General features: G+C 70.3%; 38 protein-coding genes and 1 pseudogene (1 of these 39 running past the window's edge). 17 read left to right on the forward strand and 22 right to left on the reverse strand.

Going from position 1 to position 43,349, the window contains the following annotated elements:
* On the forward strand, window positions 1-138 hold the 3' portion of the coding sequence (locus LXN57_RS16600; protein WP_251799063.1) for a GNAT family N-acetyltransferase. Its footprint begins 429 nt before the window's first position; the window shows 138 of its 567 coding nt (coding positions 430-567); the start codon falls outside the window, past its left edge; the stop codon is at window positions 136-138.
* An 89-nt stretch (window positions 139-227) separates the two neighbouring features.
* Here the strand turns inward: LXN57_RS16600 and LXN57_RS16605 are convergent, their stop codons facing one another.
* The 11 genes from LXN57_RS16605 to LXN57_RS16655 all read right to left on the reverse strand — a co-directional run bounded on the left by LXN57_RS16605 (window position 228) and on the right by LXN57_RS16655 (window position 12,742).
* Complete coding sequence (locus LXN57_RS16605) at window positions 228-431, reverse strand: hypothetical protein (RefSeq protein WP_251799064.1); 204 nt, start codon at window positions 429-431, stop codon at window positions 228-230.
* 93 nt (window positions 432-524) lie between these two features.
* Entirely contained in the window at window positions 525-1,529 is a 1,005-nt protein-coding gene (locus LXN57_RS16610; protein WP_251799065.1) for a GNAT family N-acetyltransferase, read from the reverse strand.
* Window positions 1,530-1,531: 2 nt separating this feature from the next.
* On the reverse strand, window positions 1,532-2,761 hold the full coding sequence (locus LXN57_RS16615) for an FAD-dependent monooxygenase (protein WP_251799066.1): 1,230 nt from the start codon (window positions 2,759-2,761) through the stop codon (window positions 1,532-1,534).
* Window positions 2,762-2,770: 9 nt separating this feature from the next.
* On the reverse strand, window positions 2,771-3,784 hold the full coding sequence (locus tag LXN57_RS16620; RefSeq protein ID WP_251799067.1) for a GNAT family N-acetyltransferase: 1,014 nt from the start codon (window positions 3,782-3,784) through the stop codon (window positions 2,771-2,773).
* Entirely contained in the window at window positions 3,781-4,908 is a 1,128-nt protein-coding gene (locus LXN57_RS16625; RefSeq protein WP_251799068.1) for a hypothetical protein, read from the reverse strand. Before LXN57_RS16625 ends, LXN57_RS16620 begins: the two co-directional genes overlap by 4 nt.
* Entirely contained in the window at window positions 4,905-6,125 is a 1,221-nt protein-coding gene (locus tag LXN57_RS16630) for an O-antigen ligase family protein (protein ID WP_251799069.1), read from the reverse strand. Before LXN57_RS16630 ends, LXN57_RS16625 begins: the two co-directional genes overlap by 4 nt.
* A complete protein-coding gene (locus LXN57_RS16635) occupies window positions 6,122-7,408 on the reverse strand; it encodes a lipopolysaccharide biosynthesis protein (protein WP_251799070.1) in 1,287 nt (428 codons plus the stop codon). Before LXN57_RS16635 ends, LXN57_RS16630 begins: the two co-directional genes overlap by 4 nt.
* Entirely contained in the window at window positions 7,401-9,164 is a 1,764-nt protein-coding gene (locus LXN57_RS16640; RefSeq protein WP_251799071.1) for a tyrosine-protein kinase domain-containing protein, read from the reverse strand. The genes LXN57_RS16635 and LXN57_RS16640 overlap by 8 nt, the downstream gene beginning before the upstream one ends.
* Before the next feature lie 2 nt (window positions 9,165-9,166).
* On the reverse strand, window positions 9,167-10,597 hold the full coding sequence (locus LXN57_RS16645; protein ID WP_251799072.1) for a glycosyltransferase family 4 protein: 1,431 nt from the start codon (window positions 10,595-10,597) through the stop codon (window positions 9,167-9,169).
* A gap of 7 nt (window positions 10,598-10,604) precedes the next feature.
* Window positions 10,605-11,756: an aminotransferase class I/II-fold pyridoxal phosphate-dependent enzyme gene (locus LXN57_RS16650; protein ID WP_251799073.1), complete on the reverse strand. Its 1,152-nt coding sequence runs from the start codon at window positions 11,754-11,756 to the stop codon at window positions 10,605-10,607.
* 215 nt (window positions 11,757-11,971) lie between these two features.
* The gene (locus LXN57_RS16655; RefSeq protein ID WP_251799074.1) at window positions 11,972-12,742 is read right to left on the reverse strand and encodes a polysaccharide deacetylase family protein; all 771 of its coding nucleotides are present in this window, start codon (window positions 12,740-12,742) and stop codon (window positions 11,972-11,974) included.
* Between the two features lie 223 nt (window positions 12,743-12,965).
* Between LXN57_RS16655 and LXN57_RS16660 the strand changes: the two genes are divergently transcribed.
* On the forward strand, window positions 12,966-13,976 hold the full coding sequence (locus tag LXN57_RS16660; protein WP_251799075.1) for a lipid II:glycine glycyltransferase FemX: 1,011 nt from the start codon (window positions 12,966-12,968) through the stop codon (window positions 13,974-13,976).
* A gap of 56 nt (window positions 13,977-14,032) precedes the next feature.
* Here the strand turns inward: LXN57_RS16660 and LXN57_RS16665 are convergent, their stop codons facing one another.
* Complete coding sequence (locus LXN57_RS16665) at window positions 14,033-15,082, reverse strand: LacI family DNA-binding transcriptional regulator (RefSeq protein ID WP_251799076.1); 1,050 nt, start codon at window positions 15,080-15,082, stop codon at window positions 14,033-14,035.
* 228 nt (window positions 15,083-15,310) lie between these two features.
* On the opposite strand from LXN57_RS16665, the gene LXN57_RS16670 reads away from it, so the two are divergent.
* The 10 genes from LXN57_RS16670 (at window position 15,311) to LXN57_RS16715 (ending at window position 30,627) form a co-directional block, all read left to right on the forward strand.
* Entirely contained in the window at window positions 15,311-16,546 is a 1,236-nt protein-coding gene (locus LXN57_RS16670) for a sugar ABC transporter substrate-binding protein (RefSeq protein WP_251799077.1), read from the forward strand.
* Between the two features lie 7 nt (window positions 16,547-16,553).
* The gene (locus LXN57_RS16675) at window positions 16,554-18,152 is read left to right on the forward strand and encodes an ABC transporter permease subunit (RefSeq protein ID WP_251799078.1); all 1,599 of its coding nucleotides are present in this window, start codon (window positions 16,554-16,556) and stop codon (window positions 18,150-18,152) included.
* Window positions 18,149-18,994, forward strand: coding sequence for a sugar ABC transporter permease (locus LXN57_RS16680; RefSeq protein WP_251799079.1), 846 nt, complete (start codon window positions 18,149-18,151; stop codon window positions 18,992-18,994). Before LXN57_RS16675 ends, LXN57_RS16680 begins: the two co-directional genes overlap by 4 nt.
* Window positions 18,991-20,772: a glycoside hydrolase family 13 protein gene (locus LXN57_RS16685; protein ID WP_251799080.1), complete on the forward strand. Its 1,782-nt coding sequence runs from the start codon at window positions 18,991-18,993 to the stop codon at window positions 20,770-20,772. Before LXN57_RS16680 ends, LXN57_RS16685 begins: the two co-directional genes overlap by 4 nt.
* Window positions 20,736-26,123 (forward strand): pullulanase-type alpha-1,6-glucosidase, encoded by a 5,388-nt coding sequence (pulA, locus tag LXN57_RS16690; RefSeq protein WP_251799081.1) that lies wholly within the window; start codon window positions 20,736-20,738, stop codon window positions 26,121-26,123. Before LXN57_RS16685 ends, pulA begins: the two co-directional genes overlap by 37 nt.
* A 118-nt stretch (window positions 26,124-26,241) precedes the next feature.
* Window positions 26,242-26,961 carry a histidine phosphatase family protein gene (locus LXN57_RS16695; protein WP_251799082.1) on the forward strand — a complete coding sequence of 240 codons (720 nt, stop codon included), beginning with the start codon at window positions 26,242-26,244 and terminating at the stop codon, window positions 26,959-26,961.
* Window positions 26,942-27,775, forward strand: a complete 834-nt coding sequence (locus LXN57_RS16700) for an NAD(P)H-hydrate dehydratase (protein WP_251799083.1) — start codon at window positions 26,942-26,944, stop codon at window positions 27,773-27,775. Before LXN57_RS16695 ends, LXN57_RS16700 begins: the two co-directional genes overlap by 20 nt.
* 94 nt (window positions 27,776-27,869) lie before the next feature.
* The gene (locus LXN57_RS16705; protein ID WP_251799084.1) at window positions 27,870-28,283 is read left to right on the forward strand and encodes a CBS domain-containing protein; all 414 of its coding nucleotides are present in this window, start codon (window positions 27,870-27,872) and stop codon (window positions 28,281-28,283) included.
* A 158-nt stretch (window positions 28,284-28,441) separates the two neighbouring features.
* Window positions 28,442-29,044, forward strand: a complete 603-nt coding sequence (locus LXN57_RS16710; protein WP_251799085.1) for a TetR/AcrR family transcriptional regulator — start codon at window positions 28,442-28,444, stop codon at window positions 29,042-29,044.
* A gap of 77 nt (window positions 29,045-29,121) precedes the next feature.
* Window positions 29,122-30,627, forward strand: coding sequence for an MFS transporter (locus LXN57_RS16715; protein ID WP_251799086.1), 1,506 nt, complete (start codon window positions 29,122-29,124; stop codon window positions 30,625-30,627).
* Here the strand turns inward: LXN57_RS16715 and LXN57_RS16720 are convergent, their stop codons facing one another.
* Window positions 30,628-31,698: a P1 family peptidase gene (locus LXN57_RS16720; protein WP_251799087.1), complete on the reverse strand. Its 1,071-nt coding sequence runs from the start codon at window positions 31,696-31,698 to the stop codon at window positions 30,628-30,630.
* A 9-nt stretch (window positions 31,699-31,707) separates the two neighbouring features.
* The gene (locus tag LXN57_RS16725; RefSeq protein WP_438872884.1) at window positions 31,708-32,361 is read right to left on the reverse strand and encodes a TetR/AcrR family transcriptional regulator; all 654 of its coding nucleotides are present in this window, start codon (window positions 32,359-32,361) and stop codon (window positions 31,708-31,710) included.
* A gap of 21 nt (window positions 32,362-32,382) precedes the next feature.
* Between LXN57_RS16725 and LXN57_RS16730 the strand changes: the two genes are divergently transcribed.
* Window positions 32,383-33,420 (forward strand): aldo/keto reductase, encoded by a 1,038-nt coding sequence (locus LXN57_RS16730; protein ID WP_251799089.1) that lies wholly within the window; start codon window positions 32,383-32,385, stop codon window positions 33,418-33,420.
* Here LXN57_RS16730 and LXN57_RS16735 read toward each other — a convergent pair.
* Both LXN57_RS16735 and LXN57_RS16740 read right to left on the reverse strand, forming a co-directional pair.
* A complete protein-coding gene (locus LXN57_RS16735; RefSeq protein WP_251799090.1) occupies window positions 33,395-34,012 on the reverse strand; it encodes a GyrI-like domain-containing protein in 618 nt (205 codons plus the stop codon). The genes LXN57_RS16730 and LXN57_RS16735 overlap by 26 nt on opposite strands.
* A gap of 446 nt (window positions 34,013-34,458) precedes the next feature.
* Window positions 34,459-34,698: a hypothetical protein gene (locus tag LXN57_RS16740; protein ID WP_251799091.1), complete on the reverse strand. Its 240-nt coding sequence runs from the start codon at window positions 34,696-34,698 to the stop codon at window positions 34,459-34,461.
* 111 nt (window positions 34,699-34,809) lie between these two features.
* Here LXN57_RS16740 and LXN57_RS16745 point away from each other — a divergent pair, with 111 nt between their 5' ends.
* The 3 genes from LXN57_RS16745 (at window position 34,810) to LXN57_RS16755 (ending at window position 37,230) form a co-directional block, all read left to right on the forward strand.
* Window positions 34,810-35,181, forward strand: coding sequence for a hypothetical protein (locus tag LXN57_RS16745; RefSeq protein ID WP_251799092.1), 372 nt, complete (start codon window positions 34,810-34,812; stop codon window positions 35,179-35,181).
* Between the two features lie 435 nt (window positions 35,182-35,616).
* Window positions 35,617-36,210, forward strand: a complete 594-nt coding sequence (locus LXN57_RS16750; RefSeq protein WP_251799093.1) for a hypothetical protein — start codon at window positions 35,617-35,619, stop codon at window positions 36,208-36,210.
* Window positions 36,211-36,408: 198 nt separating this feature from the next.
* The gene (locus LXN57_RS16755; protein ID WP_251799094.1) at window positions 36,409-37,230 is read left to right on the forward strand and encodes a hypothetical protein; all 822 of its coding nucleotides are present in this window, start codon (window positions 36,409-36,411) and stop codon (window positions 37,228-37,230) included.
* 214 nt (window positions 37,231-37,444) lie between these two features.
* Here the strand turns inward: LXN57_RS16755 and LXN57_RS16760 are convergent, their stop codons facing one another.
* From LXN57_RS16760 to LXN57_RS16780, 5 genes and pseudogenes are all read right to left on the reverse strand, one after another.
* On the reverse strand, window positions 37,445-37,660 hold the full coding sequence (locus tag LXN57_RS16760) for a hypothetical protein (protein ID WP_251799095.1): 216 nt from the start codon (window positions 37,658-37,660) through the stop codon (window positions 37,445-37,447).
* A gap of 45 nt (window positions 37,661-37,705) precedes the next feature.
* On the reverse strand, window positions 37,706-38,686 hold the full coding sequence (locus tag LXN57_RS16765; RefSeq protein ID WP_251799096.1) for a permease prefix domain 1-containing protein: 981 nt from the start codon (window positions 38,684-38,686) through the stop codon (window positions 37,706-37,708).
* Window positions 38,683-39,042 carry a PadR family transcriptional regulator gene (locus LXN57_RS16770; RefSeq protein ID WP_221378134.1) on the reverse strand — a complete coding sequence of 120 codons (360 nt, stop codon included), beginning with the start codon at window positions 39,040-39,042 and terminating at the stop codon, window positions 38,683-38,685. The genes LXN57_RS16765 and LXN57_RS16770 overlap by 4 nt, the downstream gene beginning before the upstream one ends.
* A gap of 96 nt (window positions 39,043-39,138) precedes the next feature.
* The gene (locus LXN57_RS16775) at window positions 39,139-39,903 is read right to left on the reverse strand and encodes an MFS transporter (protein WP_251799097.1); all 765 of its coding nucleotides are present in this window, start codon (window positions 39,901-39,903) and stop codon (window positions 39,139-39,141) included.
* Window positions 39,846-40,517, reverse strand: a pseudogene (locus LXN57_RS16780) (MFS transporter); the annotation flags it as partial. The gene LXN57_RS16775 and the pseudogene LXN57_RS16780, both read right to left, overlap by 58 nt.
* A gap of 201 nt (window positions 40,518-40,718) precedes the next feature.
* Between LXN57_RS16780 and LXN57_RS16785 the strand changes: the two are divergent.
* A complete protein-coding gene (locus LXN57_RS16785; RefSeq protein ID WP_285904632.1) occupies window positions 40,719-42,689 on the forward strand; it encodes an ATP-binding protein in 1,971 nt (656 codons plus the stop codon).
* A 17-nt stretch (window positions 42,690-42,706) separates the two neighbouring features.
* Here the strand turns inward: LXN57_RS16785 and LXN57_RS16790 are convergent, their stop codons facing one another.
* On the reverse strand, window positions 42,707-43,261 hold the full coding sequence (locus LXN57_RS16790) for a DUF1062 domain-containing protein (protein WP_251799099.1): 555 nt from the start codon (window positions 43,259-43,261) through the stop codon (window positions 42,707-42,709).
* Window positions 43,262-43,349: the final 88 nt, after the last annotated feature.

The raw sequence follows: 43,349 nt of genomic DNA on the forward strand, positions 1-43,349 counted from the left end.
CGGGCCGTCCACGTCTACGAGAAGGCCGGCTTCACCCAGGAGGGCCGCCGCCGCGCCGCCGCGTACCACCGCTCGGCCTTCCACGACGAGATCCTGATGGGCATCCTGCGCGAGGAGTACGAGCGCGCCGCCCGCTGACGATCAGGTGTCGTAGAGACCGTGGTAATAACGCCAAGGCAGAACGCGACTCCCGACCGCCAAGGCGAGCCGCCCGGCGACCGGCGCCTTCATGAGTCGAGGGCCAGGCGCCATTCGCTGCGGGCGAGGACCGCGAAGCGGATGTTCTCGGGGCGTGGGTGGCCGAGGGCCTCTTCGATGGCCTTGGCTCGGCCGCGGCGGGCCGGCAGGCCGGGCTGTCGGGGGACCTCGGCGACCAGTTGCCAGGTGTTGTCGGCTGTCTCGCGAAGGACGATGTAAGCGGGCTGAGTCATGTCCCCATGCCATCAGAGGGCGGGAGCGCCCGCCGGCTCGGGGCGGAGCCGGCGGGCGATGGGAACCGCTGGGTCAGCGGCGATGCGGGGGGATCAGCGGTAGGGAGGGAATCGGCCGGTGAGGGCATCGGGGGTGGGGGTGCCGGCCAGCTTTTCGTACGCCCGCGGGTCGGCGATGACGCGCCACGTGTGGAAGGGCTGGCGGCCGGCGGCGAACTGGGACTTGTAGCGGAAGAGGGAATCGGCCGCGCCGCCGACGCCGCCGCCCAGGTGGTAGACCGTGTTGCCGCGGGCGCGGCCCCATGTTCGTACCTCGTGGTAGAGCAGTTTGTCGGCGTAGTGGACGGGGGCGTCGGCGGTGGACTGCAGATGGGTGTGCATCATGCCGTCGTACTCGAAGAAGAGGTTGCCGCCGAGCACCCGGCCGTCGAGCACTGCGACCGCGAGGTGGACATGGTCGCGCAGGGCGGTGCGCAACCGGTCGAAGAACGCGGGGCTGAAGAAGTAGAATTCGGACGCGCTGACGCGGTGCATCGTGGCGTGGTAGGTCTCGATCCACGCGCCGAACAGCGACCAGTCGTCGAACACGACTTCCACGCCGGCCCGCTTGGCCTTGTTGATCTGGTTGCGGTGGCTGCGGTGGGTCTGCGACCAGATCTCGTCCAGGCTGAGCGTCAGGTCGATCGACACCGTGTCACCGTGATTGACCAGCGTTCCCGCCGTCTCCAGGGAGGACGGGAACAGGGGCAGCAGCGGGTGCAGGCGGGCGAAGACGGTCACGATTCCCTGCGTGCAGAGCAGCTCGGTCATCGCGCCGGCCGCGCGTGACCAGAAGGCAGCGTCGTTGCTGCCGACGGGGCCGGGATATCCGTACGGGGAGGTCGCGTCCTGCAGGTCGGTGTCGGGAACCGACCTCAGCAGCAGGGGGACCAGCAGGACGCGTCCCGCCTCGGAGTATCGGAAAGCCACCGGAGTGCCGCCGGTCAGACCGGCGTCGAGCCGCACGTAATCGGGAACGTGGTAGATGTCGTGCCGGACCCGGCTCAGCGCCTCCGTCCATGCCGGGTCCTGGGGTGACAGCAGTGCGGCATCGGCCATAGTCAGCCTCCCGTGGGTAGGGGCGCCGCCCGGGCGGGCGGCGCGGTCGGGGCGACGCCGGGGCGGCGGCGGGCCCTGGTCCATCGGCGTGCGCTCAACGCCCGGCGGAGCAGAGCGCGAGGCACCGCCTGCTGCGTACCACGGTGCAACAGGTAACGCCACAGTGGATACTCGCCGCGGCGGTCGGAGAGCGCGTACGAGAAGCGGATCGACGGCAGGCCGGCGTAGTCGGGCAGCCGCTCGAACCATTCGCTGCTGGCCAGCGCGGCCCGTTGCAGGGGTGCCAGCGCGGCGCGTCGGCGGTGCTCGTACATCTCGAGGGCCGGGGCCAGTTCACCGCCGGCGGCGAGCGCGTCGGCCAGCGCCATCGCATCCTGCATGGCCAGCTTGGTGCCCGAGCCGATGGCGAAGTGGGTGGTATGCGCGGCGTCGCCCATCAGCACCACGTTGCCGTTGTCCCAGCGCTCGTTGGTGACCCGGCGGAAGTTCGTCCAGCCGGTGCCGCCCGAGTCGGCCCGGTGGTCGACCAGTCGCTGCCCGTCCAGGTGGGCGGCGAAGATGGTCTCGAGGCGGGCGCAACCGGCGGCGGCGTCGAGCCGGTCCAGTTCCAGCGCGGCCCACGTCGCGGGCGTGCACTCGACGATGAACGTGCTCGTGGACGAGTCGAACGGGTAGGCGTGGAACCAGATCCAGCCGGCGGAAGTGCGTTCGAAGCCGAACGTGAAGGTGCGGAAGACGTGCGGCGTGCCCAGCCAGATGTATTTGTTGCCGCCCATCGCGACCGAGGTGCCGAAGTGCCCGGAATCCAGCGATCGCAGCGAACTGCCGGCGCCGTCCGCCGCCACGATCAGGTCCGATTCCGGGATGTCCACCTCGGAGGCAGACCACCGGATGTCCACGCCCAGCGCGACGGCCCGCGCTTCGAGCAGGGACAACAGCCTGTGCCGTCCCAGGCTGAAGCCGTAGCCGGCCAGGTGGGTGACGGATTTGCCGGTCGCCCGCACCTCGTACTCGTCCCACTGGCAGGCGGCGTCCCAGATCTGCCGCGCGCTCACCGGGTCGTAGGCGTACAGGTCGTCGAGCAGGTCGTCCCAGAACACCACGCCCCACCCGTACGTGACGCCGCGTGGGTTGCGTTCCAGCACGGTGACCTCGTGCGCGGGGTCGGCCAGCTTGGCCAGCACCGCGAAGTACAGTCCGGCGGGCCCGCCGCCGACACAAGTGATCCGCATGGCTCGCTCCTAACGGTAGGGCGGGAAGGTGCCGGACGCGCCGGTGTCGCGGCCGGCGGCGGAGACCAGGTCCTCGTACGCCATCCGGTCGCTCACCACGCGCCAGGTGTGGAACAGATGCCGCCGCGGCGAGAAGCCGGCCTTGTACGAGAACAGCGAGTCCTGCTCGCCGCCCTTGCCCCCGCCGAGGTGGAAGACGGTGTCCCCGCGCGCCTTGCACCAGCGCCGCACCTCGTCGTACAGCAACTCGTCGGCGTACCGCCTGGGCGCCCGCCGGGTCGACGAGACGTAGCCGGTGGCGATGCCGTGGTGCTCGAAGAACGTGTTGCCCCCGACCACTTCGCCGTCCTCGAGCGCGACGGCCAGGTGCATCCGGTCGCCCATCACGTCGTGCACGGCGGCCAGGTGCTCGCGGCTGAAGAAGTAGTAGTCGGAGGCGCCGACCCGCCGCATGTTGTCGTGGTAGACCGCGACCCACTCGTCGAGCCGGTCCCAGTCGTCGAAGACGACCTCGGTGCCGTCCCGCCGCGCGCGGTTGATGTGGTTGCGGTGGTCGCTGCGGGTCTGCTTCCACATCTCGTCGAGGCTGACGGTCAGGTCCATCGAGACGGTCTCGCCGTGGTGCACCATCGTGCCGAAGCGGGCGAGCAGCGGCAGCGGCGCGGGCAGCAACGGGTGCATGCGGACGAAGGCGGTGACGATGCCCTCGTCGCGCAGCGTCTCGAGCATGGCCGCGCAGGCGCGCTCCCAGAAGTCGCGGTCGCCGGGCATCGCGTCGCTGATCGGGCCCGGATATCCGTACGGGGAAAGCGCATCCCGCAGACCCGTGCCGGGGATCTCGCGCAGAATGAGGGGCAGCAGCAGGTGACGGCTGCCGTCGGAATACCAGAACGCGGCCGGGGTGCCGGAGCACAGCGCCGCGTCCAGCGTCACGTAACCGGGCAGGTGGTAGGTGTCGTGCCGGGTGCGGTGCAGGGCCTCCTTCCATTCCCGGGCCGCCGGTCCCACGAGCGCTGCGGTCATTTCCTGGCTCCTAACAAACGGGCGTTGAGCGCCATGTTGGCGGCGAACTGGTCGTTGACGACGCGGTGGCTCTCCAGCCGCTGCTGCACGCCGGGGTCGGAGCGGCCGAGCTTCACGAAGCCGTCCGCGAACCACCCGTTGTCGGCGCCGCTACCGTCCACAAAGGCCTTGTAGGTGGTGCCCCCCGGCCACACGACCCGGAGCAGCAGGCGCGAGAACGCCGCCAGATCGGCCTCGGTCCAGGTGGTGCCGTGGTCGCGGGCCTCCACCACGTACGCCATGACCCCGTTGCCATGGCTGACGTCCTGGCCCGGCCGTTGCGCCGAGCCCCACACGTCGCTCCAGAAGTACGCGGTCGGCTCGACCGGGTTGCGGCGCATCTGTTGCCGGAGCCCGCCGTTGTACCCGGGCACGTGCTGGTCGACGTCGGCCACCACGGTCAGGTAGCGCTGTTTGCGGCCGGCGTCGGTGGTGACACGCGACAGGTTGAGCGCGATGAGCGCCCAGTGCGACGTCATGTGGGTGCGTTCCCGATAGATCGTGTCCTCGGGCCCGCGCGAGTGCCACTTCTCGAAGATGTGCTTCTCGGCGAACGAGAGCAGCCGGTCGTACCGGGATCGGTAGGCCGGGTCGCCGAAGACTGCCGGGTTTTCCCGCATGGCCACGAGCAGGGCCGTTCCGTACCGCCAGAAATAGCTCTCGTAGAGCGGCACCTCGTCGCCGTCCTCCCGGGCCGACGTCCACCCCAGATAGCCGCCGCGCATCGTGCTCGCGGTGGCCGTCACGTTCTCGACGAACTGCAGCGAGCGGTCGAGGTAACGACGTTCGCCGGTGGCCCGGAACATCGCCACGGCGGCGTCGACCGTGTACGAGAACCCGTAGTGGTCCCAGCTGTCGGCCGACCGGCTCAGCGGCAGCCCGACCTCGGCCGTGTAGTCCCACGCCCGCAGATACACGCCCGCCCAGTGGCTGACCGGCTTGAGCGCGGCCGCCGTCACCGCCGCCTCCGGCGAGGCCGGCACCGGGCTGAGAGCCGCGGTGGTGTCGTCCTCGGGCGTGGTGCAGGCGGCAACCGATCCGGCTGCCGCCAACAGCAGCGCCCGTCGTGAAGCGCGTGCGATCATGCCGGGACCTCCTCGAGTACGCGGGCCGGCACCGTGGCCGCCGCCGCTGCCATCGCACCGAAGATCCAGGCTAGGCGTGAGTCGTAGTAGTCGCCGGAGAACAGGCTGCTCAGACCCACGAAGACGGCGGCCGCCACGGCCAGGCCGGTCAGCTGGGGGCGGTGCCCGCCGCCATGTACGGTCGCCGTCCACAGCAGCACGGCCGCGGTGAGCAACCCGATGCCGATCAGGCCACCCTCGGCCGCCACCCCCAGCACGTAGTTGTGCGGGTACTCGACGAACTGGTTGACGCCGATCAGCCCGTAGAAGCCGTCGAGCCCGGCGCCCGCGAGCGGGTGGTCGACCGCGAGCTGCCACGCCGCGGCCCAGATGTCCGTCCGGTCGGACAGGTACCGGTCCTGCACGGTCTGCTCGACGAAGCGTTCCTGGAACAGGTTGGTGAACGCGGGCGGCGCGAACGCCCAGATCGTGATCACCGCGACGGTGACGAAGCCTAGGGCGCCGGCGATCGCTCCGGGGTGCAGTCTGCGCCGGATCTTGACGAGCGCGAACGCTCCCACGGCGGCTCCCGCGAGCAGGCCGGCTCGCGAACCGGAGAGCACGGCGGCCAGGCCGAACAGCGGGGTGGCCAGCAGCGGCAACAGGCGGCGGGTGAACAGGGCCAGCGCCACCGCGCTGATGATGCCGAGGATCTCGATGCGGACGAAGACGTTGGGGCCGCCGCCGAACGCCGAGTAGCGGCCCTGGTCGCCCGGGCCGTTGATGAAGAGGGCGGCCAGCGCGAAGATGATCGCGGCCACGTAGAAGAGCAGGAACGCCGTGCGCACGACCGCGTCGGGGTCGCCCACGGCGTACAGATAGAAAGCGACGACGAGCGCGCCCAGCAGCACGAGGTCGAGCGTCTGCGGCCCGACCCGCGAGGCCGCCGGCGCCCACAGGCCCGAGGCGATCTGGAACAGGAAGAACAGCATCGTGGCGACGAGCCAGCCTTCCCTTCTCTCGCCGAAGGAACAGCGCTCGTCGAAGGAACTGCGGGGGCGCCGGGCGATGTCCACCACCAGCACCGCCAGCGCGACGAGCAGGCCCACCACGCGCAGGTCGACCCACGCCAGATCGGTCCAGCCGGCCCGGTCGAGCGTGTACCGCCCGCCGATCGCCACCAGGATCAGGATCAGGCCGGGCGCCAGGAAGACCCGCGGGGTGCGCAGCCAGGTCATCCGCGGTCACCTGTCATACGGTTGGCGACGAGCGCGAAGAGCAGGCACGAGCCGTAGCCGATGAGCGATCCGTAGGCGGCGCCGAGGATGCCGAAGGGCGGGATGAGCGACACGTACCCGGCGAAGCTGACCACGAAGCCGGTGATCTCGGCCGCCGAGACGAGGCTGCCGCGGCCCTTGGCGATCAGCAGGCCGAGCACGACGCGCGAGAGGGCGTAGAGGCCGGCCGCGGCGACCAGCGGCACGACGACCGCCTTGGCCGAGGCGTAGTCGGCGCCGAAGACCGGCACGATGAGCAGATACAGCAGGCCCGCGGCGATCGGCGCCACGACCAGGCAGTAGAGGCTGACCGCGAGCAGGATCGGGCGGGTCGCCAGGCCACCGTTCTGATGCGCCTGGCGCCACTTGCCGAGCCGCGAGTCGGCGTAGGCCCGGATCGGCCACGCCAGCAACTCGGTCATGGTGGCCACGGCGGCGTACAGGCCGAGCGCCGAGGTCGAGGCGAGCGCCGGCAACGCCAGGCGGTCGGTGCGCAGCATCGCCATGTTCGAGATGGCGGCGGGGAACAGGGCCAGACCTTCCCGGCGTACGAGGCGGTTGCGGTCGGGCAGGTCGGGCCCCGCCGGAGCCGGGCGGCGCAGCCACACGACGATGTAGGCAGCCGTGGGGAGCAGGCCGGCCACGAGGTAGGCGACGATCCACAGCGCCGGGGTGGTGGTGTCGAGCACGTACAGCACGACCAGCAGGCCGAGCAGCAGCAACGCCTCGGCGACCCGGGCGATCAGGAAGTCGCCGACCCGCCCGGCCGCGATCGCGATCGACCGCGTGGCCAGCCCGGCCACTTCGACCAGCGTGTACAGCGTGATCAGCCCGATGACCAGCAGCCCAGGGTTGTACCGGCCGGGCGCGAAGACCTGGTAGCCGGCGGCCAGGGCGACGCCCGCCGCGCAGGGAATGATCAGGAGCTTCGCGTACGCCTTGACGGCCGCGGCCGGCCTGATCTCGTGGTAACCGGCCACGAAGCTGCGTTCGGTGCCCAGCAGCATGAACTGGGTGGACAGATAGACCACCTGAAGCATGAGCGCCACCTCGCCGCGATGCGCGGGAGCGAGGGCCCGGACCATCAGGATGTTGGCCACGAAGGCCACGCCACCGGTCAGCAGCTGAGAGGCGAACAGCTGCACGTACGACTCCCGCAGCTGCCCGCCTATCCAGGCAACCGGGCCGGTGCGCCGCTCGGCGACGGCCGTGACTGCCGGGCGCTCCGCCTGGAGCTCACTCATCCTCGCCCAGCTTCTCGGTCGCGTCCTCGTCCTTCTCGGCGGCGCGCGTCCGGCCGTTCTCCGCGGCGCGTGCCTGGCCGTTGTCCGCGGTGCGTGCTTGGCCGTTGTCCGCGGTGCGTGTTTGGCCGTTGTCCGCGGTGCGTGCTTGGCCGTTGTCCGCGGTGCGTGTTTGGCCGTTGTCTGCGGTGTGCGTCCGGCCGTTCATGACGTCGCTGCCGTTGATCGGCTTGATCCGCTGGGTGGTGATGCCGTCCACGGGGGTGAAGGCGATCTTCTGCGTGGTGGCGCCGTCGTCCGTTCCCCGTGGCTGGAAATCGTTCGCCACGGGTTTCCGCTGTTTCACCATGGCCCGGCCGCTGACCGGGTTGGCCGGGGACGGTGGCGCCTCGTCCGGCTGGTCGCGCCGGCCCAGCAGGGTGGTGACCAGGCTGTCGTTGTCGAGCGGGGCGGGCCGCTGCGGCTGGGGCGGGGCCGGCTCGTCGGGCAGACGGCGGGGCAGGGCGTTGAGGACGGCGGCGACCAGCTGGGTGCCGATCCGTCCGAGCAGGTCGATCGAGCGCTGCACGTCGGCCGTACGGGTCCGGTTGGCCCGCACCACCAGCAGCGCGCCGTCGGTCACCTTGCCCAGCACGGCGGCGTCGGCCACCGCGTGCAGCGGCGGCGCGTCGACCAGCACGACGTCGAAGCGGCCGGTCAGCTCGCGGATCGTCGAGGCCAGTGTGGGCGAGGCCAGCACCTGCCCCGGGTCGAGCCGCTTCTCACCGGGTGGCAGCACGGTCAGGCGCCCGTCCAGCGGGTCGCGCAGCACGTCGCTCACCCGCGCCCGCCCGGTCAGCACGTCGGCCAGCCCGGGCCCGTTGTCCATGGCCAGATAGCGGCCCACCCCGGGCGAGCGCAGATTGGCGTCGACCAGCAGCACCCGGGCGCCGGTCTCGGCGATCGCGATGGCCAGCCCGCAGGCGACGGCGGTCGTGCCCTCCTTGGGGTTGGCCGCGGTCAGCATCAGCGCCGTGCCGCGGGAACCGTCCCGGGCCGGTGTCTCGGGCAGCAGGCTGCGCACCCGGCGGAACGCCTCGGCCAGCGCCGAATCGGCCTGACCCGACCGCGCCCAGCGTCCGTTGAGCGAGATGACCCCGACCGTGCCGATGCCGAGGCGCCGCAGGTCGTCCTCCTCGCCGATCGTCTTGCCGGTCGCCTCGCGCACCGCGACTGCGACCGCGCCCACGAGCAGCCCGAGCACGGCCGAGAAGCCCACGTCGCGGACGAGGGTGCCCGGTTCCTGGGTCGTCACCGCCTCCTGGGCGACGGTGATCTGCGGCGGCGGCCCGTCGTCCGTGGCGACCGGCGGATCGAGCTTCTTGGCCAGGGCGACCAGCGCCGACGTGGCGGTGGTGACCATCGTCCGGCTCTTCTCGGCCGAAGCGTCCTTGGCCGTGACCACCAGCAGGTCGGTGCCCGCCTGGACCTCCGCCGACAGGCTCTTCCGCACCTGCTCGGCGGTGGTCGGTGCACCCACCTTGGCCGCCACGTTCTGTGCCACCCGGGGCCCGGTGAGCAGCGCGATGTACGAATTGAGGCGGCTCGCCTTGGCGTCCGGGTCGCCCGCTCCGGTGGTGACGAACAGGATCATCGAGGACCGGTACGCCGGCTCCTGGGTCAGAGCCAAGCCGGTCGCCCCGCACACAGCCAACAGCACCGGCACGACGATCCAGAGCCATCGGCGCCGGCACGCCCGGACGTACTCGCGCAGTTCCACGCTCAACTCCTGCTCTCGGCGGCGGCAACCTGCTCGCTTGTGGCGGCAGTGCTTGTGGTGGCGGCCCGGTTGTTCGTGGCGGCAGCCTGTTCGCTCGTGGCGGCAGCGCTTGTGGCAGCGGTCTGTTCGTTTGTGGCGGCGGCGCTCGTGGCTGCGGATTGTTTGTTTGTGGCGGCGACCTGTTCGTTTGTGGCGGCAGCGCTCGTGGCCGCGGTCCGTTTGTTCGTGGCGGCGACCCGGTCCAGGACCTCGGCGAAGCGGTCGAACAGCAGGTCGCGCGAGAACTGCTCCACGGCGAGCCGGTGGGCCGCGACGCGGGCCTGGGCCAGCCAGGACTCGTCCCGGCAGTGCTTGACGAACTGCTCGGCCGCGTCGTCGGTGTCGGTGGGATCGAGGACGAGCCCGGTGCCGGTCTCGTCGATCAGGTCGGCCTGCCAACCGCCGTAGTTGATGGCGATCGGCCGGCCGGCCGCGAGCGCGTCGAAGAACTTGTTGGCGGAGTTGTCCCACAGCGCGCGAATCGGCCGCACGAAGCTGGTCGACATGGTCGCGGCGCCCAGAATCACCGGCAACTCGGCCTTCGGCACCTTCTCCCACATGCGTACGGTGCCGTCGAGCAACCCCAGCTCGGCCGCCAGCGCCTTCGTCGGCTCCCACTCCTTGCCGTGCCCCACTATGAGCACCCGGATCTCGGGGTCGAGCTCGCGCATCCGCCGGGCCGCCCGGACCAGATACTCGACGCCGTTGACCGCTCCGAGCGCTCCGGTGTAGACGATCAATGGCCGTTCGCGCAACCATTCATGCTTGTTTCTGAACGCTTGGACGTCCTCGGGTGCGACGTCGAACATCGCCAGGTCGGCCGCGTTGGGGATGACCGTCGTCCGGGTCGACGGCCGCCGGGCGACGACACCGGCCGCCATGCCGGGGGAGAGGGCGACAACCTCTTTCGCGTTGCGGTAGGCGAAGTTCGCAAGTGCCCCGGCCACCCCGCGCAGCAGGGGGTTGCGCAGCGCGCCCATCTTGATCGGCACCTCGGGCCACAGATCGCGCACCTCGAACACGAACGGCACCCGGCGCAGCTTCGACGCGAGCACGCCCGGCACGGCGACCGTCAGGGGCGTGCTGGTGGCGAAGACGAGATCGGCCTTCAGCGAGGCCGCCTTGGTCGTGGCGACCACCATGAACTGAGCGAACGCGCGGATTCTGCGCGCGTAGGACATCGAGTTGTTGTACGGAATCGAGAACCAGTGCACGCGTACGCCGTCGTCCTCGGTCTGCCGCCAACCGGCTCCGCCGGGCGCGCCGGTGATGTCGGTCGTGATGACGTCGACCGTGTGCCCCCGCTCGACGAGGCGCCGGGCCTGCTCGTACGAGCGGATGCCCCCGGCCATGCCGGGATTGCAGTAGTACTGGTGGATGTAGACGATGTGCATGCCGGCGCTACCCCTCTGTTCCGGCGGCGACCGCGCGCACGGCAGCCACGACGCGTTCCCGGTCGTGCTCGGTCAGCGCGGACCCGCTCGGCAGGCACAGCCCGCGCTCGAAGAGATCGGCGCAGACGTCGCCGCCGCGCATCACGCAGTCACGGAAGACCGGTTGCAGGTGCATCGGCTTCCAAGTCGGCCGCGCCTCGATCGCGTGGGCGGCGAGCCGCTCGAGCACCCGGTCGCGGCTCGCGCCGAAACGCTCGGCGTCGATCAGCAGGCAGGTGAGCCACCAGTTGGCCGCGCCGTAGCCGGCGATCGGCATGAACGTGACGCCCGGCAGGTCGCCCAGCGCCGCCCGGTAGTAACGGCCGGTCTCGCGGCGAGCGGCGATCATCGACTCGAGCCGCTGGAGCTGCCCCCGGCCGACCGCGGCGAGCAGGTTGCTGAGCCGGTAGTTGTAGCCGACCGCGCGGTGCTCGTAGTGCGGGAACGGCTCGCGGGCCTGGGTCGACAGGTGCCGGGCCCTGCGGGCCACGCCGTCGTCGTCGGTGACGAGCATGCCGCCCCCGCCGGTGGTGATGATCTTGTTGCCGTTGAACGAGAGGACGCCGGCCAGCCCGAACGACCCCGCCGGGCGGCCGCGATAGGTGGCTCCGAGCGCCTCGGCCGCGTCCTCGATGAGAGCGACGCCGTAGCGGTCGCACGCGTCGACCAGCGGCTCGTAGTCGGCGCACTGCCCGTACATGTCGACCGCGATGACCGCGCGGGGCGGGCGGCCCTTGGCGCAGCGGCGCTTGAGCTCCTCGACGACCAGGGCCGGGTCGACGTTCCAGCTCTCGGTGGTGCTGTCGAGAAAGACCGGGCGGGCGCCCAGATACATCACGGCGTTGGCGGTGGCGGCGAAGGTGAACGACGGCACGAGCACGGTGTCGCCCCGGCGCACCCCGGCCGCGACCAGCGCCAGGTGCAGGGCGGCGGTGCCGCTGCTGAGAGCCACCGCGTGCCGCACGCCGACGATCTCGGCCATCTGCGACTCGAACGCGTCGAGGTCGGGGCCGACAGGAGCGACCCAGTTGGAGTCGAACGCCTCGAGCAGCAGCTTGCGCTCGAGCTCGCCGACATCCGGCGGCGACAGCCAGATCTTCGTCTCGGTCAGGTCGGTCATGAACGCCCGTCCTCACTGCTCTTCATTTCAGTCATGGACGCGGGTCCTTACCGCTCTTCGTCTCAGCCATGGAGGCACCGCTCTTCGTCTCACCCGGGAGGGTCGGCCATGGAGGGTCAGTCATGGAGGGTCAGTCATGGACGGGTCGGCCATGGAGGGTCAGTCATGGAGGGTCAGTCGTGGAGGGGCAGCCATGGAGGGTCAGTCATGGAGGGTCAGTCATGGACGCGGGTCCTTACCGCCCAGAGCGGCCAGGCCGGGTGCAGGCCCTGCCGGTTGATGGCCAGCGGGTTGTCCCCGGCCCGCATCGCCGGGCGCAGGGTGCTGGCGAAGCTGCGGTACCCGGCGGCGCGGGCGATCGCGACGTCGCGATCGCCGTAGTCGACGGCGGGATGGCCGTACGGGGCCGCGAAATCCCGCACGTCGCGGCCGAGCTCCGCCTCGATCGTGTTCTTGGAGTCGACCAGCTCGCGCAACGCCTCGTCGTCGTTCTGGTCGGCCAGCCGCTGGTGGGTCACCGTGTGCGAGCCGAAGTCGAAGCCGGCTGCGGCCATCGCGCGGCAGTCGTCCCAGCTGAGGTTGCCCGGCCGGCCGATCAGATCGGTGGTGACGAAGAACATCGCCGGCACGCCCAGCTCGCGCAGCATCGGCACGACCACGTCCCGCCAGCTGGCGTGCCCGTCGTCGAACGAGAGGCAGAAGACCGGCCCGGCCAGCGGCTGCCGCCCGGCCAGGATGCCGAGCGCCTCGTCCCACGACACCAACCGGCCGTGCCGGCGGAACGTCAGCAGGTGGCGGCGCAGGTCGGCGGCGTACTCGGGAAGGACGTCGTGATAGAAGGGGAAGAACAGCCCTGGAGCGCGCGGCAGCCGGCGGAAAGTGCCTGCCGGCGCCAGGATCCGGCCCTGGATTCGGGGCCGGGCGCGGAGCCGGTTGCGCAGCTCCAGCTCGTTCAGGCGCTTCCTGATCAGAGTCGGGGACTGCATGGGCACCCTCCGTGTCGCTGTCCTGCAACGACCCTGACAAAAGCGGGGCGGGTGGCATCAGTAGCAATTGTCATCACGTACGTGAGAGTTCTTCACATCAATTTCGGGGCCCTTGCGAAATGCGTTCCGGGCGGCGCATCATCGCCTTTCCGGCGTCCGTCCGCCGCGGCTGCTGTTCCGCGGCCCGATCGGTTCCGCTGCCCCGACAGGTGAGGGATGACCCATGCTGCGACTGCACCGGGTGGAGCCGTCGGCCGAGATCTGGGCCGAGCGCGCCACCTACGACGACCGCCTGATCTTCCACACCGAGCCGTGGCTGCGCTTCGTGGCGGAAGCCCAGCGGGCCGAACCCGTCCTGGCTCGCGTGACCGACGGCGACCGCACCGTCGGCCACTTCACCGGCCTGCTGACAAAGCGCTTCGGCCTGCGGATACTCGGCAGTCCCATGGCCGGCTGGACCACCTCGTACGTCGGCTTCACGCTCAGCCCCGAGGCGTCGCGCCGGGCCGCGCTCGAGGCCCTGATGCCGTTCGCCTTCCAGGAATTGGGCTGCGCCCATCTCGAGATCCGCGACCGCGGCCTGACCCCGGCCGAGCTGGGCGGCCTGGGCCTGCGGTGGTCCGACGCCCCGACCGCGGTGATCGACCTGCGCCCCGGCGAGGACGCCCTCTTCGGCGCGATGGCGAGCGCCTGCCGTCGCAATATCCGTAAGGCGGCGAAGAGCGCGGTGACCATCGAGGAGGTTGTCGACGATCCGACATTCGCCGACGATTTCTACGACCAGTTACGCGACGTTTTCGCCAAACAGAACCTGGTCCCCACGTATTCGATCGAGCGGGTGCGTTCGCTCATCCGTCACATCGGCCCGTCCGGCCAGTTGCTGCTGCTCCGGGCGCGCGACGGCGAGGGTAGGTGCATCGCCACCGCGGTCCTGCCGTGGTATCACCGGACGATGTATTTCTGGGGCGGAGCCAGCTATCGGGAGCACCAGCACCTCCGTCCTAACGAGACGCTCATCTGGCACGCGATGCGCTGGGCCAAGGCCCGCGGCGTGACCGAGTTCGACTTCGTGGGCGGCAACTCCTACAAGGCCAAGTACGGCACCGTCGAGGTCCCCGTCCCGTGGGCCCGGCGCTCCCGCTCGCCGCTGGTCGCCAACCTGCGCGACGCCGCGCAGCAGGGCTTCGCCATGAAGCAGCGAGCCGTGGCCCGCCTGACCGGAGCAAGAGGCTGATCGGCGTTGCTCCCCGTCGGAACCGTCAGTACCTGAAAGAACTTGCAGCCGGGCCGTCAGGCGGCCGAGGTGTCGACCGGCCGATCCTGCCGCTTCGGGGCTTTCGCGGTCGAGTCGCGCACGACCAGCTCGGGCCGGAACAGGTATTCCGAGTGTGGGGCGCCGTGGCCGTTGATCTCGTCCATCAGTGAGCGGACCGACGCCACGGCCATCGACGTGACGGGCTGGCGCAGCGTGGTCAGCGGCGGATCGGTGAAGGCGATCAGCGGCGAGTCGTCGAAACCGATGACCGAGACGTCGCCCGGCACGGACAGGCCGCGACGGCGGGCCGCCCGGATCGCGCCCAGCGCCATCAGGTCGGAACCGCACACCAGTCCGGTCACCCCCATCGCGAGCAGGCGGTCCGCGGCCACCTCGCCGCCCTCGACACCGAACAGCGTCAGCGACACGTAGTCGTCCAGGGCGGAGTCGGCGGTGCCGAGCTCGCGCTTCATGGCCTGGCGGTAGCCGGCCAGCTTGCGCTGGACGGCGATGAAACGGTTGGGGCCGGAGATCAGGCCGATGCGCCGGTGGCCCAGCGCGACCAGGTGGGTGACGGCCAGGTCGCCGGCCAGGCGCTCGTCGCACGAGACGAACGGCGCCTCGATGCCCTCGGCGTAGCCGTTCATCAGCACGATCGGCAGCGGGCGGTCGAGAAGTCGCTGATAGCGGGCGTGGTCGGCGGTCGTGTCGGCGGACAGGCCGGCCACGAAGATGATGCCGGAGACCTGGCGGTCGAGCAGCATCTCGACGTACTCGTCCTCGGTGACGCCGCCCGGGGACTGGGTGCACAGCACCGGCGTGTAGCCCTGCTGGGCCAGGGTCGACTCGATCACCTGGGCGAAGGCCGGGAAGATCGGGTTCTCCAGTTCGGGGACGACCAGGCCGACCAGGCCGGCACTGCGTTTGCGCAGCCGTTCCGGGCGTTCGTAGCCCAGCACGTCGAGCGCGGTGAGCACCGCCTGGCGGGTCTCCTGCGAGACGCCCGGGCGGTCGTTGATGACGCGCGAGACCGTCGCCTCACTGACCTGGGCCTGGCGGGCGATGTCGGCCATCCGTGCACGCATGCCGCCAACTCTAGTGGTGCGGCGTTTCCGGGGAGATCCTGCAAGCTCTTCCATTGACTGCAAGGACTTGCTAACGTCCCGGCAACAACAACGACACAGGCCGATGCCTGGTCGAGGTGTTCCACGCTGCGCTTCTCCAGTGCGGCAATGAAATCGCGATCACTCTCCCCTCGCAAGTCCACCGCACGTGGCTTGCAGTTGATGAAACAACACGACAGGAGACTTCCCATGCGCATCCGTGCCGCGGGGGCAGCCGCCGCCCTCACCTGCGCCCTGGCCCTGACCGGCTGTGGCGGGGGCGACGCCAGCCCGACCGCCGGAGCCTCGGCGGAGACCCAAAAAGGCGAGCTGCTGATCTGGGCCGATGACAAGCGCGCCGCCGCCCTGCAGCCGTTCGCCGAGAAGTTCGGCGCCGAGAACGGCGTCACCGTCAAGGTGCAGGCCATCTCCAAGGATCAGCAGACCACCTTCGTCACCGCCTCCCAGCAGGGCAGCGGTCCCGACGTGACCGTCGGCGCCCACGACTGGATCGGCAACCTCGTGCAGAACGGCGCGATCGACCCGGTGCAGCTGTCCGCCGACCAGACCGCGGGCCTCAACCCCAACGCGCTCAAGGCGGTCACCTTCAACGGGCAGACGTACGGGGTGCCGTACGCCATGGAGAATCTGGCCCTCATCCGCAACACCGACCTGGCTCCCAAGGCGCCGGCGACCATCGAGGAGCTGGTGGCCGAGGCCAAGAAGGCGAAGACTCCCGAGAAGCTCTGCCTGCAGGTGGGCCAGAAGGGCGACGCCTACCACCTCTACCCGCTCTACTCGAGCGCCGGCGGCTACCTGTTCGGCACGTCCGCCGACGGCGGCTACGACCCGAAGGACCTCGGCGTCGGCAAGCCCGAATCCGTCAAGGCGTTCCAGAAGATCGCGACGCTGGGCGAGAAGGGCGACGGCGCGCTCAAGCGCTCGATCACTCCCGAGAACTCGATCGCCACGTTCACCTCGAAGAAGTGCGCGTTCCTGGTTTCCGGCCCCTGGGCGATCGCCGACGTCAAGAAGGCCGGGATCAAGTACGACATCAGCCCGGTACCCGGCTTCCAAGGTGGACAGCCCGCCCGTCCGTTCCTCGGCGTGCAGACGTTCTATGTCGCCACCAAGGGTAAGAACAAGGCCCTGGCTCAGGAGTTCGTCACCAACTATGTGACCACGCCCGACCTTGCCGTCGCGCTCTATGCGGCCGAGCCCCGCCCGCCGGCCCTGACCGCCGCCTTCGACCAGGTGAAGGGCAAGGACGCCGACCTCGAGAAGTTCGTGACGGCGGGCAAGGACGGACTGCCGTTGCCGGCTGTGCCCGAGATGGCGGCGATCTGGGATCCGTTCGGCAAGGCCGAGGCCGCGGTGGTCGGTGGGGCCGATCCCACGAGCACGATCACGGCCGCCGGTAAAGCGATCTCGGCCGCCATCAAGTAGCCAGCCGATGTCGATCATGCTTGACGGGCCTGCCACGACGCAGGCCCGTCCCGCCCCCGAGGACGACCGTCCGGGGCGCACAACCGGCCCATTGATCAAGATCGTGCTGCTCGGGTTGACCGTGGCCATCGCGATCTGGGCCGCCTTCCCCCTGGCCGAGAGCCGGGCGTGGACGGGCCTGGCCGTGCTGACCGCCACCACTGCCGGCCTGCTCTACCTGTATCTGACCCCGCGCCACATCCCGCTGAAATACCTGGCCCCGGGCACGATCCTGCTCCTCCTGTTCCAGGTGTTCCCGGTGCTCTACACGGCGAGCACGGCCTTCACCAACTTCGGTGACGGCCATCGGGGCAGCAAGGACGAGGCCGTCGTGGCCATCCAGACCGCTTCGGTCACCCAGGTGCCGGGTTCCCGGCAGTACGCCCTGACGGTCGCGACGACCGGCGACCCGGCCACCGGGCCTCTGGTCTTCCTGATCACCGACCCGGCCACCCGCCAGGTCTCGGCCGGCGACGCCGACGGTCTGAAAGCTGTTCCCGGCGGCGACGTCACCGTGGGCAGCACCGGCCGGATCACTGCCGCGAGCGGCTACACGGTGCTCACCGCGGGCCAGGCCGGCTTGCGCAGCGCCGACATCACCGCGCTGGCCGTCCCCACGCCGGGCGGCGCGATCCGCTCGTCGGGCCTGTCCCGGGCGTACGAGGGAAGGGCCGGCCGAGCCTACGACGAGGGCTGCGACTGCATCCGGGACACCACGACCGGCCGGACCTGGACAGCGGACGAAAGCGTCGGCGCCTTCGTGGACGCCGGCGGTGAACGCCTGGCCCAGGGCTGGAAGGTGACGATCGGCTTCAGCAACTTCACGAGGGTGCTCACCGACCCGGCCATCGCGGGGCCCTTCCTTCGTACGCTGGTGTGGAACTTCGGTTTTGCCATCGCCTCCACCGGCGGCACCTTCGTGCTGGGGCTGCTGCTCGCGATGGCGTTGCACTCGCCGCACGTGCGGGGCCGCACCGCCTACCGGGTGCTGCTGGTGTTGCCGTACGCCATGCCGTCGTTCGCCATGCTGCTGGTCTGGCGGGACATGTTCAACACCGACTTCGGCCTGATCAACAACCTGTTCGGCACGGACGTCGACTGGTTCGGGGGCAGCGCCTCGGCCCGGCTGGCGGTGATCCTCGTGCAGCTCTGGCTCGGATATCCGTACATGTTCCTGGTCGCCACCGGCGCCCTCCAGGCCATTCCGCGCGAGCTCGCCGAGGCGTCGCGGATCGACGGCGCGAGCGCGTGGGGCGGCTTCCGCCGGATCACCCTGCCGCTGCTGATGGTCGCGCTGACCCCGCTACTGATCTCGTCGTTCGCGTTCAACTTCAACAACTTCAACGCGATCTACCTGACCACCGAGGGTGCGCCCTTCCCGGCCGACAACCCGGCCAACGGCGCCACCGACCTGCTGATCACCTACACCTACCGGATCGCCTTCGGCGGCGGGGGAGCGCAGTACGGCTACGCGGCCGCCATCTCCATCTTCATCTTCCTGATCGTGGCGGTCGTGTCCGCGATCAGTTTCCGGCGCACCCGTCACCTCGAGGAGGTCCACTCATGACGCGTTGGATCCAGCAGGCCGGGTGGCGACATCTGGTCGGGGTGCTCGTGCTGGCGTTCGCGATGGTGCCGATCGTCTTCGTCGTCTCCGCCGCCTTCAACCCGCTCGGCACGCTGTCGTCGAGCGAGCTGGTGCCGACCGGCGCGTCGCTCGCCAACTTCACCAGCCTGTTCTCCGGCACCGGGTTCGGCCGCTGGTTCCTCAACTCGATCGTCATCGCGTCGGTGTCGTCGATCGCCTCGGTCTTCATCTCGGCCCTGGCCGCGTACGCCTTCAGCCGCCGCCGCTTCCGGGGCCGGCGCGTGGGCCTGCTGTCGGTGCTGCTGATCCAGATGTTCCCGCAGTTCCTGGCGATCGTCGCCATCTTCCTGATTTTCTCGACGGTGACCGACCTGTGGCCGGCCATCGGCTTCAACACGTCGTCGGGCCTGATCCTGCTCTATCTGGGCGGCGCCCTGGGCGTGAACACGTGGCTGATGAAGGGCTTCTTCGACACGCTGCCCCGGGAGCTGGACGAGTCGGCCACAATGGACGGCGCGTCGCACGCGCAGGTGTTCTTCCGCATCCTGCTGCCGCTGGTGGCGCCGATCCTCGCGGTCACCGCGCTGCTGGCGTTCATCGGCACCATCAACGAGTTCCTCATCGCCAACGTGTTCCTGACCGACGCCGGCGCCAAGACGCTGCCGGTGGGCCTGTACGGGCTGGTGGCCGGCGAGCGCAACGCCAACTTCGGCATGTTCTGCGCCGGCACGCTGCTCACCGCTATCCCCACCGTGCTGGTCTTCCAGCTGTTGCAGCGCTACATCACCGACGGGCTGACGGCCGGGGCGGTGAAGGGATGATCCGGCGCCCGCACCACGACGGCAGCGAGCTCTACGTCAGCGATCCCGCCCCGGATCTCGGTGACACGGTGAGCGTCTTCGTCCGGGTGCCGCGGGGCACGGGTGTGTCGCGCGTGCACATGCGCTCGGTGCGCGACGGCGAGCCGGTCTTCACGTCGCTCCGGGTGGACCGCCGCGAGGGCGGCGACACGTGGTGGCGGGGTGAGCTCGAGGCGCACAACCCGGTCACCCGCTATCGCTTCCTGCTCGGCACCACGAGCGGGGTGCGCTGGCTGACGGCGTTCGGGCTCACCGCGTACGACGTGCCCGACAGCACCGACTTCCAGCTGGTGGCCTACCCGGCTGCCCCGGCCTGGGCCCGCGACGCCGTGGTCTATCAGATCTTTCCCGACCGGTACGCCCGGTCGCCCGGCGCCGACGAGCGGGAGACACCGGACTGGGCCGTCCGGGCGGCGTCCTGGGACGAGCCGGTGGCTCCCGGCCCGGATGCCACCCGTGTTGTCTACGGCGGCGACCTGGACGGCGTCGCGCGCCGGCTCGACCACGTGACCGCGCTCGGCGCCGACACCGTCTATCTGACCCCGTTCTTCCCGGCACGCTCCAACCACCGCTACGACGCGGCCGGCTTCGACCGGGTCGACCCGCTGCTCGGCGGCGACCGCGCCCTCGAACGGCTCGCGTCGGCGGCCCGCGACCGCGGCCTGCGGCTGATCGGCGACCTCACCACCAACCACACCGGCGACGCGCATCCGTGGTTCGCCGACCGGCCCGACTTCTACTACTCCAAGCCGGACGGCGGTCATGTCGCCTGGCTCGACGTGCCCTCCCTGCCCAAGCTGAACTGGTCGAGTCACGAGCTGCGGCGGGAGTTCCGGTCCATCGTCCAGCGGTGGCTGGCCGAGCCGTACGGGTTGTCGGGCTGGCGGATCGACGTGGCCAACATGACGGCCCGGTTCGGCGCCGGCGACTGGAACCACGAGGTGGCCGCGTGGCTGTGCCGGGCCGTGCGGGAGGCCCGGCCGGACGGGTTGCTGATCGCCGAGCACGGCCACGACGCGACCGGCGACCTCGACCGGGACGGCTGGCACGGGACGATGAACTACGCCGGCTTCACCCGCCCGGTGTGGTGCTGGCTGCGCGCCGGCACGGTGCCGTTCGACGGCTTCCTGGGCCGCCCCGAGGAGCTGCCGCTGCTGGGCGCCGAGGCTCTGATGGCAACCATGTCGGCGTTCGCGTCGCAGATGTCGTGGCGCTCGTGGCAGGCGTCGTGGCAGCTGCTCGGCTCGCACGACACGGCCCGGATCCGTACGGTCGTCGGCGACGCGGAGCGGCAGCACGTCGCCGCCGGGTTGTTGTTCACGCTGCCGGGCACGCCGATGGTCTTCGCCGGCGACGAGCTCGGGCTCACCGGCGGCGGCAACGAGTCGGCCCGCGCGCCGATGCCGTGGAACCGCCCCGACACCTGGGACACCACCACGCTGGGCCGGTACCGCGACCTGATCGCGCTCCGCAGGAGTTCGCCCGCTCTGCGGAAGGGCGGCTTGCGCTGGATGTACGCCGACGGCGACGCCCTCGTCTTCCTGCGCGAGAGCGCCGAGCAGACCGTCCTCGTCCTGGCCGCTCGGGCGTCTGCCGGACAGATCCGGCTCGGTGGATTCGCGGAAGGCGCGATCCTCGAGAGCCTTCACGGCAGCGCGCCGCCGCTGCACGTTGAATCCGATGGTTCCATCGTCATCGATGGATGCGGCCCGACCGTGCAGGTCTGGGCTCTCCAATAGAGGGGGACACTGTGGTCTCGAGAAGTCGGCGGCTCTTGGCCGCTGCCGTAACACTGGCTCTGCCGTTTCTGATATCGATACCCGCGCCCGCGCAGGCCGCTCCGAGCGTTCCCGCCGCACCGAGCGACGCCGTTCTCGCGCAGTGGGGGAGTGACGAGCCGGCCGGCAACGAGCAGTTCTACTTCGTGCTGCCCGACCGCTTCGCCAACGGCGACAAGGCCAACGACAAGGGCGGCCTCAGCGGCGACCGGCTGAGCACCGGCCTCGACCCCGCCGACAAGGGCTTCTATCACGGCGGTGACCTGGCCGGCGTGATCAACAAGCTGGACTACATCCAAGGGCTGGGCACCACCGCGATCTGGCTGGCCCCGGTCTTCAAGAACCGGCCCGTCCAGGGCAGCGGCGACGACATCTCGGCCGGCTACCACGGCTACTGGATCACCGACTTCACCCAGGTCGACCCGCACTTCGGCACGAACGACGAACTGCGCCGCCTGGTCCGGCTCGCCCACCAGCGCGGCCTCAAGGTGTACCTCGACATCATCGCCAACCACACCGCCGACGTCATCCGATACGCCGAGAACGCCTACGACTACATCGACAAGGCGACAAGCCCGTACGAGGACGCGCAGGGCCGCCCCTTCGACGACCGCCGCGGTGACTTCCCCAAGGTGTCGACGGCCTCGTTCCCGTACACCCCGGTCTTCCCGACCGCGGCTGACAAGACCGTGAAGAAGCCCGCGTGGCTGAACGACCCGACGATGTACCACAACCGGGGCAACTCCACGTTCGCCGGCGAGAACAGCGAGTACGGCGACTTCTTCGGCCTCGACGACCTGTGGACCGAGCGCCCGGAGGTCGTCCGCGGGCTCACCGACATCTACGCGTACTGGATCGCCGAGACCGGCATCGACGGCTACCGTCTCGACACCGTCAAGCACGTCGACCTCGACTTCTGGCCGCAGTTCAGCGCCGGCATCGAGAAGGCGGCGAAGCGCGCGGGCAAGCCGGACTTCTTCATGTTCGGCGAGGTCTACAGCGCCGATCAGGAGGTCCAGAGCACATACGTACGCCGGGGCGGCCTGCCTGCCACGCTCGACTTCTCGTTCCAGGAGGCGGCCAAGGGCTTCGTGGCCGGCAACGGCTCGGCGCGGGCGCTGGCCGATCTGTACGCCAAGGACGACCTCTACACCGCCCGCGACACGAACGCCGGCCGCCTGCCCACCTTCCTGGGCAACCACGACATGGGCCGGATCGGCTCGTTCCTCGCCCCCGGCGCCGACGCACTCCGCCGCGATCAACTCGCCCACGAGCTGATGTTCCTCACCCGCGGGCAGCCGGTCGTCTACTCCGGCGACGAGCAGGGCTTCACCGGGCCGGGCGGCGACAAGGACGCCCGCCAGGACCTGTTCGCCTCGAAGACCGCCGACTACCTCGACGACGACCTGATCGGCACCGACCGCACCCACGCGGTCGACAACTACAACACCGCACACCCGATCTACCGGACGATCGCCTCGCTCGGCGCTCTGCGGAAGACGCACCCGGCGCTGCGCGGCGGCACCCAGGTCACCCGGCACGCGGCCGACGGGCCCGGAGTCTTCGCGGCCTCCCGCATCGATTCCGCTCAGCGCGTCGAATACGTGGTGGCGGCGAACAGCGCGACCACTGCGCAAACCGTCACCATCGACACCTGGTCGCCGGGCGCCACCTTCACCGGCATCTACGGCACGACCGCCTCGATGAAGGCGGACGGCAAGCTGACCTTCACGGTGCCGCCGCTGTCGGCCGTCGCGTTCAAGGCGGACAAGGCCATCCCGCGTGATGCGGCCGCGCCGACCGTCACGTTCACGTCGCCCGACGCGGACAGCGTGGCCACCCGCACGAAACTGGTCGCCGACACCACCGGCGATCCGCTGTCCACGGTCACCTTCGCGGCGCAGATCGGCGACGGGCCGTGGCGGCTGGTCGGCACGGGCCGGTCGGCCTACCACGACCTCACCGGCCTGGCCGGCGGCACGACCGTGCGCTACAAGGCGGTGGTGAAGGACAGCAAGGGTCGCCTCGCGTCCACGACCACCACGATCAAGGTGGGCACACCGGTCACCACCACCAGCCCGGACTACGCCGTGGTGCACTACCAGCGGCCGGCCGGTGGCTACGACGACCACGGGCTCTACGTCTTCGGCGACGTCGACCCGTCGATGACGACGACGTGGCCGGCCGGGCAGCCATTCACCGGTGAGGACGCGTACGGCCGGTTCGCGTACGTGAAACTCAAGCCCGGCGCCAAGAACGTGGGCTTCGTCGTGGTCGGCAAGGACGGGGTCAAGGACGTCGACGCCGACCGCTTCTTCGACCCGTCGCGGAACGGCGAGATCTGGCTCAGGCAGGGCGAAGCCACGATCACGACGACACCGCCCGCGGTGACGCAGGATCCGAACAAGGTGGTCATCCACTACCGTCGGGCCGACGATGACTACGCCGGTTGGGGGCTGCACGTCTGGGACGGCGCGGCCACCCCGACCGACTGGGCCTCGCCGCTCCCGCCCGTCCGCACCGACACGTTCGGCGCCGTCTTCGAGGTGCCGCTCGCAGCCGGGGCGACCGCGCTGAACTACATCCTCCACAAGGGAGACACGAAGGACCTGCCGGACGACCAGCGGCTCACGTTCGCCGAGGGCGGGCGCGAGATCTGGCTGCTGGCCGGGACCTCACCCCGCCTGGCGCCGGTCGTCAGCAGAACCGGATCGGACGGCGTCGTCGACCTCACGAAGTCGTCGGCCGTGTGGCTCGACCGGGGCACGATCGCGTTGCCACCGGGCGCTTCCACCGACGGCAGGCGCTACGAATTGGCGTACGCCCCCGGCGGCATCGGTGTCACCGGCGGCGAGCTGACCGGCGCGTACCGGACGGTGCCGCTGACCGTCCGGCCGGAGGGACTCACCGGGCCGCAGCGCGATCGCTTCCCGCATCTCTGGCAGTACAACGCTTTCCGGCTGCCGCCCGGCGTCGACACCAGGCAGATCCTGCGCGGGCAGATCGTCATGACCGAACGGGACGCGACCGGGAAGCTCCTCGCCGCGACCGGTGTGCAGACCGCCGGAGTGATCGACGACGTGTACGCCGCGGCGGCGGCCGGCGCCCGGCTGGGACCGGTCGGCACCACGCTCTCGGTGTGGGCGCCCACCGCTCAGAAGGTGGAGCTGCAGCTTTCCTCCGGGCCGGCCGTGACGATGAGCCGTGACGACCGCACCGGCATCTGGTCCGTCCGCGGCCCCGCGTCGTGGAAGGGCAAGTACTACCAATACCGCGTCACGGCATGGCAGCCGGCGGTGAACCGCATCGTCACGGCCGCGGTCACCGACCCGTACAGCCTGGGTCTCTCGACCGATTCGAAGCAGAGCCGGATCGTCGACCTGGCCGACCCGGCGCTCGCGCCCTCCGGCTGGACGGGACTGCGGAAGCCGCCCGCGGTGCCCGCGGCCAAAATCCAGATCTCCGAGCTGTCGGTGCGGGACTTCTCGATCGCCGACCCCACGGTCCCGGCCGCGCAGCGCGGCACGTACTCCGCGTTCACCGGGAACGGCGCCGGCATGAAGCACCTGAAGGCGCTGGCCGGCGCGGGCACCACCCATCTGCACCTGCTGCCGGTGTTCGATTTCGCGACGATCCCCGAGCGGCGCGCCGATCAGAAGCAGCCGCCGTGCGATCTGGCCGCCCTGCCGCCGGACAGCGAGGAACAGCAGAAATGCGTGGCCGCGGTGGCCGCCACCGACGGCTACAACTGGGGCTACGACCCGCTGCACTACACGGTTCCCGAGGGTGGCTACGCGGCCGACCCCGACGCGCGGACGAAGGAGTTCCGGCAGATGGTCGCCGGGGTCAACCGGGCCGGTCTGCGCGTGGTGATGGACGTCGTCTACAACCACACGTCGGCCGCCGGGGCCGACCCGAACTCGGTGCTCGACCAGATCGTGCCCGGCTACTACCAGCGGCTGCTCGCCGACGGCACGGTCGCCAACTCGACGTGTTGCGCCAACACGGCGACCGAGAACGCGATGATGGGCAAGCTGGTCGTCGACTCGATCGTCACCTGGGCCAAGGCCTACAAGGTGGACGGCTTCCGCTTCGACCTGATGGGTCACCACCCCAAGGCCAACATCCTGGCCGTACGGGCGGCGCTCGACCGGCTCACCCTCGAGCGCGACGGAGTCGACGGCAGGAGCATCAACCTGTACGGCGAGGGGTGGGACTTCGGCGAGGTGGCCGGGGACGCCCGCTTCGAACAGGCCACGCAGGCCAACATGGCCGGGACCGGGATCGCCACCTTCAACGACCGGCTGCGCGACGCCGTGCGGGGTGGTGGGCCGTTCGACGAGAACCCGAGGGTGCAGGGCTTCGCGACCGGACTGCTCAGCGCGCCCAACGGGGACGCGGTGAACGGCGACGCGGCGGCGCAGAGGGCGCGGCTGCTGCACTACCAGGACCTGATCAAGGTCGGGCTGAGCGGCAACCTCGCGTCGTACCGGTTCGTGGCGTCCTCCGGCACGACGGTGACCGGTGCGCAGATCGACTACAACGGCTCACCGGCCGGCTACACCGCGGCGCCGGGCGAGGCGATCACCTATGTCGACGCCCATGACAACGAGATTCTGTACGACGCCATGGCGTTCAAGCTGCCCGCGTCGTTGCCGGCGCTCGATCGGGCGCGGGCGCAGTCGGTCGCTCTGGCCACGACCGCCCTCGGACAGGGCGCCGGATTCGTCGCCACCGGCTCCGAGCGGCTGCGATCGAAGTCGTTGGATCGCAACTCGTACAACTCGGGGGACTGGTTCAACGAGATCACGTGGGACTGCTCGAAGGGGAACGGCTTTGGTCGCGGACTGCCACCCGCCGCCGACAACGCGGACAAGTGGGTCTTCGCGCGGCCGCTGCTGGCCGACCCCGCGCTCGTGCCCTCGTGCGCGGCGATCGCGTTGTCCGACGCCCGCTACCGGGAACTGCTGAAGATCCGGGGCTCGTCGCCGGTCTTCGGCCTGCCGACCGCCGCCGAGGTGCAGAAGAGGATGTCGTTCCCGCTCTCCGGAACGGCCGAGACCCCGGGGGTCGTCACGATGACCCTGGACGGACGGGGAATCGACCGGACCTGGAAGTCGGTGACGGTGGTCTTCAACGGCACCTCGGCGGCCACCACCCAGACCGTCCCGGCGCTGGCCGGCAAGGCGGTCACCCTGCACCCGGTGCAGCGGAACTCCGCCGACCCGGTGGTGCGCACGGCCTCGTACGCGAAGGGGACCGGCGCCTTCACCGTGCCCGCCCGCACCACCGCGGTGTTCGTCGAGAGATGAGGAAAGCGGTTTTGTGCCGGGGGGGGGGGTGCCCCCCCCCCCGGCGGGGGGGGGGCCGGCGCCCCCCCCCCCCCCCCCCCCCCCCCCCCCCCCCCCCCCCGGGGGTAACGCTGGGGGTATGGAACAGCTGCAGTGGCTCGCCGTGGTGAGGCACGGCCAGAGCACCGGAAACGTCACCGCCCAGGACGCCGAGACGGCAGGGATCGAGGAGATCGACATCCCGGAGCGGGATGCCGACGTGCCGCTCTCGGACCTCGGGCGCGAACAGGCCAAAGCGGTCGGCGCCGTCCTGGCCGAGGCCTCACCTCAGGTCGCCGTCGTGTCGCCCTACCTGCGTGCCCGGCAGACCGCCGAGCTCGCGCTGGCCGGCCTGGACGTGCCGATGGTCGTCGACGAGCGACTCCGCGACCGCGAGCTCGGCGTCCTCGACCTGCTGACCGCCTACGGCGTGCAGCGGCGGTTGCCCGGCGAGGCTGCCCGGCGCGCCCGGCACGGCAAGTTCTACTACCGCCCGCCGGGCGGCGAGTCGTGGGCCGACGTGCTGCTGCGGCTGCGGGCGCTGCTGCGCGAGCTGCGCGAGGACCACCCCGGTGGCCGGGTGGTGCTGGTGGCGCACGAGGCGGTCGTGTTCCTCGTCCGCTATCTCGCCGAGGGACTGAGCGAGGCCGAGCTGATGGAGATCGCCCACGGGACGACGGTGGCGAACTGTTCGATCAGCAGCTGGCGGCGCGAGGACGGCGAGCTGCGGCCCGAGCGGTTCAACTCCGTCGACCATCTGCACGCCGAGGGCACGGCGCCGACCAGGCAGGAGGATGTCGATGACGAGCCGGTCCGATGAACGGGTCCTCACCCTGCGGGCGTTGCGCGACTGGCCGCTGCCCGACCCCGAGGGCAGTAAGGAGGCCCGGGGCACGGTGCTTGTCGTGGGCGGCTCCAAGTTCACGCCGGGCGCGGTGTTGCTGGCCGGTGAGGCCGCGTTGCGCGCCGGCGCGGGCCGGCTGCAGCTCGCAGTGGCCGAGGAGACGGCGGTGCAGCTGAGCATCGCGGTGCCGGAGGCCAAGGTGGTCGGCCTGGCCGAGGCCGACAAGCTGCTGGAGCTGGCCGGGCAGGCGGACGTGATCGCGCTCGGCCCCGGCCTCGACGACATTGAGGAGACCACCGAGCTCATGCGCGACGTGCTCGGCGCGGCCCGGCCCGAGACGGGTGTGGTGCTCGACGCGTACGCCCTGGGCGCCCTGAGCAAGCAGCCGAGCCTGCTGCGGCTGCCCCGGGCGGTGCTCACGCCGAACGTGGTCGAGGCGGAACATCTGCTGGGCCGTGACCCGGGCGCTGACCTGGCCGCGGCGGCGGCCGAGCTGGCCGGCAAGTACGGCGCGGTGGTGTCGCTGTACGGCCACATCGCCACGCCCGACGGCCAGGCCTGGGTCGAGGAGAGCGGCGACGCCGGACTCGGCACCTCGGGCAGCGGCGACGCCCGGGCCGGGATCGTCGCCGGCCTGCTGGCTCGCGGGGCCGACCCGGCCCAGGCCGCCTGCTGGGGCGCCTATGTGCACGCGGTGAGCGGCCAGCGCCTGACGCCCCGGCACGGCCGCACCGGCTTCCTGGCCCGCGAGCTGGTGAGCGAGGTGGCGCGCACGATCGCCACGGTCTGACCTCGCGGGGACGCCCATCGGACCTCGGGCGATTGCGAGGGGCTCATGGGGGTACGCGGAGTCACATCCCCTACACGGAAAGGAAACGATCCGCATGACCACCGCACGCGAGATCATGACACCGGACGCGACCTGCGTAGGTGAGAAGGAGACGCTGGCCGACGCCGCGCGCAAGATGTCCGAGCTGGGGGTCGGCTCGCTGCCCATCTGCGGCGAGGACAACCGGCTCAAGGGCATGCTGACCGACCGCGACATCGTCGTGAAGGCCCTCGCCCAGGGCCGCGATCCGTCGTCGTGCACCGCCGGCGAGTTCGCTCAGGGCAAGCCGGTCACGATCGGCGCCGACGACGACACCACCGAGATCCTGCGCACGATGTCCGAGCACAAGGTGCGCCGTCTGCCCGTGATCGACGGCCACCAGCTGGTCGGCATCGTGGCGGTCGCCGACGTGGCCCGCGCCCTGCCCGACCGCCCGGTCGGCGACCTGATCGACGCGATCAGCGAGTGACGCCCGCCCGCTGACCCTTTTCGAAGAACGGCGTCGTCCCTTCTGGGGCGGCGCCGTTCGCTGCGTCACAATTGGGCTCGGAGATCGCGGGAGTGGATCGGGAGGCGTAGTGTACGAAACAGTTTCGTTTCGCAGAGCAAGTACGACGGGGGGCCACCATGGCTGAGCAGGCGCGATCCGCCTCGCCGGCCGCGCGTGGCCGGCGGCTCGACAGCGACCGTGAGCAGGCGATCCTGCGCGCGGCCTACGAGTTGCTCAGCGAGACGGGCTACCAGGGACTCCGGGTGGACGCGGTGGCCGCCCGGGCGCAGGCGAGCAAGGCGACCCTCTATCGGCACTGGCCCACCAAGGCCGAGCTGGTCACCGACGCCGTCCGCGCGTGCAAGGCCACCGACGCGCCCCCGCCGGACACGGGGACGCTCCGCGGCGACCTGCGCGCCTGGTTCTGTGACATGGCCACGATGATCGGCAGCGATGAAGGTCCGCTCCTCGCCGGCCTGTTCATGGCGCTGCACACCGACCCCGAGCTCGCGGCGCAGCTGCGCCAGATGCGCGAGTCCAAGATCCCGCTCGCGGAGGCCATCTGCGCGCGGGCCGAGGCTCGCGGTGAGCTCCGCCCCGGCTACGACGCCGGGCTGATCGACGAGATCGTCCCGGCCCTGGTCTTCATGCGCCGGTTCGCCCTGGGTGAGCCGCTCGACCTGGCCTTCCTCGACCACCTCGTCGACGACATCGTCCTGCCCCTGCTGACCCGCGACTAAAACCCGCTTCCGTTCCTTTCCGCGCCCGCGTCTGAAGACCCGGGTGGATCTCCGCATGCCCTTGAGGGGGACGTTCCATGTCCATCACGACTTCCGACACCTCGACGCCGCCGGATATATCGCCTAAACCACGAAACCGGTGGCTGGCGTTGTCCGTCATCGCGGTGGCCCAGCTGCTGATCGTGCTCGACGCCACGATCGTCAACATCGCCCTGCCCACCGCCCAGGTCGCGCTGGACATCAGCGACGCCGACCGGCAGTGGATGATCACCGCGTACACCCTGGCGTTCGGCGGCCTGCTGCTGCTCGGCGGTCGCATCGCCGACTTCACCGGCCGCAAGCGGGCGTTCATCATCGGCCTCCTCGGTTTCGCCGGCGCGTCCGCGCTGGGCGGCCTGGCCACCAACGCCGAGACGCTGTTCGCGGCCCGCGCGCTGCAGGGCGCCTTCGGCGCGCTCATGGCGCCCGCGGCCCTGTCGCTCCTCACGGTCACCTTCACCGACGCCAAGGAGCGGGCCCGGGCCTTCGGCGTGTACGGGGCCATCGCGGGCGGTGGCGGTGCGGTCGGCCTGCTGCTCGGCGGCGTCCTGACCGAGTACGCGTCCTGGCGCTGGACCCTGTTGGTCAGCACTCCGATCGCGATCGTCGCCGCGGTGGCCGCCGCCCGGTTCGTCGGCGAGAGCCGCGCCGAGGGCAACACCCGCTACGACCTGCCCGGTGCGCTCACCTCCACCGCCGGGCTCGTCGCTCTGGTGTACGGCTTCACGAAGGCCAGCGAGGACGGCTGGGGCTCCGCCGTGACGATCGGCTGGCTGGTCGCGGCCGTGCTGCTGCTGGTCGGGTTCGTCATCATCGAACTGCGCAGCTCGCACCCGCTGCTGCCGATGCGCGTCATCCTCGACCGCAACCGCGGCGGCGCGTACCTGGCGGCGCTGTTGATCGGCTCCGGTCTGTTCGGCGTGTTCCTGTTCCTGACGTTCTACCTGCAGCTGACCCTGGGCTACTCGGCCCTGATGACCGGCGTGGCGTTCCTGCCCTTCACGTTCGGCATCATCGCCGGCGCCGGCGTGGCCGCCCAGCTGCAGACCCGCCTCGGCCCGCGCGTCCTGATGTTCAGCGGCCTGCTGGCGTCGGCGATCGGCATGGTCCTGCTGACCCGCATCGGCGTCGACACCGGCTTCTGGACCCACGTCCTGCCCGGCCTGGTGATCGTCAGCTTCGGCATGGGCGTCACCTTCGGCCCGATGTCCAACACGGCCCTGGTCGGCGTGGCCGACCACGACGCCGGCGTGGCCAGCGCCCTGATCAACACCACCCAGCAGATCGGCGGCTCGCTGGGCACGGCCCTGCTGAACACCATCTTCACCTCGGCCGTGGCCGGCTACATCGCCGACCACCGGTCCGAGATCACCAACCCCGACCAGCTGCCCGCTCTGCAGGCGACGGCCACAGTGCACAGCTACACGATCGCCTTCTGGGTGAGCGCGGGCCTGATCGGCCTGGCCGCGCTGATCGCCGTGGTCCTGGTTCGCGCCGACCGCGACGAGGTCTCCTCGAACACCGGAGTCCCCGCAGGAGTCTGATCACGAATCCCCCCGGTCGCGGTGGCCACGGTCGCCGCGGCCGGGGGATTCCCGTAGCGCCCGCAGGACTTGCTCGTGCGACACGGCATGTTTCGTGTGCCCGCCGAAGCCCGTGGTCGTGGTGGCCATGAACAGCGAGTTGAGCAGCGCCTCCTCGACCGCCTCGAGCACCGACGCGAAGGCCGGTTCCAGCTCGGCCTCGGGCAGCGGCGGACCGTCCGGCGCGGCGGTGCTGAAGGCGATCGCGTAGTCGCCGCTGCCGCCGGCGAAGTCCGCTCCCACCCGGCCCATGGCGAAAACCGCCCGGCGAGCCAGCCGGGACAACTGCCGCGCGTCGAAGCGGCCGTCGGTGGCCACGACGATGACGCAGGAGTTCCCGGTCTGCTCGGCCGGCCGGCCCAGGATCGGCACACCGAGCACGCGGAGCAGTCCAGAAAAATTCGACTGCACGAGGACGCCCACGGTGACGGCGCCTTCGCTTGACGCCGTCCCGGTGCCACCCGTGAAACGTCTCGACGCCGTCCCGATACCACCCTTGAAACCCAGTGCCCCGGTGCCTGTGCCCGCGCCGACCGACCCCTCGGCGGGCAGACCGGCCGAAGCTGACTCGAGCGCAGCATGCACGTGCTCGGCGGTGATCGGGCGGGCCCGGATGTCCGACAGGTAGCCGTCGTTGGTCTCCGCGACGATCGGGTTGACCGACTGCACGGACTCCCGCCCCGGCAGCCTCAGCATGTGGCTGACCAGAGCGTCGGCCACCCGGAACGTCGACAGGGTGGCGGTCAGCAGCGCCGGCGTCTCGATCTCGCCCAGCTCGGCCAGTTGCGTCGAGCCGACCATTTTGCCGTGCCCGTTCCCCACGAACAGCCCCGCCGGCAGGGCCCGCCGGTGGTCGAGCTGATCGGGCACGATCGCCGTCACGCCGGTACGGATGTCGTCCCCCTCGACGAGGGTCGTGTGCCCGACCCGGACCCCGGCCACGTCGGTGATGGCGTTCCACGGCCCGGTCTCGCGGGAGCCGACGACGATGCCGAGCTCTCGCGCCCGCCGCGGCGCCTGCGTCAGTTCCATCACGGCAGGTTAGTGGTTCACCCCCTGGGCGGCGTCGCGGCGGAGGCCGTCGAGGAAGACGGCGAGGATGCGCTGGTTGTGTTCGGGCGGCAGGCCGGGCACGGGGCGGCACAGCTGGGTGATGGCGTGCAGCAGGTCTTCGGCGCTGAGGTCGGCGCGGACCGTGCCGGCGGCCACCGCAGCGTCGAGCAGGCCGGCCAGGGCGGGGCCGAGCCGCTCGAGGAAGTAGGCGGGCAGGCCCTCGAACGCCGGGTCGCCCGAGTGCAGGGCCGAGGCCAGGCCGCGTTTGGTGGCCAGCAGGGCGGCGAAGCGCCGGATCCAGGCGGTGAGCGCCTCGGCCGGCTCGTGGGCGGCGCTCAGGGCGGGGGCCGCGTCGGCGACGGCGTCGATGTTGCTCTCGACGACGGCCTTGACCAGGTGGGCCCGCTGCGGGAAGTGCCTGTACATCGTGCCGACCCCGACCCCGGCGCGGTCGGTGATCTCTTTGGCCGGCGCGTCCACCCCCGAGGTGGCGAAGACCGCGCGGGCGGCCTCGAGCAGCGCGTCGACGTTGCGGCGGGCGTCGGCCCGGCGGCGCGGCGCCTGGTCCTGAGACAACTGCGACCCCTCCCTGGTGAAACGGAAAAGCTTTCCGTATAGTTCCGGAAAGAGTTTCCGCTTCATACTCTAGGGCAGGAGTCCGCCATGCACCACCGCACTCTCGGCCGCACCGGCATCCAGGTCAGCCCCTACGCGCTGGGCACCCTGATGTTCGCCTCCCCGATGGGCAACACTGGAGAGGAATCGGCCCGCATCCTGCACCGGGCGCTCGACGCCGGCATCAACTTCGTCGACACCGCCGACGCCTACGCCGACTCCGAAGAGGTCGTCGGCCGGGCGTTGGTCGGCCGGCGCGACGAGGTCGTGCTGGCCACCAAGTTCGGCCGGCCGACGGGGCCCGGCGCCAACCAGCAGGGCGCCTCCCGGCGCTGGATAGTCTCCGCCGTCGAGGCCTCGCTGCGCCGCCTGCGCACCGACCACATCGATCTCTACCAGCTGCACCGCCCCGACCCGGCCACCGACCTGGAAGAAACCCTGGCCGCGCTGACCGACCTGATCAGCAGCGGCAAGGTGCTCGCGATCGGCGCGTCGGGCACCCCGGTCTCGGCCATCGTCGAGGCCCAGTGGATCGCCGAGCGCCGCGGCCTCGCCCGCTTCCACACCGAGCAGCCGGTCTACTCGCTGCTCAACCGCGGCATCGAGCGCGAGATCCTGCCGGCCCTGCAGCATTTCGGCATGGGCGCCCTCGTCTGGGGCCCGCTCGGCCAGGGCCTGCTCACCGGCCGCGTGCGCAAAGACGGCGACAACGATCTGCGGCGCTCGGGCCTGCTCCGCCACGTGACCGACGAGCGCCGGCTCGACGTGGTCGAGCAACTCATCCCGCTGGCGGCCGAGGCCGGGCTGCCGCTGACCCACCTGGCCATGGCGTTCACGATCGCCCACCCCGGGGTCACCAGCGCGCTGATCGGCGTGCGCACCATGGACCACCTGGACGCTCTGCTCGCCGGCCTCGACGTCACGCTGACCGACGAACTGCTCGACCGGATCGACGAGATCGTCCCGCCCGGCACCGACATCGGCGTGCTCGACCAGGCCGTGCAGCCGCCGGCGCTGCTCGACGCCGGCCTGCGCCGCCGCCCCTGGGCGACCAGGGCGGTCACCGAGCAGAAACCGGCTGCCTGAGGATCGTGCGCCGCTTGGCGGGGGCGACCTTGCAGGCGTCGCTCAGATAGATCTCGTGGTGCCGCCCGGTCATCGTCAGGCCGTGGGCGGGAACGAAGTCGTTGTGCAGGCGGGCCAGGGTCTCCGCCTCGTCGTCGAAGGAGCCGACGTGCAGGGTCTGCACGCAGCGCCCCTCGGCGAGCGACGCCAGGCGCACGTCGGCCAGCCGCCCCGGGGCGCCCTTGGCCGCGACCTGCTCGACGGCTTCGGCGAACATCGCCTCGTCGATCCACTCCGGCGTCATGATCAGCAGCGTCCAGTCCCATCGCGACTTGTCGCGCGCCGTCGTGAAGGCGTCCATGTCGTCGGCCCACCACAGGCCCTCGAGCGGCATGACGACGTAGTCGCGCTCCAGTTTCTGCTTGCTGGCGAACTTCAGCTTGTAGGCCAGCGGATAGAGCGCCTCGGCCGCGCCGGCGAAGTCACGGCTGGTGTTGGGGTCGCCGTGCCCGTCAACCATCAGGTACTGCATGTCCGGCACGTCCACGATCTCGAACCGGCCCTTGGGCGCGCGGTAGCAGTCGAGCTCCTTCTTGAAGTCCGTCTTGAGCACGGTCACCTCCGGCCGAGTTTGTGGGTCCCGCTTCCAGTCTCCGGGAGCCCGGCCGGGCGGTTTTCAGCGGGCGGAGGGGTCGCTTCGAAGCTCAGCAGGTGTGGGCGTACCGGTGCAGCGCCAGTTACGCCACATGTGCAGCGGTTGAGGCGGTCAGCATTCGGGACACTGCGACATCCGGCTGCCGGCGGCGCATGTCGGTTGCTCCTTATGAGTGATCAGCGGGCTGGGTTGCCGGTGGATCGCGACAGGATCGGACGCCAGCACCCAGAGGCTTGGCTACGGTGAGCGACGACCGCTACCGGGTCCGCGCGCACTGAGCAGCTAGTGCGACTCGTCTGATCTTGATCAGGCGGGCTGGTGGGTGAGCCGGCACGCGGGGCCGACGGCAGGAATGTTGCGCGGCGCTCTGGCGGGTGGTCTCGCGCTGGGTTCGCCACCGCTTCCTACTTCGGCGTGGACGTGCTGTTCGACGGCAGCGCCTGGTGGGGCATGGCATCTCGGTTCTGGTTGATCGCCGGCATGGTGCTCGGTCCGCCGCTCGGTGTCGTCGGCGCTGCGATCCGGCTGGCCGGTCCGGCCGGGATGGTGGCCGCGCTTGTCGTTCCCGCGGGCGCGGCCTTGCAGACGGCGGTTCTGCCGCCACCGGCGGCGAGCGTGATGGCGGAGCCGGTGCGGTGGAGCATTCGCGTCCTTCCACACCCTCTGGACTATTGGCTGGGGTTCCGCAACGGGCCTAAGATCTCCGGCGCGGCGGCTGACCATAATGGATGCCGGCAAACGGACCGGAGATCGACATGGCGCTCACACCTCGCGGGCTCACCGTCATCAGCCTCGCCGTCGGCGCGGCCGGCAACGCGCTCATGTGGGCGGCCGGCGCGAAGTTCCCGATTTACCCGCCGCCGAACCTGGTGATCCTCATTGCGGGCGCATTGATCGCCGGCCTGGTGCGGCGCAGCTGGGCTCCCGCAGTCGGCGCGTTCTGCGGACTGGCGATCATGATCGCCTTCGCGATCGTCAGTCTCGTCAACGGCGCCGGTACCGGGCACCTGTCCGGTACCGCCGGAGTTCTCGGCGCGGTCGGCACCGTGCTGCACCTGACCGGCTCGGCCGCCGGCGCCGGCGCCGGCGCGGTCGCAACCATCCTCGAACGCCGCGCCGGCCGCTGAGAACGGCCGGCCACCCTGCTGCTCAGTCAGCAGCCATGACTGTTCCGCGTCCAGAAGCGGCGCGCCGCCACAGGCGTGACGGGCTGTCCGCGAACATGCTCAGCAAGAGGGGCATATCAACGGAAAGGCCCGCCGCGGGTTCGGATCAAGTTTCCATCAAGAACGCGATCCCGGCGAGGTCACCGCCAGTTTGCGCATATCAAGCAATTGTGCGCACGAATCCAGCGCCGTGGGCGATACTCCCGCCGTTGCACCAGCTGTCGTGCCTCTTCAAAAGGGGCGCTCAATGATCTTCGCCGTCCCGTGCCAGGGTGCCTGAGGCGCTATCGACCTAGATTGCGTATGCGCACCCACGGATCTCGGTATTTCGATGCTGCTGGTCGCGATTCGTCGGTGGGATTGACGGAAGAAGGTCGGGTGCGATCTGGTGAAGGCATGGCAGACGTGAGCGGGCGCAGCGCCCTCAAGATTACATTGCAGTACGCCGACCCGGAGCATGTCTCCCTGCTCGAGATTGCGGATCACCTGGCCGCCCTTGGGTCTTTGGTCGAGATATCGGAGCGGGTACTTCAGCAAGATCGGCTGACGGAGGATGGTGCAGGTCCGGTCATTCGTCTGAGCACAGGGTCAGTGGTCGTTGAGCTGATCAACCAGGCTCAGAGCGCGTGGCTGGTCCAGGTTCTGGCGCTCACCGGAATCCTCGTCCGGTACGGCCGCGGTTTGGCCAACCTGCCTAACGACGTTATGAACGACTGGCTTGAAGGCAAGGTGAAGCGGGCGGAGTTACGCCAAAGGCTCCAAGAGATCAGGCATGCCATCAAGTCGATTCAACATTTGGATGTCGATGTATCAGCCACGCGGGATATCGAAGATCGAATGAATATCTTTCCAGGACTGGGACCAAGGGCCGCAGGCGTCACGCCTCCAATCCCGACGGGAGAAGATCCGACTCTGGTCGCGATCGCTGGAGTCATCGAGACGCTCCTGGGCACGACGCCCTCCGCCGACACCGGAACTCAATCTCGATAAACCTGGAACCCGGTCGCGATGTTACGCAAGGTTGCCATCACGGTGGGTCCGGTACCCACCGGTCCAGCGGGAACCGACAGCGCACCGGGGGCACTACCGATGTCGCTCGTGTCAACCGCCGCGTCACCCTTCGACGGCATAGCGAATCATCAGGCAAGAGATGCGGCCTTGGCCGGCGCTAGTTGTTAGCGTCCAGCAATGACAGCCGATCTGCCACCGCTCCGCGAAGACGAGGCAGCCCTGTTCAACGCACTGCCCGTTGACGGCGCGACGAGAACAAACCCGTCGCTACGCGAGTACCTGCGCTGGGCCCAGGACCGCTACTTCGCGGCCCGGGACGGTCTGGTGGACAAGGGCTTGGTGGTCCGCGGCCCTGGCCGGGGCGGGGTGATACGCCGCTCGCATGCAGCCCTGCCTAAAGGCGGGCATGTCGTGGCCGTCGTCATCGAGGGAGACAAGGCCGACACCGAGGTCATCGAGGCCGCCATCACCAACGAACTCTGCTTGTACGCCCCGATGCGCGAGGTGATCGAACGCGACTGGGCCCAGGAGCGGCGGCAGGACCTGGTAGCGGTGGAGATCACCGCACTGGGTGGCAGCCGGCCTGACGGGATCTGGTCGCGGCCCGATATCACCACCGTGGAGATCCGGACGTTCGAGTACGTGCCCGGCAAGCACCTCGACGTCAACACCTTCGAGATCAAGTCCCCGGACGCGGTGAACGTCCAAGCCGTCTACGAAGCCCTCGCCCACCGGCGCGCGGCCACACGGTCATACGTGCTGTTCTACATCCCCCCGCATCGGGCAGCGGCGCTGAAAGACGACGTCGCGGACGTCGCCGCGGTCGCACGTGCTCACGGAATCGGAATGGTGACGGCTGGAAACCCCCACGACTACGACACGTGGGAGGAGCTTGAAGAGGCGCAGAGGGTGCTGGCAGACCCCGAAAGGCTGAACAGCTTCATCGCCGCCCAGCTCACTGAGCGCGCTCGCAGCTTGATCTCCCGGCGCCTGCGATGACTCATCAATATGCGGTCGGCCAAGTGCGTTCCCGTGCGCGGTGGGGCGGAGGATGCCGGTGCAGCGCATCCGGGTCAACGCCCGCCACCCAGATGGTCGAGAGGTGTGTGCCAACGCCTTAAGCCGAGCTTGTGCGACAGCCCCGTGCGGGCTGGCAGCAGCAAAGAGCGTTGTATCTGTCCACCCGCAATGACTGATTGCAGTTGGACATAGATCACTTACGCTCCCTGTCGCGCCGGGTCCTCGACGGCCGTTGGACTCCGCGGAGCGTCGAGCCGGTAAGCATGTCCGGGCAATGCCTCGACCGCACGGCGTTGCGCTCGTGGCCGAGGAACCGGGCCGTGCCGCCGCGGCGGACGATCTCGTGGACGATGCCGAGCTCCGGCGGCAGGTTGCCGCCGCCGTCGACCGTCACGAACAACGCGCGCATGATGATGCCCCCCTCGGAGCCGAGGGGGGCGATCGTATCGGCAGGTCAGCTGACGCTGTAAGTGTTGCCCGTGCCGGGAATCCTGGCCGGAAGGCCCTTGCGGGCCAGCTCGGCCTTGCGGGCGACGTCGACGATGTCGTAGAGCGCGCCCAGGGCGACCGCGACGATGGTAGCCAGCGAGACCCAGCCCTCCAGGTCGACGTCGGCCCCGTCGAAGCCGGTGAAGGCGGGGTTGAAGAACCTGTCGGCGGTCAGCAGATAGATCATGAGCGCGGCGGTGACGACGGACAGCGCCGCGTTGGCCACCGCGGCCGGGCGGGTCCACCGGCCGAGGCGGTAGACCCAGACGGCCCAGACACACTTCAGAGCGATCAGGACAATCAGCGTGGGCCACCAGAAGGACCAGTTGGCCGGGTCGAGCAGCGGCTCGTCGGTGAACGTGAACTGCTGGAGCACCAGGGCGGCGATCACGAGGACCGGCCAGACGAGGGTGGCGCCGAAGTCGATCCGGGACAGCGCGCCGGGTTCGTACTTCGGCAGGTCGTCCAGGGTCCAGGCCCGCTTGAGGTCGGCCTGGCCCAGGCCGGTGCGCTCGATGACGGCGAAGACGCCGGTGGTCCAGAACGCCATGTGGACCGAGACGGTGATGGCCGTGGTGACGATCGCGGCGATGACGCTGCCCACCGTCACGTCGTCGTTGAAGAGCTCGACGACGGCCACCGCGACGACGACCAGCGGCAGAACGGTGCTGAACAGCGTGACCATCAGGCGTCGCCACACCCCGTACAGCTCGGGGCCGATCAGGACGTTGCGTCTGCCGGCATAGCTGTCGGCGAGGCGGTCGGGATCGCCCAGTTCGAGGAGCGTGCGCTCGATCGCGGCCTCGCGGGACTCGCCGGCCTCGACCCGGGCGTCGACCGCGTCGTCGATCGAGCCGCGCAATTCGCGGTCGATGTCGGCGCGCTGCTGCTCCGGCACGCGGCGCAGGGCGGTGTAGACGTAGCGGTCGACGAGGGTGATGGTCATTTGTCGCTCCCGGGGGTCGAGATGGGGTCGGTGGAGAGGTCGCCGATAGCGTCGTCGAGGCGGGCCCACTCGATGCGCAGGGCCTCGGCAACCGCGTTGCCCTGCTCGGTGGTGGTGTAGAACTTGCGCGGCCGGGCCTCGTCGGTGTTCCACGCGCTGGTGAGCAGGCCCTGCGACTCGAGGCGGCGCAGCAGGGGATAGAGCGTGTTGGCCTCGACCTCGAAGCCGGCGTCGCTCAACGTCTCGAGCAGTGAATAGCCGTAGCCCGGTGTGCGCAGCACGGTGAGGCTGGCCACGACCACCGTGCCGCGACGCAGCTCCTGTAAGTGGCTGGCCAGTGTCGCGTCCGTTGTCATGTCCAACACCATACTGTGTCTCACACACTATGGCAATGCACTACACCAACGTGCTGACACGAATGTTTTCAACGAGGGTGGCTACACCCTCTGGGCTTACGCGGGGTCCGGAGCGGGGTCGGGTGTCGGGGTGGAGGCTGTGACGGCGTCCGCCGAGCGGGGGATCAGGGCGGCCAGGGCGATCATGACGATGGCCACCAGCAGCATGCCGATGAAGATGCGGTGGACGGCTGTGGTGAGAAGAGCCGGATCGACGGTGTCGCCGCCGATGATGGCGTTCGCGATCGCCCCGAACACGGCAGCCCCCAGCGCGCTGCCCAGCGACCGCAGGAAGATGTTGTTCGCGGTCACCACGCCCCGCTCCGACCAGCCCACGCTCGACTGCGCCGCGATCAGCGTCGGCGCCGCCGTCAGGCCCATGCCGAGCCCGATGACCAGGCAGTACGTGCCCACGGCCCACACCGACGACTCCGCGCCGAGCAGCAGCAACAGCGCACAACCCACCGTGACCAGCACCGTGCCGATCAGCGCGGTCGCCCGGAAGCCCACCCGCAGGTACACCCGGCCGGCCTGGCTCGCCGTGATCGGCCAGCCCAGCGTGAGCGCGGCCAGCGCGAACCCGGCGACCAGGGGCCCGTACCCGAGCACGTCCTGCACATAGATCGGGACGTACGAGCTGAGCCCGAGCAGGATCGCCCCGACCCCACCGCGAGTTGTCCGCTGGTCACCAGCAGCCGCCGCCGGAACACCCACAACGGCAGCACCGGCTCGGGCGCCCCGCGCTCGGCGAGCCCGAAGAGCACCAGCAGGAGCAGCCCGCCGCCGAGCGTGATCAGGCTCGCCGGCGAGGTCCACGCCCATGCCTGGCCGCCCTCGAGCACGCCCAGGATCACCAGGGTGAGGCCGGCCGTGAGCAGCGCTGCCCCGCGGTAGTCGATCATCGGGTGGCGGCGTTCGGCCGGCTCGTGGAACTTGGTGAAGATCATGCCGCCGGCCAGCAGGCAGAGCGGGATGTTGACCAGGAAGATCCAGCGCCAGTCGACGTACTCGCTGAACACGCCGCCCAGGGTGGGCCCGACCACCGATGAGATGCCCCAGACGCTGGCCAGGTAGCCCTGCACCTTGGCCCGCTCACGCACGGTGTAGAGGTCGCCGACGATCGTGATCGTGGTCGGCGCGATCGCCCCGGCGCCCAGTCCCTGCACCACCCGGAAGATGATCAGCGTGAGCATGCTCCAGGCCAGGCCGCACAGCACCGAGCCGACCAGGAACAGCCCGATGCCCCAGAGCACGACCGGTTTGCGCCCGAAGAGGTCGTTGAGCTTGCCGTAGATCGGCACCGAGACGGCCTGGGCGAGCAGATAGACCGAGAAGAGCCAGGGGAACTCGGTGAAACCGCCGATGTCCTTGACGATCGAGGGAACCGCGGTCGCGATGATCGTGGAGTCGATCGCGATCAGGGCGGTGGACAGCATCACGGCGGCGAGGACGGGCCCGCGCTCGGACCGAAATCCGACGTTGTTCTCCGGCACCCTGTTGACTTACTCCTGTCGGTCGCGCCGCGCGCGGCGGGACAGCCGGAAGAGTCGGACATCACCCCGGTGCGGTAAGGATCCGTTGAACCGGCCCGAGCGGCGACGCGGCCGTCTTAGCCTGGTTTTGTGGCGTGCGTGGTGGTGGCGGAAGACAACCTTGACCATCAGCGGGTGATCGCGGAGGTCGTCCGCCGGCTCGGTCACGAGGTCGTGGTGACCGGGGACGGGCGGGCGGCGCTCAAGGCGATCGCCGAACACCGCCCCGCGCTGGTCGTGGCCGACGTCGACATGCCCCACCTCGACGGGTTCGAGCTGTGTCACGCCATCCGCCACGACCCGGAGATCGCCGGCACGCCGGTCGTGCTGATCACCGCGTACCTGCTCCCGGGTGACCCGCGGCTGGCCGCGACGGGCGCGCTCGCCGTGATCGGCAAGCCGTTCGGCGTGCCGCAGCTGACGGAGTCCCTGCGCACGTACCTGGGCACAGCGCCGCCGCCGGAGGAGCCCAAGCCGATCGGCACGGCCGGCGCCGTTGACCGGGCCGCCTTCGACGCGTTGCTCGACTGCCTGGACGCCGGGGTGGCCGCGTGCGACGTGTCGGGGCGCATGGTGCTGGCGAACCGCAAGATGCACGAGTACATCGGCCGCGACGTCGGCGACGTGCCCATCGGCGACGCCACGTGCCGGTTCGTCCTGCTGCACGCCGACGGCAGCCCCTTGCGTACGCATGAGCTGGCTCTTTCCCGGGCCCTGGCCGGCGAGGAGGTGGATCAGGCGGAGTTACTGGCGCACGACGACGCCGGCCGCCCGCGCTGGTTCGCTGTCAACGCCCGCCCCGTACGCGACGAGTCCGGCCGGATCACCGGGGCGGTGGCCGCGATACATGACGTGACCGCGCAGCATCGCAACCGGCAGTACCAGCACTGCGAGAACGAGGTGCTCAAGGTCATCGCCGACCACCCGCACGCGGCCGACGCCACCGACCGCATCCTGGCCGCGATCGGCGTCACGCTGGGCTGGCCGTACCTGCGGTTGTGGCTGGTCGACGACGTGACCGACCTGCTGCGCCCGGCCGGGGTCTACGCCGACCCGAACTCGCGCCCGCTGCCCGTGCCGGTGAGCATGGGCCACGGCGACGGCCTGGCCGGGTCGTGCTGGCAGCGCGCCGACGTGATCTGGGTGCCCGACCTGCACGCGGCGGACTCCCCGGTGCTGCCGAGCATCTCGGCCGGCAGCGAGTTCCGGGCGGCGGGCGCGGTCCCGGTCCGCAGCGGTGACCGCATCGTCGGGGTGATGACGTTCTTCGCGAACGACCGTCAGGAGCCCGACCCCGCACTCGGGGTGCTGCTGACCGGCCTGGCCGGCCTGATCGGCGCGTTCCTCGAACAGCGCCGCAGCGAGGTGCTGGCCCTGCACCTGGCCGCCGCCACCGACGAGTACATCGCCCTGGTCGGCCACGAGCTGCGCACGCCGCTGACCTCGATCGGCGCCTACGTCGACCTGATCGCCGAGTCGAACGACGACGTCACCGTGGGTGAAGTGCGCGAGATGCTGGACGTTGTGCAGCGCAACAACTCCCGGCTGCGCGACCTGGTAGAGAAGCTGCTGGATCTGGCCGCCCTGGAGTCGGGCCACACCCGGCTGACCGTCGAGCCGGTCGACCTGACCGAACTGGTCGAGGAGGCGGTCGGCGCCGCGGAGGCCGAGGCGGCCGCCCGCGGGATCACCGTGCGGACCGAGCTCCCCGGCGACCTGATCGTTGCGGGCGACCGGCTCCGGCTGCGCCAGATGACCGACGCCCTGCTGAGCAACGCGATCAAGTTCAGCCGCCCGGACTCCACCGTCGCCGTGTCCCTCGGCGACGAGCAGGGCAAGTCGGCCATCCTCACCGTGGCCGACAACGGCGCCGGTATCGCCCCGGCCGAGCAGCCCCGCCTCTTCCGCCGCCTCTATCGGGCCGGCAACGCCCGCCACACCGGCATTCCCGGCACCGGCCTCGGTCTGGCCCTGTGCCGGGTGGTCGTCGAGCGCCACCACGGCTCGATCACCCTGGCTTCGCAGGAGTCCACCGGCACGACGGTCACCGTCCGCCTCCCGCGCGAGGCCGTCTGACGGTAGCCCTCGATTGATCAGCGTTTGAGGGTGAAGGTGAACTCCTCGGAGAGCCTGCCGTTCAACCGGACCGCCGAGACGACCTTCCCCTCGGTGTCCAGCCGTTCGACCGCGGCCCGGGACAGGCCGCAGCCTTCGGCGATCAGCCGCACCGGCCGCACCGGGATCCGGGCCGCGAAGCGGACCACGACGTCGAGCACGTCCGGACGACCGTGGCCGTCCTCCGATCGGCCGGTGTCGAGGCGCCAGGCGCCGTCCCAGTCGAGAGCGACGCGGTTGCGGCGCCGCACGATCGGGTCCTGGAGCACCTGCGCGGCCAGGCCCGGGTCGTTGTGGTGCAGGCGGTCGAGCAGTTCGGGCCGCACCGAGCGCACGGTCACCCGCTCCAGAACGGAGAGCTTCGTGGCGTCTCCGCACCCGGTGCAGAGCGCGAGCAGCCAGGCGTCGATCAGCTTGTGGTTGGCGTTGACCCGGAATTCGCCGCCGGCCCGGAATCGCGCGGACGGGCACGAATGGCATCGGCGGACGAGGAGCGGAAGGCGGGTGGGCACGACTGTCCAGTTTTCGAGCACAGAGAAACACCCTCGACTTTCGCAGTTATGCGGCGGCTAGTGCCCATGCCTGCTGGACTTGGCGGATTTCTGCGGGGGTGGGCTGAGC

The sequence above is a fragment of the Paractinoplanes hotanensis genome (genome assembly GCF_023717965.1).
Lineage (GTDB): Bacteria > Actinomycetota > Actinomycetes > Mycobacteriales > Micromonosporaceae > Actinoplanes > Actinoplanes polyasparticus.

Excerpts from the sequence above, each read along its gene's own strand:
- LXN57_RS16770 (WP_221378134.1), bottom strand. The coding sequence starts at position 39,042 with ATGACAACGGACGCGACACTGGCCAGCCACTTACAGGAGCTGCGTCGC.
- LXN57_RS16605 (WP_251799064.1), bottom strand. The coding sequence starts at position 431 with ATGACTCAGCCCGCTTACATCGTCCTTCGCGAGACAGCCGACAACACC.
- LXN57_RS16645 (WP_251799072.1), bottom strand. The coding sequence starts at position 10,597 with ATGCACATCGTCTACATCCACCAGTACTACTGCAATCCCGGCATGGCC.
- LXN57_RS16740 (WP_251799091.1), bottom strand. The coding sequence starts at position 34,698 with ATGCTCCACCGCACCGGCTCCGCCATCACGCTCGCCGCCGGTGGCGGC.
- LXN57_RS16660 (WP_251799075.1), top strand. The coding sequence starts at position 12,966 with ATGCTGCGACTGCACCGGGTGGAGCCGTCGGCCGAGATCTGGGCCGAG.
- LXN57_RS16725 (WP_438872884.1), bottom strand. The coding sequence starts at position 32,361 with ATGAAGCGGAAACTCTTTCCGGAACTATACGGAAAGCTTTTCCGTTTC.
- LXN57_RS16755 (WP_251799094.1), top strand. The coding sequence starts at position 36,409 with ATGACAGCCGATCTGCCACCGCTCCGCGAAGACGAGGCAGCCCTGTTC.
- LXN57_RS16760 (WP_251799095.1), bottom strand. The coding sequence starts at position 37,660 with ATGCGCGCGTTGTTCGTGACGGTCGACGGCGGCGGCAACCTGCCGCCG.
- LXN57_RS16635 (WP_251799070.1), bottom strand. The coding sequence starts at position 7,408 with ATGAGTGAGCTCCAGGCGGAGCGCCCGGCAGTCACGGCCGTCGCCGAG.
- LXN57_RS16745 (WP_251799092.1), top strand. The coding sequence starts at position 34,810 with ATGGCGCTCACACCTCGCGGGCTCACCGTCATCAGCCTCGCCGTCGGC.
- LXN57_RS16625 (WP_251799068.1), bottom strand. The coding sequence starts at position 4,908 with ATGATCGCACGCGCTTCACGACGGGCGCTGCTGTTGGCGGCAGCCGGA.
- LXN57_RS16650 (WP_251799073.1), bottom strand. The coding sequence starts at position 11,756 with ATGACCGACCTGACCGAGACGAAGATCTGGCTGTCGCCGCCGGATGTC.
- LXN57_RS16670 (WP_251799077.1), top strand. The coding sequence starts at position 15,311 with ATGCGCATCCGTGCCGCGGGGGCAGCCGCCGCCCTCACCTGCGCCCTG.
- LXN57_RS16680 (WP_251799079.1), top strand. The coding sequence starts at position 18,149 with ATGACGCGTTGGATCCAGCAGGCCGGGTGGCGACATCTGGTCGGGGTG.
- LXN57_RS16630 (WP_251799069.1), bottom strand. The coding sequence starts at position 6,125 with ATGACCTGGCTGCGCACCCCGCGGGTCTTCCTGGCGCCCGGCCTGATC.
- LXN57_RS16620 (WP_251799067.1), bottom strand. The coding sequence starts at position 3,784 with ATGACCGCAGCGCTCGTGGGACCGGCGGCCCGGGAATGGAAGGAGGCC.
- LXN57_RS16705 (WP_251799084.1), top strand. The coding sequence starts at position 27,870 with ATGACCACCGCACGCGAGATCATGACACCGGACGCGACCTGCGTAGGT.
- LXN57_RS16675 (WP_251799078.1), top strand. The coding sequence starts at position 16,554 with ATGTCGATCATGCTTGACGGGCCTGCCACGACGCAGGCCCGTCCCGCC.
- LXN57_RS16750 (WP_251799093.1), top strand. The coding sequence starts at position 35,617 with ATGGCAGACGTGAGCGGGCGCAGCGCCCTCAAGATTACATTGCAGTAC.
- LXN57_RS16615 (WP_251799066.1), bottom strand. The coding sequence starts at position 2,761 with ATGCGGATCACTTGTGTCGGCGGCGGGCCCGCCGGACTGTACTTCGCG.
- LXN57_RS16730 (WP_251799089.1), top strand. The coding sequence starts at position 32,383 with ATGCACCACCGCACTCTCGGCCGCACCGGCATCCAGGTCAGCCCCTAC.
- LXN57_RS16695 (WP_251799082.1), top strand. The coding sequence starts at position 26,242 with ATGGAACAGCTGCAGTGGCTCGCCGTGGTGAGGCACGGCCAGAGCACC.
- LXN57_RS16685 (WP_251799080.1), top strand. The coding sequence starts at position 18,991 with ATGATCCGGCGCCCGCACCACGACGGCAGCGAGCTCTACGTCAGCGAT.
- LXN57_RS16665 (WP_251799076.1), bottom strand. The coding sequence starts at position 15,082 with ATGCGTGCACGGATGGCCGACATCGCCCGCCAGGCCCAGGTCAGTGAG.
- LXN57_RS16655 (WP_251799074.1), bottom strand. The coding sequence starts at position 12,742 with ATGCAGTCCCCGACTCTGATCAGGAAGCGCCTGAACGAGCTGGAGCTG.
- LXN57_RS16720 (WP_251799087.1), bottom strand. The coding sequence starts at position 31,698 with ATGGAACTGACGCAGGCGCCGCGGCGGGCGCGAGAGCTCGGCATCGTC.
- LXN57_RS16710 (WP_251799085.1), top strand. The coding sequence starts at position 28,442 with ATGGCTGAGCAGGCGCGATCCGCCTCGCCGGCCGCGCGTGGCCGGCGG.
- pulA (WP_251799081.1), top strand. The coding sequence starts at position 20,736 with ATGCGGCCCGACCGTGCAGGTCTGGGCTCTCCAATAGAGGGGGACACT.
- LXN57_RS16775 (WP_251799097.1), bottom strand. The coding sequence starts at position 39,903 with ATGGGCGTGGACCTCGCCGGCGAGCCTGATCACGCTCGGCGGCGGGCT.
- LXN57_RS16765 (WP_251799096.1), bottom strand. The coding sequence starts at position 38,686 with ATGACCATCACCCTCGTCGACCGCTACGTCTACACCGCCCTGCGCCGC.
- LXN57_RS16715 (WP_251799086.1), top strand. The coding sequence starts at position 29,122 with ATGTCCATCACGACTTCCGACACCTCGACGCCGCCGGATATATCGCCT.
- LXN57_RS16610 (WP_251799065.1), bottom strand. The coding sequence starts at position 1,529 with ATGGCCGATGCCGCACTGCTGTCACCCCAGGACCCGGCATGGACGGAG.
- LXN57_RS16700 (WP_251799083.1), top strand. The coding sequence starts at position 26,942 with ATGACGAGCCGGTCCGATGAACGGGTCCTCACCCTGCGGGCGTTGCGC.